We start from the raw sequence: 44,865 nt of genomic DNA, 5'->3' as shown, positions 1-44,865 counted from the left end.
GAACTTTTGCGGTCGTCTGTCTCAGACTTCCTATATGTTTTCGCATTTTGCAATGCTTAACTTTTCAAGTTGAAAACCAAAAATCGCATTTGGTTTTGTTAACGTTATTTGTCTAAATCGTTTTCGATTTTTTCTCCCTCGTTTTGGGATTGCAAAGGTAGAAACCTTTTCTGAATTTGCAAACTTTATTTTTTAATTTTTATTTGCTTTTTTCAACGTACAACCCACATTTCGTTTCCTCTTTTGCGGGCTGCAAAGGTATTAACCTTTGTTGAATTTGCAAACTTTATTTTTATTTTTTTTTCGCTTGCTTTTTTCAATGTACAACCGCAATTTGTTTCCTCTTTTGCGGGCTGCAAAGGTATTAACCTTTGTTGATTTTGCAAACTTTATTTTAAAATAAATGTTTTGCTATGTTTTCAGAGAACGACCCGCTATTTCGTTTGCGGGCTGCAAAGGTACGCACAAATATTACTTAAGCAAATGTTTTATGGCTTTTCCTGATTGTGTATATTTAACACATTGGAAATGAACGAGAAAAAATAAGCCGTATTAGTTGAAATGCGTCCTTTAGCTACCGATGGTTATAAAAACAGCGCTATAATGTTTAATATTATAAATTACCCGCGTTAGGGGTAGCAGCGGATACCGGCCTGCGGCTAAGGCCTGTGCAGTATGAGCGGATAACCCGGCCGCAGGCAACGCCCGAATTTTACGTATTATATATATGCCTCAATTCATCTATTGTTATAACGTTAAGTGCTTTGAGCGATATACTATATTATATAGCATTCTCAATTATCAAAACCTCTATTCAAATCAACACATTAAACAATACCACAATACACTACTAAAAAATCCACCACAACGTTAAAAGATGTTAAATACTTACCTTATATATATAAGGAGTAATTCTGTCGTTATATATTCGTCCACTAAATAAATAATTGACTGATTTATAATATTCAACTATCTTTGCAAAATGTTTAAAAAACAACTACTCATATTTTCGGGCGTAATGTTCCTGCTTATAGTTACGCTTGGCAGTTGTAAAAGCAAGTACGAAAAGTTAAAAGCAAGTAACGATAACGCTAAAAAATACCAGGAAGCGGTTAAGTTTTATAATAAAAAGGATTATACCAAAGCCCTTGGTTTATTTGAAGACCTGGTAACACGTTACCGTGGCCGTGCCGAAGCTGAGGACCTATTCTATTATTATGCTTATACTAATTATAAGCTAAAAGATTATACATCGGCAAGGTTCCACTTTAAAACATTTGCAGATACTTACCCAAGCAGTCCCCGTGCCGAGGAATGCCGCTTTATTGCAGCGTATTGCTTTTACCTTGATTCGCCTATCTACTCGTTAGATCAGGAGAACACCACAAAAGCTATCGAGTCGTTACAGTTGTTTATCAATCTTTATCCTAAAAGCGACCGTGTTACCGAGGCAAGCAAGCTGATACAAAACCTACGCGATAAGCTTGAGCAAAAATCATATGCTAATGCTAAGCTATATTTAACCATTGGTGATTACCAGTCGGCCGTTATAGCGTTTGGAAATACCCTGCGCGATTACCCGGACACGAAGTATGCCGAGGAACTTGAGTTTTTAACCATACGTGCACAATACGAGTTTGCAAAAGTAAGCTTTGAGCGTAAACAGCAGGAGCGTTATGATCTGGCTATTAATTATGCCGACCAGTTTATTGAAAAGTACCCAACAAGCAAGTTTGTATCTGATGCCAATAACTACAAGAAAAACAGCCTGCAAGGTATAGAGCGTGCTAAGCGTGTATTGGCAGAGGCTGCTATTAATTCTAAAGCTGCAGAAAAGCTTGCTAAGAAAGATACTACAACAAATACCGGCCAACCGCCATCAATTAAAGACAGAGATAATCAGAAAATACCATATTAATAATAGATAATAAAAGACATGAACGTTAACAACCCAACTAACAAGCCAGCTGTAGCCAGCAGCACAGTTACCCGTGACCTGCGTGAACTGGATGTGAGAACCGACAATATTTATGAGTCGTTGGTAATTATGTCAAAAAGGGCAAACCAGATCTCAAATAACATAAAAGAGGAGTTGCACCAGAAACTTTCTGAATTTGCATCAGCTAACGATAACCTTGAAGAAGTGTTTGAAAACCGCGAGCAAATTGAGATATCTAAATACTACGAGAAATTGCCTAAACCTACGTTAATAGCTGTACAGGAATTTTTAGACAATAAAATTTACTACCGCAACCCTGCTAAAGAAGCAAGGGAGGTTTAAGCGTTCCGCTTAATTCAAAAGTTTAAAGTCAAAGTTCAAAAGCATGGATTACTCCTTCTTTTGAACTTTGGCTTTTTATTTTTACTTTAACACAATGCTTGAAGGTAAAAAGATAATTTTAGGTGTTTGCGGGAGTATTGCCGCTTATAAATCGGCTACACTGGTAAGGCTGCTGGTTAAGGCAGGGGCGCAGGTGCAGGTAGTGATGACGCCTGATGCCACTAATTTTATAACACCGCTAACCTTATCTACCCTTTCTAAACGCCCGGTATATTCCAGCTATTTTAAGTCTGAGACCGGGGAGTGGAACAACCATGTAGAACTTGGCCTTTGGGGCGATGCCATGATCATAGCGCCGGCAAGCGCTAATACCATGGCCAAAATGGCAGGCGGCTTAGTTGATAACCTGCTTACAGCTGTGTACTTATCTGCTAAATGTCCTGTATATTTTGCCCCCGCGATGGACCTGGATATGTGGAAGCACGATTCTACCCAGAATAATATTAACCAGCTACAGGGCTTTGGCAACATACTTATCCCACCCGGCAGCGGCGAACTGGCAAGCGGCCTGCATGGCGAAGGACGGATGGCCGAGCCGGAAGAAATAGTGGCCTTTTTAACCGGTGATATCAAAAGCAAACTCCCGTTATTTGGCAAGCAGGTATTGGTTACCGCCGGCCCTACGTACGAAGCCATAGATCCAGTACGTTTTATTGGCAACCACTCATCGGGCAAAATGGGTTTTGCACTGGCAGATGAACTGGCCTCGCTTGGTGCCGATGTTACTTTAGTTGCCGGGCCAACCGCCCAGGTATGTAAATATCAAAGCATTAAACGTATAAATGTAACCAGCGCGGAAAACATGCTGCAAGAGTGTTTATCGTATTTCCCTGCAGCTGATGCCTGTGTAATGTGTGCCGCAGTGGCCGATTATACCCCCGTTGTTGTTGCCGATCAAAAAATAAAGAAACATGATGAAGGCCTGAATATCGAACTGAAAAAAACTACTGATATCTTAAAGACCCTTGGCAACCAAAAGCGCGACGGGCAGGTTTTAGTTGGCTTTGCTCTGGAGACCGAAAACGAAGAGGAATACGCTATTGCAAAGCTTCAGAAAAAGAACCTGGACCTGATTGTGCTAAATTCGTTAAATGATGCGGGGGCAGGTTTTAAAAATGATACGAATAAGGTAACTTTGATAGACCGCCAATTGCAAAAAACCACCTACGCCCTAAAAGATAAAGCCGAAGTGGCACACGACATTTGCATTAAGCTTACCCAACTGCTAAAACAATGAAAAGATATATAACTTTTGCCGTGTTATTTTTTGCCTGCTTCGCTGCAAAGGCACAGGATTTAAATGCACGGGTAAAAGTTGTGGCCCCAAAAATACAGGTAACCAACAAGCGCGCCCTGCAAACGCTGGAAACCGCCATGAAAGATTTCCTGAACGGACGTAAATGGAGCGCTGATAATATTGCCCCGCAGGAACGTATTGATTGCAATTTTGTATTGAACGTTACTGCCTGGGATGGCAGCAGTAACTTTAGCGGCGAATTGCAGGTACAATCGTCAAGGCCGGTTTATAACTCAACTTATACTACTACTCTGGTTAATATTAACGATAAAGACTTCGACTTCACTTATACCGAAGGGCAAACCATCGACTACAGCGACCAAACTTTTCAAAATAACCTGAGTTCGGTTATGGCGTTTTACGCATATATCATTGTGGGGATGGATTATGATTCATTCTCTAAATATGGCGGCACACCTTATTTCGCCAATGCTCAAACCATTGCAATCAACGCCCAAACAACATCCTTTAAAGGATGGAAAGCGTTTGACAATAACCTTAACCGCTACTGGCTGGTAGAAAACCTGAACAACAAATTATATAATAACCTGCGCGAGTTTATTTATAATTACCACCGCAATGGCTTAGACATTATGGCCGATAACGCCGCAAAGGGCCGCAAATACATCAGTAGTATATTACCGGTATTAAGCCAGTTAGACCGGAAACGTTTAGGATCATATTTCCCGTTGGCATTTTTTACTGCTAAAAACGCGGAGTTGGTGTCCATATTCAGCAATGCTTCACCACAGGACCGTATGCAGGCCATGAACATCCTTTCCCTTGCCGACCCTGCAAATGGCGGCAAATACCAGACATTGAAAGGAAGGTAATTTGTAAATTCTGAAAAATTCATTTTCTAAATGCTAATTTCTAAACCCTAAGAAATTGTCACTTACTCGTTATTCGAAGGATTTTCCTATCGATATAGAATGTACCAAAAGGAATAACGCAGGCAAGCAGTACTTTACCTGTAGTGCTCCAATTCCATTTTTGACCTACCCCCACACTTATTGTATTTATAATAAACAGCAGGAACAGTGCGCCATGTACAGGGCCCATTGCCTTCACCATTGCTGGATCATGTAGCATATATTTTAAGGGTACGGCAATAAATATGAGTAGTAATAAAGAAATGCCCTCTAAAAAAGCGATTATACGTAGGGGGCCAATGTTTGTTGATAGTAATTGTTTCATAATAGTATATTAGGTTATTGTTGGAACCTGTGCAGGTATTTAATGTAGATAAGGCCTTTGCGCCAATGGCGAGAATGGCCATGGTATAGCTATAAATATGATAAGTAGCGCAATGCCAAACCACAAGAGCATGGTCTTGAATTTTTCTGCATCTGTAGTTTTGCGCTTGGCCATCGCCGAGCCTATTGTTATGATGACAATAGCTGATATCATTAATAATAAATGTAACACGCCAAAGAAGAAAGGCTGAGTTATGTGCCCATTTGGCCCCAGCGGGTGGAACGAGAACTTAGCATTAGGGCTTTGGGTATAAACCAAAATACCCAGCATTAATTGGATATGTGCCGTAGTAGCTGTCCAATGGCGTAGCATGTCATCACCCCTGGTGAAAATTTTATTATTACTATAACCGATATAGGCTTTGTAAATAGCGGATATAAGCGTAACTAATACTGCCCAACGTACAATAGAATGAAAAAATAGCAGGTGATCAAACATCTTCAAAGTTAATAAAACATACCAATTGGTATGTTAATGGTCAAAAAAATATTAATTTAAACGCGATAAATAATTCTTCAATTCATTCAGGTAAACCTTATAGCATGATGAGCCCATCGCTTTACCCATGTTACGGATGCCGCTGTACCCAGCAACTACAAAGCAGGCTACGTATTCAGGGTTAACATCTTCTCGTACCAGCTTTAAGGCCTTACCCTGTACAATACTCTTTTTAATAGCATCCTGCCATTGGTCGGTAAGTTTCAACAGTCCTTGCTTAAAGTCCTCGTTAAGCGGCGACATTTCTTCTATTAAATTCACGGCCGGGCAACCATACTTAGCCCGCAAGAACGGAACCTTTAATAACACCACACGCATCATTTCGTGAATATCATTTATGGGGTCTTTAGCGTCTAATAATGGCTTTACTAATGATGTGTACATCCCCGGGTAGATAACCTCGTTGATCATTGCCAGCCCCATCTCATCCTTATTTTTAAAATGGTAAAAGAAAGCGCCCTTAGTAACCCGAGTGGTTGCTAAAATATTATCGATACTTGTAGCCTGATACCCCTGCTTATATATAAGCTCGAAGGATTTTGTCAGGATCATAGTACGTGTATTGGCCGCTTTAGACATTTAGATACTAATTAGTATGTAGTGCAAACATAACAGATAGTTAAATAGCTTCCTAATTTATTTTTTTCTATTAAAATTTAAAGCTTGCCTCTGCGTTTATCAACCATTACTTATCTTTACTCTTTTTTAAGCGACAGATTATTTATGACTAAACGTTGGGTGTTAAAAGATGCGGCAGATAAGGGTACAGTACAGGAACTTGCTGCCACACTTAATATAAGCCCTGTTTTATCATCGCTACTGGTACAGCGCGGCATTAAAAGCTTTGATGATGCCAAGTACTTCTTCCGCCCTACCGAACTGCACCTCCACGACCCATTCCTGATGCAGGATATGGAAAAAGCTATTAACCGGATTGAACAGGCTATAACCAAAAACGAGAAGATACTGATATACGGCGATTATGATGTGGATGGCACCACCGCAGTCGCGCTTACATATAGCTTTTTTGAGAAACTGCATAAAAACATTGAATATTACATTCCCGACAGGTACAAAGAAGGCTACGGGATATCTACACAAGGTATTGATTATGCTGCCGCAAATAGTTTCACTTTAGTTATAGCCTTAGATTGTGGAATAAAATCTGTAGATAAAATTGCATATGCCAATACGTTGGGGGTTGATTTTATAATATGCGACCACCACCTGCCGGGTTCAGAACTTCCTGCAGCCATAGCGGTACTGGATCCGAAACGCGCCGATTGTGGTTATCCCTATAAAGAACTCTCAGGCGCCGGGATAGGTTTTAAGCTAATTCAGGCCTGGGCCGAGGTGCATGACATACCTTTTGAAGACGTTGCTCAATACCTCGATCTGGTAGCTATTAGCATAGCCTGCGATATTGTACACCTAACCGGCGAAAACCGGGTGTTAGCGCATCTGGGCCTCAAAAAAATAAACGAGAACCCCTGCATTGGCGTAAAAACATTAATGGAAGTGGCAGGCCGTGGTAACACCTACACTATTAGCGATGTGGTTTTTTTGTTAGGCCCGCGCATAAACGCGGCCGGCCGTATTGATGATGCCAAGCACGCTGTTGAGCTTTTAATTGCCTGCCACGAAGATGCCGCCAAAGAAAAGGGCGACATGATCAACATTCGCAATACCGAACGCAAAGGACATGATCAGCAAATTACCGATGAGGCCTTAAGTATGATAGATAATGATGAGGTGATGATAGCCCGTAAATCTACCGTTGTTTTTAACGAAGCCTGGCATAAAGGTGTTATAGGCATTGTGGCCTCGCGCCTTACCGAAAAATATTACCGCCCAACCGTAGTACTTACTCGCTCAAACGGGCATGTGGCGGGCTCAGCACGTTCTGTTTTAGGCTATGACCTGTATGAGGCACTTTGCGGCTGCAGCGATCTGCTTATACAATTTGGCGGGCATAAGTATGCAGCAGGTTTAACTATGCACTCCGAAAATGTCCCTGCCTTTATCCAAAAATTTGAAGAGGTAGTTGGATCGACCATAACAGACGAACAACTGGTACAGCAGGTAAGTATAGATGCTGAGATTGAATTAAAGGATATTGATGCCAAATTCTTTAGGATTTTAAGCCAGTTTGCCCCCTTCGGGCCGGAGAACATGTCGCCGGTATTCCTCACCAAAAATGTGTATGTTAGCGGCAATGCGGGTTTAGTAGGCAGCGCGCATGTTAAAATGTTTGTAATGCAGCCGGGCTCGGCAGCGTTCAGCAGCATAGCCTTTAATCAGGGCGAATTACTGCCTCAATTAAAACCGGGCGTACCATTCGACATTTGTTATAGTATTGAAGAGAATGTATGGCGCGACCAACGCACTATACAATTAAATATAAAAGCGATTAGGATCAATTAAAAAGTCAAAATTACAAAGTCAAAAAAAGTTATGTTTTGATTTTGACAGGTTTTGAATTTTAACTTTTGAATTTTAAGTTAATGATATTACGGGCAGAACATCTTATAAAAAAATATAAACAACGGTCTGTTGTTAACGATGTAACGTTTGATGTTGCACAGGGCGAAATTGTAGGTTTGCTTGGGCCTAACGGCGCCGGTAAAACCACATCGTTTTACATGATAGTTGGTTTAATAAAGCCTAACGAGGGTAAGATATTCTTAGATGACCAGGATATAACTACCGACCCTATGTACCGCCGCGCGCAAAAAGGTATCGGTTATCTGGCGCAGGAGGCTTCGGTTTTTCGTAAGTTATCCGTAGAAGACAATATTAAGGCTGTGCTTGAAATGGGCAAAATGCCTAAAGACAAGCAACAAGATAAACTGGAAGAACTGATAGACGAGTTTAGCCTGCATAAAGTACGCCGTAACCGTGGTGACCTGCTATCAGGTGGTGAGCGACGCCGTACCGAAATTGCCCGCGCGCTTGCTGCCGAACCTAACTTTATCCTGCTGGACGAGCCTTTTGCCGGGGTAGACCCTATTGCGGTCGAAGAGATCCAGGCGATGGTTGCCAAGTTAAGGCACCGCAACATCGGTATCCTGATAACCGACCACAACGTACAGGAAACGCTATCTATTACAGACAGGGCCTATTTATTATTTGAAGGGAAAATATTAGAGTCGGGCGTACCGGAGGTATTAGCCGAGAACGAAATGGTGCGTAAGGTTTACCTTGGTGCAAACTTTGTACTGAAAAGAAAAACATTCCCTCAGTAAGAATTAAGATATAAGAGTCAAGAATCAAGACCAATTGGCTCTTATATTGTTATTGACTTTATATTTTATATCTTGACTCTTAATTCTAACATTCCTGACTCTCTACTATGACCATCTTTAACTCCGTTTTTACCTGGTTCATGAAAAAGCGTATCCATCAGATAGAGCTTTTTATGAAATACCCCAACGAGGTACAGGAGGAGTGGTTTGAGCAACTCATAGCCGGTGCCGAAAATACCGAATGGGGCAAGCAATATGGTTATAAAAGCATAGAGAACCTTGCGCAGTTTAAAGAGCGCGTACCAATCCAAAATTACGACACGCTAAAGCCTTACATCGAAAGAATGCTTAAGGGCGAGCAAAATGTGCTTTGGCCATCAGAGATCCGCTGGTTCGCTAAATCATCGGGCACAACAAGCGACAGAAGTAAATTTATCCCTGTTAGCGAGGAGTCGTTAGAGGAATGCCACTTTAAAGGTGGTAAGGATATGCTTACACTTTATTTTAACAACCGCCCAAACGCGCGCATCTTTACGGGCAAAAGCTTAACACTTGGCGGCAGCCATCAAATTGGCCAGCTAAACTCCGATACATTTTTTGGCGACCTGTCGGCAGTTATCATGAAAAACCTGCCACTTTGGGCCGAGTTTTACCGCACGCCACATCTTGACATTGCCCTGCTCGAGAATTTTGAGGAAAAAATAGAGAAAATGGCCTATGCCACTAAGGATGTAAATGTTACCAGCATAAGCGGCGTGCCTACCTGGAACATCCTGCTATTTAAACGCATACTTGAAATTACCGGTAAAAACAATTTGCTGGAGGTTTGGCCAAACCTGGAACTTTATTTTCACGGAGCGGTAAATTTTACGCCCTACCGCGAACAGTTCAGGAAACTCATCCCTAACGATGACATGTATTACCTGGAAACCTACAACGCATCAGAAGGTTTTTTTGGAATACAGGATTTAGAAGAACCCGGCGACTTATTGCTGATGCTTGATTATGGCATATTCTACGAATTTTTACCAATAGAAGACCTCCACCGTGAAAACCCGGAGACGTTAACGCTCGACGAAGTTGAACTGAATAAAAATTACGCGCTTATTATTACCACAAACGCCGGCTTATGGCGGTACATGATCGGCGACACCGTGCGCTTCACATCGTTATCCCCATTCCGTATCCAGATAACCGGCCGTACCAAGCATTTTATAAACGCATTTGGTGAAGAACTAATTATAGATAATGCCGAACGTGCCCTTGCCGAAGCTTGCTCGCAAACTGGGGCCGTAATTCGTGAGTACACCGCTGCCCCTATCTATTTTAATGATAAAGAATGCGGCGCCCATGAATGGCTCATAGAGTTTGAGAAACACCCTGCCGAATTTGACCGCTTTGTGGACCTGCTTGATGAAACGCTGCGCCGAGTAAACTCCGATTATGATGCCAAGCGCTTTAAAGATATGGCTTTGCGCCGCCCCCAGGTAAAAATTATGGCACAAAATACTTTTTTTCACTGGATGAAAGCAAAGGGCAAAATTGGAGGGCAGCATAAAGTGCCGCGCCTTGCCAATAACCGCGAATATGTAGATGCCATCTTAAAGATGACGGAATTTATTAGAAATTAAACCGGCTACGCCTCCAACATTATTTAACATAAGCTTCACCATCATTTAACACCTCCCCTGTTTCGATACAGAGCAAGTTGCCGTAATAGTTGTATAACTAAACTAAAAATGAAAAAAGCTTTACTAATGCTTGTGTTTATGGCAGGCCTTGCATCATGCAAAAAAGATTACCCCGATTTCCCTACGCTTAACGGAACCTGGGAATTAAATACTATAATAGGTGGTTTTGGCCCTACCGTGGTTGTGCCCGATGATAAAAAGGACAGGTATGTAATAACCATAAACAGCAAATATGTTAGAAAAGAGGCCGATAAAACTGAAACCAAAGGAAACTTTACTGTAAAATTTACAGAAGAACGTAACGGCTACAGATATGGCACCATAACCTTTAGCAATCCCCAATACACCGACGCTTTTGCCTTTAAAGCCGATACCATTATTATTGGCACCTCTGCGGCAGATGGCCCATCGTATAAATATATCAGGATAAAGAAATAACGGCGGAGAATATTTTCACCGCCTCAGCAGCTTCTTTAACGTCGTGCACACGTAATATATTCGCTCCTTTTGTTAAGGCGACAGTATTTAACGCTGTAGTACCGATAAGTGCCTGTTCGGCGGTGGTATCCAGCAATCCGTAGACCATCCTTTTGCGGGAAATGCCGGCAAGGACGGGTAGTTGCAAGCAGCTAAATTCGTGCATTCGGTTCATCAACGCATAGCTATGTTCCGCTTTTTTAGCAAAACCAAAGCCAGGGTCCAGTATAATATCATGTACGCCCAATTGCTTTAACTGGTATATTTTCTGTACAAAATAATCGTAAACTTCGGCAAATACATCATTGTAACTGGCCAGTTGCTGCATGGTTTGCGGGGTTCCTTTCATGTGCATCAAAATATATGGCACCTGCAAACGGGCAACGGTGACAAACATGTTTTCATCAAGGCTGCCGCCCGATACATCATTGATAATATGCGCGCCGGCTTTGATAGCGGTTTCGGCAACAGCAGCCCGAAAAGTATCTATAGAAATGATAGCTTCGGGATAGTTTGATACAATTGCTTCTACAGCAGGTAACAAGCGGTCGGTTTCTTCCTGGGCCGAAATATCCTTCGCGCCCGGACGGGATGAATAAGCGCCAATATCCAGGAAAGCAGCGCCCTCAATTAGCATTTTTTCGGCCTGCAAACGCACCTGACCGACATCCGTTCGCCTGCTCTCGGCATAAAAGGAATCGGGCGTAATATTGATGATGCCCATCACTTTTGGGGCAGACAGGTCTAATAATTTACCACCCGCATTTATGGTTTCCTTTTTCTGAAAAAATGTATCTTTAGCCACTTTGTTTTGTTGAAACGTTGAAAGGTTTGAATGTTGTAAAGTTAACGCAACTTTATTCAAATCTTAGATAGTTTTATGCGGCACCTTCCCAAAGGAGCACGAGGACGTCTGTCCAGCAACCGCATACAATAACATTACAACATTGTAACATTTAAACATTACAACATCTTGAGCAACACAGCAGCAGAATACGAAGCGGTAATCAATATTTGCAAAGGTCTTTTCATTAAAAAAACCCGCGATTACGGTACCGCTTGGCGCATTCTCAGGCCGGAATCTATCACCGACCAGATTTTTATTAAAGCGCAGCGCATTCGTACGCTCGAAGAAAAAAAGGTTTCTAAAGTTGACGAAGATATCACCAGCGAATACATTGGTATTGTGAATTATTGCGTTATTGCCATGATGCAGTTAGATTGCGGCCCCGAAACCTCTACCGAACTGGATGCGGCAGAGGTGGAGGTGATATTTGACGGCAAAGTAACCGAAACCCGCGACCTGATGTTTGCCAAAAACCACGATTACGGTGAGGCCTGGCGCGATATGCGCATCAGCTCGTTAACAGATCTGATACTGATGAAGATATTGCGCGTAAAACAAATAGAAGACAACAAGGGCCAAACCCTGGCATCAGAAGGTGTTAAGGCCAATTACCAGGATATGCTTAACTACGCGGTATTCGCGCTGATAAAACTGGGCGTACAATGAAAAACAATTTAATTTGGTTTTGCCGGTTAGCAGTTGGCTTACTGTTTATCTTTTCGGGGCTGATAAAGGCCAATGACCCGCTGGGCTTTTCTTATAAACTGGAAGAATACTTCGAAGTATTTCACACAACCTGGCTTAACGGCTTTGCTTTAAGCCTGTCCATTTTACTTTGCGCGCTCGAAATGATACTGGGTTTTGCCTTATTAGTAGGCACACGTGCCGTACAGGTAATATGGGGTTTGCTTTTACTGATCATCTTTTTCGCTTTCCTTACCTTTTACTCAGCTTACTTTAAAGTAGTACAAACCTGCGGTTGCTTTGGCGATGCCATTCCACTTACACCCTGGCAATCGTTCACCAAAGATCTTGTGTTATTGCTTTTAGTGCTTGTTTTATTTTTTAACTATAAAGCGGTTAAGCCGTTAACCAATGCCAAAACCGGAGATACGCTCTTAATTGGCGCTACTATAGTTTCGATTGGGTTTGGCCTGTACACCTACAATTTCCTACCTGTAATGGATTTTTTACCCTACAAAATTGGGGCTAATATTTTGCAGGAGATGAAAACCCCGCCGGGCGCCCCGGCAGATGAATTTGAGGTTACCTACGTTTTAAAAAATAAGAACACGCAGGCAACCAAAACCATGTCGGACAAAGAGTACCTTAAATCGGGCATTTGGAAAGATACGACCTGGGCAGTAAAAGGCACCCCGGAAAGCAAACTGATCAAGAAAGGTTTTGAGCCTAAAATACGCGACCTGAACATACAGGACGCAGAGGGCAATAACTATAATGAAGAGTTACTCTCGAGCCCGTTTTATAGCCTTTGGATAGTGGCTTATAATTTGGATGACACTAACCAGGAAGCGGTTAACCGTATTAACGCGCTGGCTGCAAACCTAACTCAAAACTATAACACGCGCACCATTTTTCTGACATCGAACGCTCCGGAAGGCGCCCAGAAATTCGCTAAAGAGCATAAGCTGATAAGCGAATTATTTTATGCCGATGGTGTCCCGTTAAAAACTATGGTTAGGGCTAACCCGGGTATCATGCTTATAAAAAACGGAACGGTTATTAACAAGTGGCATTTTCATAATATGCCTAAGTACGACGACCTGGTTAAAAACTACTTCAGCAAGTAATAATGGGATTAATATTTTTAGTGGGGTTTATGGGCTGTGGTAAAACATCCTGGGGCCGCAAGCTCGCGGCAGGTACAGGCTACGATTTTATTGACCTTGATCACACGCTCGAAGCCAAAGTTGGCTCTACCGTAGCCCAATACTTTGCCGCGCACGGCGAAGAATCGTTCCGCAAGCTGGAGTCTGAAATATTAAAAACAACAAATTATCCCGAAAATACCGTAGTATCAACGGGTGGCGGGCTTCCCTGTTTTTTTGACAATATGGATTGGATGAACAGTAACGGGCAAACGGTTTACATCCGGCTTTCGCCCAAGGCATTAGGTAACCGTTTAGAGAATGCCAAGACCCCGCGCCCTGTACTGCAAGGCAAAAAAGGAGATGAACTTGTTGAATTTATTGAACATAAATTAGCTGAACGCGAAGGTTACTACCTAAAGGCAACCCATACCATTAGCGGGATGGATATGAGTGTAGAGAAGTTGGTAGGGGTATTGGGGATCTAAAAAAATGTCATTGCGAGCGATAGCGCGGCAATCTCAGCTTGCCCGCTTGCAAATCAATCATACCATTCAAGGCTTAAATCTTTCCAATCAGGATTTTCTGCAATAATTAGAGTGCTTTGTAATTATATAAACGTAGTAGTGATGCATTTTCATTTAACTGCATGTTGGTGACTTGTCCTATGAGATTGCCACGCTATCGCTCGCAATGACATAGAGGAACAATCGGCGCTTTTCTATCTCAAATAAACAGCATCTTCCTGGCCGTCAACGTCAATAACAACATCAACGTGTTCTTTTATTACAGTAGATAACGCTACACCTGCATAATCTGTAGTTACGGGGAAGTTTTTGTGATTACGGTCGATCAGTACGACTGTACGCAGCTTTTTCAGCGGCACATCCAAAAAAACGCCAAACCCATACGCCAAAGTTTTGCCACTGTTTAGTACGTCATCTACCAAAACTATAACCTTATCATGGCATTCCTGCACATCAAAGTTTGTTTTTGCATGCAACTGGCTGCTTTGCTTATCAAGCTCAATAGTTAATAAACGGCTTGTAAAGGGGGCTATTTTATCTAACACAATTTTCAGCCTTTGCGCTACGTGGTTACCACGCGGAAGGATACCCGCTATCAGGACCTCTTTCTCATCAAAATTATCTTCTAATATCTGGTAAGCAATACGATCTATCTTTTGCTGTATTTGCTGCTGGTTTAATATCAGGATCTTTTTATCAGGCATGGAGAAAGTGTTGAGATTTTTTAAGGTTGCAACGTTGTAAAGTTAAACCACTTTTTCGATATATAAAGACAGAGTAACGTTTAAACATTACAACTTTCAAACGTTCCAACGGCCTTAACTTTTCACGTACGGATAATACACAAAATTCGCTCCTTCGGGTACTACCACAAACAGGCACATAAAATCGTTGGGGTTTTTGTAGGTATTTAGGAAACGTTCCTTAAGCTCGGGTTTGATGATGCCGCGCTCTACAAATTCTTCTATAGTTGACGCATGTATGCTCCATTCGGTATTTAGCTCCACCCTGTCGAGTATCAGTTCGCCTAATTTAATTTCATGCTGGTGAGCGATAAATATGGGGTGTAATGATAAGCCTTCGACCATTATCTCAACCGCCACCTCGCGAATTGACTCATTATAGAATTTCAGGTCGCGCTCTAAACTAATCAGCGGGCTATCTTTTTTTGGCTGTTCTTTTCCCCCGGTTCTTTCATTTAATAATTCTTCGGCATCCATCTTTGTAGTATTATATTATTCTTCGGGTGGTGTTTGTGGTTTGGTGGTTTTTGCATTAAACCTTGGCTTAAACCCAACTTTGGGTGCAGCTACAGGCTCTTCGGCAGCAGGCTTTTCCGGTTCTTCGGGCTTAGCCTGTGCAACCGGCTGTTCGACGGCTTCTTCCTGGTTTTCGGCAGATTTAGGCGCTACCATCTTCATATTAAAGCGCGGCTTAAAGCCAGGCTTAGCTGGCGCAGCTTCAGCATTAGTAGGTTTATCTTGGGCAACCTCGTTAGCTTCCCCTTTTTCTTCAGCAGGCTTTGGCGCCATTGCCTTCATATTAAACCGGGGTTTAAAGCCCGGTTTTGGCGTTGTGCTTTCTGCTGCAGGTGCTGATCCTGTATTTTCCGTCGCCTGTTCGGGTTCCGGCTCCTTTTCAAACTCCTTTGTTTGAGGGCCATCTCCTTTGGTCATCTTTATATTAAAGCGCGGTTTAAAACCGGGCTTCGGTGTTGCTGGCTCAGTTTTAGCATCCTCGTCGGTTATGCGCGGCGTGCTGTCGGCAATATCTTGCATTGCAGCTTTTTCTTGCCGGAAGTTTGGATCCTGATCCTTATCGGTGGCTGCCTGGTTAACTTCGGGTGTTGATGTTGCACTCTCGCTAAATGGCAGATCTTTTATATCGCTTGTTGTTGTTGTTGTGGGTTTAGCTGCCATCCCTGGTTTAAACCTTGGCTTAAAGCCGGCAGTTGGCGCAGGGATAGTATCTGTAAGCGTTTCAACAATGGTTTGTTCGGCCAATTGGTTTTCCTGGTGTACTTTCTCAGATTTCGGCCCCGGAACAAGATGATATAGTAACCTTAATTTATTAAACCAGTATTTTTTGGTATGGTCGAAGCTTTTTTCGCCCATCTGGGCAAAATGTTTTTCAAATTCGGCAAATAGCCCCGGCTCTGCCGCCTTTAGGGCAACCAGGTCTATCCGCTTCTTTTTAAAAAACTCTTCAAAAGTCATTTTTACTTCAGATGTAATAGCCAAGAATCAAGATACAAGAGTTAGATCTTGATTCCTGGCTCTTGATTCTATATTCTATAACGCTACATCAATATCCAGCGCATTAAAATGAATGCCTGTTGCGGTTTGTTTCCAGTCTTCGCGTTCCTCGTCGGTAGCGCTCATCAATTTGGGAAACCACTCTAACGGGAATGCCTGTTGTTTACCATCTGCACGTTCCACAAAAAGCAAACCATTAGCAAAGGTCAGCTTAACTTTTTTTTCTTGCTTGCTTGATGAGAATAGTGGCATATACTGAATTTGAAAATTGGTTGAATTGAAAATTTGAAAATGATTAGCGATCTTCAAATCACTTGATTTCAAATCTTCAATTAATTATTCCGCCATGTTATGATAAACGGCCTGTACGTCATCATCCTCCTCTAAACGGTCGATGATCTTGAAAACGTCTACAGACTGTTCCTCTGTTACTGATGTTGTTGACTGTGCAACACGCTCCAGCTTAGCAGATTTGGTTTCTATACCCAGTTCTTCCAATGCTTTCTGCATCTTACCAAAATCTTCATAGGCGGTATGCAGTACAGCAATATCGTTACCTTCTTCGTCGGCCTCTACAAAAAGGTCTTCTAACCCGGCATCTATTAATTCAAACTCCAGCTCTTCCAGGTCGCGGTCTCCCGGGTCAAAAGTAAATACAGATTTACGGCTGAAAATAAAATCGAGCGAACCTGTTTTACCTAATGTACCGCCATATTTGGTAAAATAACTGCGTACGTTGGCAACGGTACGGTTAAGGTTATCGGTAGCTGTTTCTACCAATATAGCTACACCATGCTGCGCGTAACCTTCGTAAACTATCTCTTCGTAATCTTTCTCATCGCGGCTTGTAGCGCGTTTTATAGCAGCTTCTACCCTGTCTTTAGGCATATTAACTGCTTTGGCGTTTTGCACTGCGGTACGCAGGCGAGAGTTGGTTGTAGGGTCGCCGCCGCCGGCTTTAACCGCCATAACAATTTCTTTACCCAAGCGTGTAAACTGCACGGCCATTTTGGCCCAACGCTTAAACTTTCTCTCTTTACGGAATTCGAATGCTCTTCCCATATTACTTAGTTCATAGTTGATGGTTCATAGTTCATAGCATCACTACTATGTGCACCATCGGCCTTACAGGCAAATTTGTTAAATATAGTAGTTTCTTTTAAATAATCTTTTTCAGGTTGGTTAGCATATCCTCGGTTATCTTAGCCAGGTCGTAATCTAACTGCCAGCCCCAATCCTGCTGGGCCTGTGTGTCGTCTATAGATTTTGGCCAGCTATCGGCAATGGCCTGGCGCGGGTCATTATCTGCGTAGGTCATTTCAAAACTGGGAATGTGTTTTTTAATTTCTTCGGCCAGTTGCTCTGGTGTGAAACTTATACCAGCAAGGTTGTAGCTCGAGCGGATGCTCAGGTTCTCTGCAGGGGCATCCATCAAATTAATGGTAGCACGAATAGCATCATCCATATACATCATTGGCAATGCGGTTTGCGCCGACAGGAAACCCCGGTACTTACCATGCTTTAACGCTTCATGGAAAATATGCACAGCATAATCTGTTGTGCCGCCTCCCGGGTTTGCGCGCCAGCCAATAAGGCCCGGGTAACGGATGCTGCGCACATCAACGCCATATTTTTCAAAGTAATACTCGCACCAGCGCTCGCCGGCAAGTTTACTAAAGCCATAAACCGTATTAGGGTCCATTACGCAATACTGTGGTGTATTATGCTGCGGCGAGTGTGGCCCAAAAACAGCTATTGAACTTGGCCAGAAAATTTTTGATGTTTTAAACTCAACAGCAAAATCAAGCACGTAAAGTAACCCGGTCATATTAAGGTCCCAGGCCATTTTGGGTTTTTGTTCGCCTACGGCAGACAGGATGGCCGCCAGTAAATAAACTTGTGTGGGGCGATGTTTATCAAATAAATGGTGCAGGTTATCCTTATCAAGCACATTGGCAAATTCAAAGGGGCCGCTATTGCGCAACGCGTAGTTTGGGCTATTTATATCAGATGCGATGACGTTTTCGGCACCGTGTATTTTTCTTAAAGCAGTTACCAGTTCGGTACCTATTTGGCCATTGGCGCCAATCACTAAAATCTTTTCGCTCATGCAGTCACAGGTTTGGCTACAAAGGTAAATTTTTTTGTCTGAACAAGAATTTGTCTGAAACCGAATTGATGGAATTTTACCGTATTATTTCGGCTAAAAATAAGGGATAGTCTAAAAATTCATCCAATTTTCAATATCTAAGTTCAGATATTTTGCATACTAAAAAGGTAGACTTTCGGCAAAAAATCGCATATTTGGAGTTTAGTTAACAAACACATATAATTCAAAAACAAAAAATGAAAGTCGCAGTAGTAGGTGCCACCGGGCTGGTAGGCACTAAAATGTTGCAGGTTTTGGCCGAACGCAACTTCCCCGTTACAGAATTAATTCCCGTAGCATCCTCTAAAAGTATTGGTAAAGAAATTACTTTTAAGGGTAGGCAATTTAAGGTGGTTTCTGTTGAGGATGCGATAAAGCAAAAGCCGGACGTTGCGCTTTTTAGCGCCGGCGGCAGCACTTCATTAGAGCAGGCACCCCTATTTGCCGAAGCAGGTATTACTGTTATTGATAATTCATCGGCTTGGCGTATGGACCCAACTAAGAAACTGGTTGTGCCCGAAGTTAACGCGGATGTTTTAACCGCTGATGACAAGATTATAGCTAACCCAAATTGCTCAACCATACAAATGGTAGTGGCCCTAAAGCCACTGCACGATCATTATAAAATTAAACGCGTTGTAGTGTCAACCTACCAGTCGGTAACAGGTACCGGCGTAAAAGCGGTTGACCAACTATTTAACGAACGGAAAGGTATTGACGGACCAAAAGTTTACCCTTACACCATAGATCTTAACGTAATCCCTCAGATAGATGTATTTACCGAGAACGGCTACACCAAAGAGGAAATGAAAATGATACTGGAGACCAAAAAAATTATGGGCGATGATAGTATTAAAGTTACCGCCACTACTGTGCGCATCCCGGTTATGGGCGGCCACTCAGAGTCGGTGAATATTGAGTTTTTGCATGATTTTGACCTGAGCGAAGTACGCACCTTGCTATCAAACTCGCCTGGTATTGTTGTGGTTGATGATACTGCTAACCTTAAATACCCAATGCCGCTTGATGCGCACGATAAGGACGAAGTATTTGTAGGCCGCCTACGCCGTGATGAAACGCAGGATAACACCCTTAACTGCTGGATAGTATCAGACAACCTGCGCAAGGGCGCTGCAACCAATGCCGTACAAATTGCTGAGTATTTGGCTGCCAAGAATTTGATCGGGCAAGGTATAGAAGCGTAATTAGAGATTAGATACTGGTGATTAGAGATTAGGTTCTTACACCGCGGTAGTAATTATAATGCAAGAGGGATAATCCGATGATTACCCCTCTTTTTTTATCTCAACTTTCGTAAAACTAAAAATTTAGCCACTTGTAGTTAATATACATCAATGTATAATCTATAAAAAACTACAGTTATGGCTGATTTAAGTAATAAAAAAGTAGCGATACTTACCGAAGAAGGATTTGAGCAGGTTGAATTAACCAGCCCTAAAGAAGCATTGGAAGCCGCGGGTGCAACCGTGCATATCATTTCACCAAAAAGCGGCAAAATAAAGGCATGGGATAAAACAGATTGGGGCATCGAGATAGATGTAGACAAAGCATTAAGCGATGCCAACCCCGATGATTATGACGCGCTGGTGCTGCCGGGAGGTGTACTAAACCCCGATAAGTTGCGCCAGAATAAGGATGCAGTAGCCTTTGCCTCTGCTTTTTTAGACGAGGGTAAACCCCTGGCCGCTATTTGCCACGGCCCACAGCTACTGATAGAGACCGGTATGCTTAGTGGCCGCCGTATTACTTCTTACCCATCCCTGCAAACCGACCTGAAGAATGCCGGTGCCGATTGGGTTGACGAAGAAGTAGTAACCGATAACGGCTTAGTTACGAGCCGCACCCCTGCCGACCTTGAAGCTTTTAACAGAAAGACGATAGAAGAAATTAGCGAGGGAGTACACGCGTAAACCCATGCAGAGGAAACAATTAATATCGAACACCAAATTGTGAATTTCGAACGCTGGGGTTTTACTTCATCAATCAAGGTTTGGGGTTGGGTGTTCGATATTTTTTATTCCGGCTTAAAGGCTTACCCCGTTTTAGTTATCTTTACCGCATGCCTCAAAAAAAAGCTGTAATTATTGGCGCCGGTGTGGCGGGCATTGCAACAGCTATACGTTTAGCGGTTAAGGGTTACGCAGTTGAGGTTTACGAATCTAACAGCTATCCGGGCGGTAAACTTTCTGAATTTGAGCAAGATGGCTACCGGTTCGACGCCGGACCAAGCTTATTTACCATGCCACAATATGTTGATGAGTTATTTAAACTTGCCGGGAAGAGCCCTGCCGATTATTTCGGCTACCAAAAATTAGATATTGTTTGCAATTACTTTTACGACGACGGCACCCGCTTGAGCGCGTACGCCGATACTGAGAAGTTCGCCCGAGAAATTGAAAGTAAAACCGGCGAACCAGCTAAAAACGTGATCAGTCACCTGGCCAAAAGCAGCGACATCTATAGCATTACCAACCATGTTTTTTTAGAAAGATCATTACACCGGTTAAAAACCTACCTGCGTTGGGATACCCTCCTGTCAATAGTTAGATTTCCTAAAATAGACCCATTCAGGACCATGCACAAGGCAAATTCCTCGGGGTTTAAAGACGCGCGCGTGGTGCAGTTCTTTAATCGATACGCTACCTACAATGGCTCTGACCCTTACCAGGCTCCGGCTACTTTAAATGTAATACCACACCTCGAGCACCATTTTGGCGCTTACTTTCCGCATGATGGCATGTATAGCATCACTAAAAGCCTTGTAAAACTGGCAGAGGAGTTGGGTGTTAAATTTAATTACAACTATAAGGCAGATGAAATAGTAGTTATTAACAATGCGGCAAAGGGCATACGCGCCAAAGGGCAGAATATTTTAGCCGATGTAGTAGTATCTAATATGGATATTTGGTTTACCTACCAACGCCTGCTTGGCAAGTACCCTAAACTACACCCACAAAAAATATTGAACCAGGAACGCAGCAGTTCGGCACTGATATTTTATTGGGGAGTAAAGAAGCAGTTTCCCGAGCTTGATCTGCATAATATATTCTTCAGTGCAGATTACAAAGCCGAATTTGAACACATCTGGAAACATCAGGATATTTACCGTGACCCGACCGTTTACCTCAATATCAGCTCCAAATATAAAACAGATGACGCGCCTGCAGGCTGCGAAAATTGGTTTGTGATGATCAACGTACCTGCCAATAACGGCCAGGATTGGGATAAACTGATCGCAGATGCACGAAAAAATATCGTTTACAAACTCTCTAAAATTTTAGGTGAAGAAATTAGTGCCTTAATCGTATCTGAAAGCATCCTTGACCCACGCAGCATCGAAAGTAAAACGTCATCGTACAAGGGCTCTATCTATGGTACCAGTTCAAACAACCAGTTCGCCGCATTTTTAAGGCATGCCAATAAATCATCAAAAGTCAAGGGACTATATTTTTGCGGCGGAAGTGTACACCCCGGCGGTGGAATACCGCTTTGCCTACTATCTGCGAAGATTACGGCTGATCTTATAAGTTAATTACACTTACTATACTGACGCTCGGGTTTTCCGCCATTCCTTATTCTACCCCCTGCCCCGTTTAACTAACCATTCCCGCCAAAGCTTCTATCCATTTAGGTGAATCATTAAGGCTTTCTACCAGTTGCACATGCTCGCCGCCAAGGGCCTTAAACTCATCGCCATATTCATGGGTCACTTCAAAAACAGTCTCCAGGCAGTCGGCAACAAATGCGGGGCAAAATACCAGCAGGCGCTTTTTGCCTTCTTTAGCCAATTGGGCTATTACTTCGCTTGTATAAGGCTGAACCCATGGGTCGCTGCCCAGGCGTGATTGAAAGCACACCGTATATTTATCTTTCGGCAAATTCATTTTGCCGGCTATTAGTCGGGCGGTATCATATGATTGTGCGGAGTAGCACAATTTGTTGGTATCATTCAGCGTATTGCAGCAGCCATCCACCTGCAGGCAATAACTATTAGTATGATCGCATTTTTTTAGCTGGCGTTGTGGCAGACCATGAAAACTGAAGAGGATATGATCGTAAGTATCCGGGTTGTACTTTTGAGCGTTATCTGCAAAAGTTTCTATCATCAGTTCGTTATCATGAAACGAGTTCAGAAATGATATGGTTGGGATGGTTTGCCAGCCTTTTACCAGTTCCATTATTTTTTCCTGTACCGAGCCGGTACTTGCCGATGCATATTGCGGGAATAATGGTATTACCTGTATGTCACTTATTAAGGCATCCTTCAACCGCTGCAAGGCAGCCTCGATTGACGGGCTTTGGTACCGCATGGCCAGCTCAACTACATAACCATCGCCAAGGCGTTGCTGCAAGGCTGCCTGCTGTAATAAACTGTAGTGCAGTAAAGGCGAGCCTGTCTCTTTATCCCAAATGGCCTGGTAAAGCTTGGCGGACTTTGGAGCCCTGAATGGCACAATAATACCTTTCACCAACACCGTACGCAGGGCGGGGTTAATATCTATTACACGCCCATCCATCAAAAACTCGTTTAAATACTTACGTACATCCGCTGTCGACGGACTATCCGGTGTACCTAAGTTTACCAGTAAAACTCCCTTTTTTGCCATAATTTATAGGGTGCAAATGTAATAAAAAACGCCCTAACCATTTGTGACGCTAATCATTATTGCAAAATGATGATACCGTACATTAGATTATTGCGCCTCTCCTTTTGGTGGCTGCGGTGTGGTCCATAATTTCCACCAGGGTACCCACGGTTCTTCGTGGTGTTCGTAATGGTATCCAAAAAAATAGCAGCTAAAAAATGCCAGGAAATGATTGCGTTGTAAACTGCGCGATTGATGTTTATTATCATGCTCGCCTTTATGAGGCAAGTATGTGCCAAAGTAAAATAGTTGTAGCGTGCTCATTAATGATGGTACAACCCAAAACAGCAAAAGGTTAGGCTGCGGGAGCCAGATCTTAAGCAGGTTAAAAATAATGGCCATCACCACAATTTGCCAGATAGATAGATAATTGCGTATAAACTGCACGTACCATCTAAAAAATGTCCCGTTATGGTAATCCGGGTCGGCGTCGGTATGTACGTGGTTGTGGTGCTGGTGGTGCTTGGTGTATAGTTTGGGATACCAGAACGACGCGTAAAAAAATGTGCAAACAAAGCCTACGGCATTATTTATTATTTTATTGGGTGCAATGGTGCCGTGCATGGCATCGTGCGCTGTAATAAAAAGGCCCGTGTAAAGGTGCGTCTGCACTAATATCATCAGGTACATCAGCGGGTTTTTAAAATCAAGCTGCCATTGCATCAGCATAACTGTGGATGTTATCCAGCTACCCAACAACAGCAAGGCAATAAATAAACCCGTATATGATGGTGATCTTTGCAAGACGATAGCCCCTCCTCCACATAGGAGGCTTTAATTAACATTAATAGCTTTCCAGTTCGGCCTTTACCTGTTGCATCAGCCACATGGGGGTTGATGTTGCGCCTGCTATGCCCACTGTATCGCCCGGGGCAAACATGTTAGGGTTCAGCTCACTGATTGATGATACAAAGTAGGTATTGGGGTTATGCTTACGGCAAACTTCGTAAAGCACTTTTCCGTTTGATGATTTTTTGCCCGATACGAACACTATCTTATTAAATTTAACCGCAAAAGCGGGCAGATCCTTATCGCGGTTACTCACCTGCCTGCAAATGGTATCATTGGCTTTAACCTCGTACCCGCGCGATAGTAATTGCTCTTTTACGCTGTAAAACTTATCCATGCTTTTGGTGGTCTGGCTATACAGGGTAAAACTGGCCGGCAACTCGGCATCTTCCAATTCAATGATGTCTTGAAAAACCAGGGCATCGCCATTGGTTTGCCCCTGCAGGCCCACAACTTCTGCATGGCCATGTTTACCAAATATCAGTATCTTCTCGTTGTTATCGTACGATGTTTTTATGCGGTTTTGTAGCTTTAAAACTACCGGGCACGATGCATCAATAAGCGTAATATTATTCTCGAGCGCTATTTTGTAAGTTTCGGGCGCTTCGCCATGCGCGCGGATCAACACTTTTTCGTTCCTAAGATTTACCAGTTCATCATGCTCAATAATGCGCAGGCCCATGGCTTTTAACCGTTCTACCTCTTCGTCGTTGTGTACAATGTCGCCAAGGCAGTACAGGTAACCATCTTCGGCCAAAATTTCTTCGGCCATATCAATGGCGTAAACCACCCCAAAGCAAAAGCCGGAGTCCTGGTCTATAGTAACTTGTAAATTATGTTCGCCCATATTACATTGCAAAAATACTAAATTCTAAACGCTAAATTCTAAATTTAGATATATAGGTTAAGGTAAAAGCTTGCTAATTGTTTATAACGCCCCAACTAAATTTAACACGCCAAAAAACACAAACTCCGTAAGCAGCAATATCACAGCTGCAATGCCCTGCTTTTTAAAACGGAACAATTCAAAAATATTCAGCATTACCGCGCTTACAAAAAACCAGCAGACGTAATTTTTTAGCGGAATGCCGGGACTGTTCCAATGCCAGTAGTTAAATTTTATGGCAATTGGTTCTATCAAAACATCAAGTAAAACCAGCAACCCAGCACCTGCTATAACTCTAAAAAAAGCGCTTTTTAAGCGGCTGCGCTGCATAGCCACACCTGTAGCATAAATAAGCAGGAACCAGTTTACGCCTATCATGAGCGGAATGCTTGATAATTTTAGCCCAAGCGTGCTGTCGTACGCGTAGTTTCCAAAAAGCCAGCCTGTGTGTACGCCTACCCATTCGGCCAAAAAGCCAAGCCAAAATATAAGTAATATAAATATCCCGAAACTACTGTTCAGCTTATGGTGACTTAATACTATTATACCAAACATCAGCAGCAAATGAAACGGCACAATCTGTAAAAATAATTCCTTGGTTACCGCTAACGATAAGCCCACCAGCCCCACCAAATGAAACAGGATGATAATACCTATGGCTATGCGCGGCGGGATGGTCATATTTTGCGCCCTTTCCATACAGTGGTTTTGGTTAGGTGCTTTTGTATGGATGTTATACCAATTAACAGCAGGCTAAGCATCTGTACAGGATGTAAAAATAAGTTGATCAATGCATTTTGTCCCGACAGAAATGATATCATAATACGTGACAACAAGATGAGGCCTACCATAAGGCTAATTAAGGGCAAACTGCCGGTGCCTAAAATGAATAACGGGCCGCCTATAAGCATTAACAGGTATATCAGGAAAATTGGGATGCTGTAATTAAATGCAGCCATAAAGTTTTTGCTAAAGCCATCCAATGCTTCCGTGTATCCTTTATACATCCTACAGGTGATCATCCCGTTTGCCAGCAGGCCTTCGCCATTAAAACCGTAGGCCTTTATGGTCTTCATGATCTCCACATCTTCAACCACTTTATTTTTCACCAGCTTATGCCATTGGTTTTGATGATATGCCGGCGCGTCAAACATCATAAATTGCCCGCTTGCAGCGGCCACAGAAGCGCGCTTTTTAACCAGGTAAATAAGCCTCAGCGGTAAAAGGTTAATTAACACAAAATGCATTAAGGGCACTACAGAGAGTTCGCCAAGCGTTACCATTTCCTGGTTGGTAAACAAGCTTAAGAGGCCAAGTCCCCTTAAGTGCATGCGATGGACTGCGCTGTTTATTAAATCTCTGTTAATTTTCTCATCGGCATCTAAAAAAAGCAGGTAACGCCCTTTTGCCTGCTGCGCTAACTGATGGCATGCGTAATTTTTACCTATCCAGCCTGGTGGCAAAGGTTGGCCTTTAATTACACTAAATTTGGGGTGCGTTTCGGCAAAATTCTGGCAAATATTATAGGTATCATCGGTAGAATCGTCATCAAGTATTATAACTTCATAAGTGTTGTAATTTTGATCGTTAATGGATTCAAGTAGTGATAGAATATTGTCCTGCTCGTTACGGGCAGGTATTAATATAGATACCAAATCGGAATACCGGGTAGCTATATGCGGTAACTTAGGGTTAGATATAAAGTTAAACAGGGTAACTGTAAAGCGCAGTATAAGAAAAAAAAATACGACTGATATTGCTATAACCACTGTTTAAATAATGTTTTGGACTTGAGAAAGTTTTGAAAAATTGTAATGTTGCTGATAAACATTTTGAGCGGTATTGCCGTCGTTAAGCATGTTTACACCCTTTAAATAAACGTTAGCCATGGGCCTTTTATGTTGCAGGTTCTCAATAAATGTTGCTGCAAGTACGGTTTGGAATTGCCCATAAGCCTTCTCCATAATGCGCGATAAGCCTTTCTCAAAATTCACCTCGTTAATGAAATTTGAATATAACCTGCCCTGCGGAAATACCAGCACCAGATTCTCAGGGTCATTAAGTAATTGCGCGGCATACTCTAATGAGGCAAGCATATCCCGCGAATTTTTACTCACCGAAAAAGCTCCCACATATTTAAAAAAAGAAACCTTTTTTACCGTTTCCTCTATCACCATTACATGGAAGCGCTTTTTTAAAATTCTTTGATTAACGTAATACATTAAAAAACCATCCCACCAGCTAAAGTGATTAGCCAGTAAAAGCACCGATCTGTTTTTATCCACTTCTATCGCATTAAACTTCACCTCGTGGAAATTTCCCCTCACTATCCGCAGGATGTAGTTATGGAAGAACCAGTTAATAAGGGCGTTTTTTTGCGGATATATCATAATTAATGCTCCACATCTATTTGTGCCTTTAAAGCGTGTTGATGAAAGGTATTTATCCGGTTTGTAAGTTCCTCAAATGAAACTTCGCCCGCTACACCACAGTCATACAGGTGAAAAAAAACCGATGGTTTAAGGCTTTCAAAATAATCTATCAAAGCGCAATTGTACACAATTTGGCAGGGGCCTTTTATGTTCTTAATAAGGCGTTCGATGCCCTTTTCTACCTTAATTTCTGTGGTGTGGTTAGAAATAAGTTCGCCCTGAGGGAAAACTACCACTAGGTTTTCGGGGTTATTTAACAGCCCTGCCGCGTACTGTAACGACTTTATCATTTCGCGCGATGAACGATTGATAGAAAACCCTCCAAAAAGGTTTAGCAGCATACGTTTTTGCAGGTGGTCTTCCTGCATCATAATATACAGGTGCCTGTTCAGGTGCCAATAAGCCAGGTAATTGCCCCAGAGGCCATCCCACCAGCTAAAATGGTTACAAAGTAGCAATACCGAATGACCGGGTTTAGGTGTAAAGGGAGTTACTACCAGCCGGTTAAAGGCTTTACGCATACGGTAGCGCATATATATGGCAAACCAGTTACTAAAAAGTTTTACTCGGCGGGCAGGTATCATTAAGGTAAATTTACTAAATACTCATCCAATTGTTTGGTAACCAGCCAATGCCCCATGTTAACTTCATATACCTCGGCATTTGGTAGTTTGTCAATAAAAGGCTGCGCCGCTTTCATCGGGAACAAATTATCATACTTACCAAATATAAGCCTGCATTTAATATTGTACTTATTAATCAACTGTACGATCTTGGTGGTATCGGGCTTCAACAAACGGATGAGGTTTAGGGTATAATAAACATCCTGCCGTTTTTGTTCGGTATCAATTTCATTATAGGCTATCTGGTATAGGCTTTCATCAATAAACTTTATTTTTTTTAGGCTTTTAAGCAGCGTTGGTGCCAGCCACTTACTTTTGGTAACGTGCTTAAACAGGTATTTACCTATGGGCCTATGTGTTAAAAAATGAAACCCTTTATAAACTGATAAGCCATCGGGCGCCATTAGTATCATGGTATCTATCAAGTCGGCATATTCTTCTACTAATATCAGCGCTATATTGGCCCCAATAGAATATCCCAGTACCGAAAAGCGTTGTCGCCCGTGCTGCTTAAACCACTCGTCCATATAGGCCTTTACAATTGGTTTAGGCATGCCGGCTATGATCTGCTGCTCTGTCCAGCCGTTAAGTTTACTTTCGCCATGAAAAAAGTGATCAAAACCGTAAACGTGATACTCTTTAAGGATAGATCTTTCGAGCACGTGGAATTGCCTCCCCGTCATGCCGTAACCATGAAAAGCCAGCAGGGGTTTATTACCTGTGCCGTATTCATGATAATGCTTCTTACCTAAGCCGGGAATATCTAAAAAGCCCATAGCGGCAATATTAAGAAATACTCTTTTAATAAGTATGCCATCCTATACAAACATTGGATGACATTCATGAATTTCAATGCCTCTCTTTTAAATAAGTTATTATTGCCTCCGTGGCCCCCACATTTTGTTCCACGTAATTTTTAGCTATCACGGCGGCGGCATACCTGGCAGCACCATCATTCATTAATGAACCGGCAACCCTGTTTAATTCGTCCTGCGAGTTGATGCTGAACCCGGCTTTGAGCTCAACCAGATCTCTAGCTTCTTTAAACTTATCATACTTAGGGCCAAAAATAACCGGCATGCCAAATGCCGCAGCCTCTAAAGTGTTATGAATGCCAGAGCCGAAGCCCCCTCCTATGTAAGCAATGTCTGCGTATTGATAAAGCGACGAAAGCATCCCAATATTATCGATAATTAGACATGAGATTTGAGACGTGAGATTTGAGATTTGGGAAAACCTTAATGTGGTTTCTTTTGGTAAGATGTTTACCAATCCGTCGATTTTGTTCTCCCCAATTTCATGCGGGGCTATAATGAATTTCCAGTGGGGATGCTCTTTTATTAAGTCGGGCAGAAGAGCTTCATCCTGTGGCCAGGTACTGCCGGCAATAAATAGGGGTTGCCCGTTTTTAAACTCTGCTACGTACTTTAGTGATCTTGGCTGTTGGGCGTTTGCCCATACCCTGTCAAAGCGGGTATCGCCGCTGATGGTTACATTGGTAATACCTGCATCATGCAATAAATGTTTGGATGATATGTCCTGCACAAAATACCAGGTAACCATTTTAAGCATTTTACGGTGCAGGCCGCCATACCATTTAAAAAAAACCTGCCCCGGCCTAAATATGCCCGATATGATGTATAGGGGTATATGTCTACCGTGCAACTCGTTAAAAAAATGATACCAGTATTCGTACTTGGTAAAAATAGCCATCACCGGATTGATGGCGCCAATAAATTTGCGGGCATTCCCTGCCGTATCGAGGGGTAAATAATACACAGCATCGGCCAAAGTTGTGGTCTTACGCGGCTCATAGCCCGAAGGCGAAAAAAAAGTTATTACAATTTTATGTTGAGGATAGCCGGCTTTTACAGCTTCTAAAACAGGCCGCCCCTGTTCAAATTCGCCCAATGAGGCAAAATGAAACCAGATGCTCGATTCTAACTGTTGCACTTGCTGGTGTTTACGGCCATTTATCCACAGTTTGGCTTTATTTTTATAAAGTGAAACTATATACACAAGTGTGTAGTATAAGTTAATGCCGATGTTGTATAGTAGAAGCATTTTTTAGTTGTGAATACCTATCTTCGTTCGGCATAAAAGTAATAACATTAATAACAAAAAGTATTTATGAAAATAGCTGTTGTTGGAACAGGTTATGTTGGCCTGGTAACAGGTACATGTTTAGCAGAAACGGGCAACCAGGTTACCTGTGTGGATATTAACGAGCAAAAAGTAAAAATGATGCAGGAAGGCCAGCTCCCAATTTACGAGCCCGGTCTGGAATTGCTTTTTCACCGTAATATCAGCCAGAAAAGGCTATTATTTACCAATAACCTGGCCGACGCAATTGCCGACGCGCAAATTATTTTCCTGGCATTGCCAACCCCTCCGGGTGGTGATGGCTCTGCCGACCTAAGCTACGTTTTGGGCGCGGCTAAAGACATTGCCAAATTGGTTACCGACTACAAAGTTATCGTAACAAAATCTACCGTACCTGTTGGCACGGCTGATAAGGTTACCGCGGTAATGAACGAAAACACCAATGTTGAATTTGCTGTGGTATCAAACCCCGAGTTTTTACGCGAAGGTGTAGCCGTTGAAGACTTTATGAAACCCGACCGCGTGGTTGTTGGTACTACCGACGAGCGTGCACGCAAATTAATGGCCGAGCTTTATGCCCCATACGTACGCCAGGGTAACCCGGTAATTTTTATGGACGAGCGCTCATCTGAATTAACTAAATACGCTGCCAACTCTTTCCTGGCTACCAAAATATCTTTTATGAACGAAGTTGCCAACCTTTGCGAATTGGTTGGCGCCGATGTTGATATGGTGCGCCGAGGTATTGGTGCCGATAACCGTATTGGTAACCGCTTCCTGTTTTCGGGTATAGGTTACGGCGGCAGCTGTTTCCCTAAAGATGTACAGGCTTTGGCGAAGTCTGCCGAAGAGAACGCGTACGACTTTAAGATCCTTAACTCTGTAATGGAGGTTAACGAGATCCAGAAAAAAGTACTGGTTCAAAAACTTAAAAAATATTACAACGGCGACCTTAAAGGCAAAAAATTTGCCATGTGGGGGCTGGCCTTTAAACCGGAGACTGACGATATACGCGAAGCGCCGGCCTTGTATATTATTGACGAATTATTAAAAGAGGGCGCTACCGTAAGCGTGTTCGACCCTGAAGGCATGAAAAACGTGAAAGCGCTTTTGGGCGATAAAATAACCTACGGTGCCGATGCTTACGAAATTTTAGATGATGCTGACGCCTTATTGATCGTTACCGAATGGTCGGCGTTCCGCACACCAGATTTTGACCAGATCAGCGGTCGCTTAAAAAACAAGGTTATATTTGACGGCCGTAACCTTTACGACCTGCAAAAAATGATTGACCTTGGTTTTTATTATAACAGTATCGGCAGAAAAATTATTAGCTAATGGCCCAACGTAAAAGAATATTAATAACCGGCGCGGCCGGGTTTTTAGGCTCGCACCTGTGCGACAGGTTTATTAAGGAAGATTACCATGTAATTGGCATGGATAACCTTATCACCGGCGACCTGCGTAATATTGAACATTTGTTTAACCTGGAAAACTTTGAGTTTTATAACCACGATGTTTCCAAATTTGTACATGTACCCGGCAACCTGCAATACATCCTGCACTTCGCATCGCCTGCAAGCCCGATAGATTATTTGAAGATCCCTATCCAAACCTTAAAGGTTGGATCGTTAGGTACGCATAACCTGTTAGGCCTGGCACGTAGCAAAGGCGCAAGGATGCTTATAGCTTCAACATCCGAAGTATACGGCGACCCGAACGTTAACCCGCAGCCCGAAGAATACTGGGGTAATGTTAACCCTGTTGGCCCACGCGGAGTTTATGACGAGGCAAAGCGTTTTCAGGAGGCTATTACCATGGCTTACCACACCTTCCACGGGTTAGAAACACGCATTGTGCGCATTTTTAATACCTATGGCCCGCGTATGCGCCTTAATGATGGCCGTGTGTTGCCTGCCTTTATTGGCCAGGCCCTGCGTGGCGAACCGCTAACCATGTTTGGCGATGGCTCGCAAACCCGCTCGTTTTGCTATGTGGATGATTTGATTGAAGGCATTTACCGTTTGCTGCACAGCGATTACGCCCAGCCGATGAATATTGGTAACCCCGACGAAATTACCATCCGTGAGTTTGGCGAGGAGATAATTAAATTAACAGGCACCAACCAGGAAATGATTAGCCTGCCCCTACCTACAGACGACCCAAAACAGCGCCGCCCGGATATTACCAAGGCACGCTCCATTTTGGGCTGGGAGCCAAAAATATCGCGCAGTGAAGGGTTAAAGATCACCTATGAATATTTTAAATCGCTGCCAGAGAAAGAAATACTGCACAAAGATTTCACGTACTTCAATAAACAATAGTATTTTCGGCATTTCATAGGGCGTGTACGCTAAGTACGCGCCTAACCTTAAATCTATTAATATTTAACCCTATGAAAATTTTAGTAACGGGCGGCTTAGGTTTTATTGGCACCCACACCGTTGTTGAGTTAGTTAACGCAGGTTACGACCCCATCATCATCGACGACCTATCAAACTCCAATATTAAAATGCTCGACCAATTGGCCCGCATTATTGGATACAAGCCCGCCTTTTACCAATTTAATTTATGTAATGAAGCCGATGTAAAAGATTTCGCGGCCAAAAACCCCGATATTGCCGGCATCATCCACTTCGCTGCCTCAAAGGCGGTTGGCGAATCGGTAGAGAACCCTTTAAAATATTATTACAACAACTTCTTTTCGCTTATAAACCTGCTTAACGCTTACAACGGCAAAGCATTAAACTTTGTGTTTTCGTCAAGCTGTACAGTTTATGGCCAGCCGGATGTTTTACCTGTAACCGAAGACGCGCCGGTTAAACCTGCCGAATCTCCATACGGTAACACAAAGCAAATTGCCGAAGAGATATTAAAAGATATGGTAGCCGCAGGCAGCAAATATAAAGTTATTGCCTTACGTTATTTTAACCCGGTTGGCGCGCATGATAGCGCTTTAATTGGCGAACTGCCGAATGGCGTACCTCAAAACCTGGTGCCATTCATCACCCAAACAGCCATTGGCAAGCGCGAAAAGATCACCGTATTTGGCGATAAGTATAACACCCCTGATGGTAGCTGCATCCGCGATTACATACACGTGGTAGATCTGGCGAAAGCACACGTTGCCGCGCTGAAATTAATGGAGAAAGAAAACTTTACAGGATATGATGTGTTCAACATCGGTACCGGCAACGGCTCCACCGTTTTAGAAGTGATACATGCTTTTGAAGACGCTACCGGGGTAAAACTAAACTACCAGATAGGCGCCCCCCGTAGCGGCGATATCGAAAAGGTTTGGGGCAACGTTACCAAGTCTACCGAAAAACTAAACTGGACGGCAGAACTTAACCTAAGCACCATGATGGCATCGGCATGGGCATGGGAAAAATATATTGCCGAGAACCCATTATAATAAACAGCACTATGAAAAAGATAATTATTACAGGTGGTGCCGGTTTCATTGGGTCGCACGTGGTGCGCCGCTTTGTGACCAACTATCCTGATTATTCGATTATCAACCTGGATAAACTTACCTACGCGGGTAACCTGGCTAATCTTAAAGATATCGAGGACCAACCTAACTATCGTTTTGTAAAAGGCGATATTGTGGACCTTGAGTTTATAAACAACCTGTTTGAAACTGAACAGCCCGATGCTGTGATCCATTTGGCGGCAGAGTCGCACGTGGACCGGTCTATTACCAATCCCCTGGAATTTGTAATGACCAATGTTGTAGGCACGGTAAATTTGCTTAATGCCGCCAAAAACCTTTGGAAAGGCCAGTATGATAAAAAACGTTTCTACCATGTATCAACCGATGAGGTTTACGGTACCCTGGGCGATACGGATATGTTTACCGAACAAACCGCTTACGATCCGCATTCGCCCTACTCGGCGTCTAAAGCAAGTTCGGACCATTTTGTGCGTGCTTATTATGATACCTACGGCTTAGGCACTGTAATTTCTAACTGCTCAAACAACTATGGTTCATATCACTTCCCCGAGAAACTGATCCCGCTTGCCATTAATAACATTAAGCAAAACAAACCTGTGCCCGTATATGGCAAAGGCGAGAACGTGCGCGACTGGCTATGGGTTGAAGACCATGCAAGGGCCATTGATGTAATTTTTCATAAAGCAGCCGCGGGCACTACCTATAATATTGGCGGCCATAACGAGTGGAAAAACATTGACCTTATTAAACTGTTGTGTACCATACTGGATAAAAAACTGGGGCGTGCAGCAGGCGAATCGGCAAAATTGATCACCTACGTAACCGACCGCGCCGGGCACGATCTGAGATACGCGATAGATGCCACCAAGCTTAAAAATGAGTTAGGCTGGGAACCATCCATTACGTTTGAAGTTGGCCTGGAGAAAACGGTTGATTGGTACCTTGCCAACGAGCAATGGCTAAACGATGTTACCAGCGGCCATTACCAGGACTATTACGACAGCCAGTACACCAACCGCTAAAAAATGTTCGGATTATTTAAGAAGAAGGAAGTTAAACGAGTTGTAAATTTCGATTACAGCAGTATTGTAACAGATATGCATTCGCACGTATTGCCCGGCATTGATGATGGCGCGCAAAATGTGGAAGAATCAATTTTCCTTATCAAAAAAATGATGTCGCTGGGCATCAAGAAAGTTATTGCCACACCCCACGTTATGATAGATTACTACCGTAACGACGAAAACAGCATTGGCAATGCACTGGCCTTACTTAAAGCAGAATTAACAGCCCAGAATATTGACATTGATATATGTGCCGCAGCCGAACATTACTTTGACGAAACCTTTGAGAAGCGTATTGACGACGGTAAGGTTTTTACCATGGGCGATAACTACGTATTATTTGAACTATCATTTGTAAACCCGCCGCCTAATGTTATCCCTGTTATTCAAAAACTGAAAGACAAGGGCTACAAGCCTATACTTGCCCACCCGGAAAGATATGGTTATATGGATATTGAACAAATGAAAAACATCCGTAGCTGGGGCTGCGATCTGCAATTAAATACCATTTCGCTGGCAGGTTATTACGGCAAGCACAGTAAAAAAATTGCCGAAGAGATGATAGATAATGAAATGGTTGATTTTATATCGAGCGACATGCACCACCCCCGCCACGCCGCCGCGTTCGAGAATGTGCTGAGTATGCCCTATCTTGAAAAAATATTGTTTGACTATCCGCTGAAGAATGTGATGCTGTAGATAGAGACTGGAGATACGTTAATTAGAGATTAGGCTGGTCAAGTCTGAAAAAATAAAAGGCTTAGGCACATACCTAAGCCTTTCTCATTGTCATTAATTTTTATCAGGACATTTTTTCTAATTAACTAATCTCTAATCACCAATCTCCAACTTACTCATACCTCAACGCCTCTACCGGGTCAAGTTTGGATGCTTTTTTGGCAGGATAAAATCCAGATGAAAGGCCTATTACAGTACATAGTACTAATGCCCAAAACAGCCAAAACCATGGCACTATAAATGTACCGCTAATTTGTACGGCAATAAGGTTACCTATAGCCATCCCTAATATTATACCCAAAATACCGCCAATAAGGCAAATAACAATAGCCTCAATTAAAAACTGTTTACGTATTACTGACGGTGTCGCACCGATAGCTTTGCGTAAACCAATTTCGCGGGTACGCTCGGTTACCGATACCAGCATAATGTTCATTAAACCTATAGCCGCCCCTATAAGGGTAATAGCGCCAATAGCAAAGCCCGCCGCTGTAATACCCGCCAGCTGACCGGATAACTCCTGCTGTATGGAGTCGCTGCGCGAGATCTCAAAGTTGTCTGGCTGGCCTATATGGATACCGCGTATATTTCGCATTAAGGATGTGGCCTCGCCAATGCTGGCATCAAGCACATCGGGGCTGTTTACGTTAACGGTTATGGCGTATGATAGCTTTCTGGACGTATCAACCATCTGCCTTGCTTTGGCAAGCGGAACAACACAAAATTTATCGCCCCCAAAGCTATTGCTGCCCTTTGGGGCTACTACGCCAATAATGCGCATTTTATTACTACCAAGCAGTATATTTTTATTGATTGGGTCTTCGTTTTTAAACAGTTTGGTTTTCACCTCGTCGCCCACAATAACCACATTTGCGCCGTGCTCCAATTCAGACGACGAAAAGTTACGGCCCAGGGCCAGTTTATGACCTTTAATGGCCAAATAGTTATCGTTGCTCCCTGTAACCGAAATATTGGGGTTTGATTTGATGCTGTTATACTTGGCAATTGCAGTACCTGTAACGCTAAGGTCTACACTTATTCTTGACGGTAATTTGTACAGCTTACTAAACCTTTCGGCTTCGGCATAGGTGATGGACGGATACATTTTACGGTGGCCGCCGTTACCAAAGCTAATACCGCTACCACGGTTTTGCAGGGTAAAGGAGTTGGCGCCAAGCCCGGCGAAAGCATCATTGGTAAACTGCTTAACACCTTCAATAGCCGTTAAGATACCTACCAGGGCCATAATGCCTATGGCAATAATTAAAGCAGTAAGCGATGTGCGCAACCTGTTACCACTAATGGATTGCAACGCGATAGCTATATTCTCTCTGTAGGTGGTTTTTACCGGCATGCCTTAAATATAAAAAAACTCGGCTGTATGACTATGAGATGTAGGCGTTTGTTACAGCTAACAGTTTAATTTATTTGTAGCGCTTGCATCTTCAAAAAACAAAACTTAATTTTCAGGAAACAATCTACCTATGTCACGTTTGGTTTTAACAGTATTAATTTTCGTTGCGTGCCTTACAGCTAACGCGCAACAAAAAGACCCGGCAAGCATCCTTAATAATGAAAACCTTCGCCTTAAAGATTCCACCGGCAGGATGTTGGACTATAAAGAATGGAGGCCGCTTGTAAGTTCGGGCGAGTATTCTATCCGCAGTGTATATACTGCTAAAGATACTGTACATACGCTTCACCATTTAACCGCCGAAGAAAAAGCACGAATACCAGGTATGCGTAACTCAAATGCTGCTGTTCTAACCCAACCGCAACAGCCAACTGTTACACTTGGCCCACAGCCAAGCCCTGCCGAGGCCTTCCCTATCGGGTATAAATTAAATATGCTCACCACCCGCGATATGGATGGTAAAAAGGTTGATAATAAAATGGCCGAAGGCAAAATAGTAGTCATCAACTTTTGGTTTGTTGGCTGCCCGCCCTGCAGGGCCGAAATACCTGAGCTTAATAAACTGGTTGCCGAGCATGCCTCCGATCCTGATATCATATTTTTAGCCGTTGGGTTAGATGAGGCAGGCGATATAAGGGATTTTATTAAAGATCATCCTTTCAACTATCGCCAGGTAGCAAGCGCCCGCCGTTTTTGCGACGCCTACGGCGTAACCCGTTATCCCACCAATGTTATTATTGATAAGAAGGGAACTATTCAATACAGTTCGATCGGTTTCAGCACTAATTATATTGAATGGATGCGAAAAACCATTGAGGTGATCAAAAACGAAAAATAACTGTACAAAAAAGGCTTCTTAAATTTAAGAAGCCTTTTTTATGTTTCATATAAAAACTGGTTATACCGAAAATGAAGTACCGCAGCCGCAAGTGCTTGCCGCGTTGGGGTTATTGAAGGTAAAGCCACGTGCGTTCAATCCGTCCTGAAAATCTATCATCATGCCGGCAAGATATAAACCGTGTGCCTTGTGCATAAAGGTTTTTATACCATCTATAATGTACTCCTGGTCGCCGTCTTTCTTTTGGTCGAAGCCTAAAACGTAGCTCATTCCAGAGCAACCGCCGCCTTCAACGCCAATGCGCAGGCCAAAATCATCACTTAACTCCTGTTGGTCTCTTAATTTAAAAAGTTCTTTAACGGCACCTTCCGAAAAAGTTACCGGGGCAGTTAGGGTTTCAACAATCGCGCTCATCTTATTTTTATTTAACTACACAAATATAAGGTAAAATGCGGATTTTTGCACCGACCGATTTTTTATGACCTCCGCATAACATTAACAAAAATGCAACTATACAGTTTACTATTAGATGTTTTAAAATATACCGTAGCCGGCATGGGTATTGTTTACATTGCTTTTTACCTGTTTAAGCCCTATCTGGATAAAACATCAAACCTGCAGGTGCTGGAGTTTAAAAAAGCCATGACAACCCAAACCTTGCCCCTGCGTTTGCAGGCATACGAGCGTTTGGTATTATTTACCGACAGGATAACCCCATCAAATCTGCTTATCCGCCTTAACGGCAACAGCTACAGCGCGGCCGAACTGCACAGCATTATATTAAACGAAGTACGTACCGAGTACCAGCATAACATTACCCAGCAAATTTATGTAAGCCCGCAGGCGTGGGCGGTGATAAGGCGGGTTAAAGATGACACCCTTAACCTGATCACCAGCGCCGTAAAGGGCCTGCCCGAACATGCTACCGGGTTAGACCTGGGTAAAGTAGTGTTAACCCACCTGAGTAAATTAGAAGACAACCCTTATGATATCGCGATTGACATGATCAGGAAAGATCTTGAACATTTATTTTAAACGATATGGCCGATAAAAAATTCACAACCACTTCGGGCATCGAAATTAAAGAAGTTTATACCGAGCCATCGGGAATGACGGAGTTGCCTGGGCAGTTCCCATATTCCCGCGGCATCCAAAAAGACATGTACCGCGGCAAACCGTGGACCATGCGCCAGTACGCCGGTTTCTCTACTGCCGAAGAAAGTAATAAGCGCTACCATTACTTATTAAGCCAGGGCACTATGGGCCTTTCGGTAGCATTTGACCTGCCTACCCAGATTGGTTATGACAGCGACCACGAACTATCTGAAGGCGAAGTAGGCAAGGTTGGTGTGGCTATAGATTCGTTAAAAGATATTGAGATCTTGTTTGATGGCATCCAGCTAAAGGATATTACCACCAGCATGACTATTAATGCCACGGCATCTATCCTGCTGGCTATGTACATCGCATTAGCAAAAAAACAGGGCGCGGATATCAAACAGATCTCAGGCACCATACAAAACGATATATTAAAGGAGTACGCGGCAAGGGGCACCTATATTTATCCTCCTACGCCATCCATGCGTTTGATCACCGATATTTTTGAATACTGTAGCAAGGAAGTACCTAAGTGGAATACCATATCTATATCAGGCTACCACATTCGCGAGGCGGGCTCAACCGCTGTGCAGGAACTGGCCTTTACTCTGGCGAATGGCAAAGCTTATTTAAAAGCGGCCTTAGAAAAAGGGTTGGATATAAACGTGTTCGCCAAACGCCTGTCATTCTTCTTTAACTGCCATAACAATTTCTTTGAAGAGATAGCAAAATTCAGGGCGGCGCGCCGCATGTGGGCGCATATTACCAAAGAGCTTGGCGCAACAGACCCGGGCGCGCAAAAACTGCGTTTCCATACCCAAACCGGCGGTTCTACCCTAACGGCACAACAACCCATGAACAACGTAGTGCGTGTAAGCATGCAGGCTTTGGCCGCGGTACTGGGTGGCACACAATCGTTACATACCAATGGTTACGATGAGGCATTGTCGTTACCAACCGAGGCCGCGGCCAAAATAGCTTTACGTACCCAGCAGATCATAGCCTTTGAAAGCGGGGTTACCGATACCGTCGATCCGCTGGCAGGCTCTTACTTTATAGAAGCGCTTACTGATGAACTGGAAGCCGCGGCACAATTATATATAGATAAGATAGACGCTATGGGCGGTTCGGTAAAAGCCATTGAGCAGGATTATATTCAGCAGGAGATAGCGGCATCGGCCTATAAATATCAAACCGATATTGAAAGCGGCGACCAGGTGCTGGTTGGCGTAAACAAATTTACCCAGGCCGAAGAGGTGAACCCAAATGTGTTTAGGGTTGACGATGCCATACGCAGGCAACAAATAGATAAGCTTGAGCGTTTAAAACACGAACGAAACAACGCTGCCGTTGAAAAAGCACTGCAAAATTTAACAACCGCGGCGCAGGGGACTGACAATTTAATGCCCTATATTTTAATTGCTGTTGAGACCTACGCAACCCTTGGTGAGATAGCCGATACCCTTAGAAATGTTTTTGGGGAATATTGACAACTTTTGTCGTTCTAATTAAGAATTTTCCTTAAGATTTTATTGTAAAATAATCCACATTTTTCGCGTTAACGGTGTTCAAACTTTTAAAACCGCAATACGGAAAAACTGACGCATAAAATAGCGTTCTACATGCGAAATATAATGTTAATAACTTTAATATCCGCAATGAAAAAGCATAATTTTTATAAATATATTTCTTAAAATTTATTTTTTTATCCGCTTTTTTTTAGAATATTCGATGTTCCGAAACGGCCGAAAATTTGGCTTCGTCGGAGACTGGAAATCAAGATATTACTCGATACTCATATGGAAAAAACTTGTACTAACGTTTGGAATAGCTGCCTTCAGATCATAAAAGACAACATACCGGCACAAAGCTTTAAAACATGGTTCGAACCAATAAAAGCTTTACGGATGGAGGGTAGCGTTTTAACGATACAGGTACCAAGTTTATTCTTTTATGAGTGGTTAGAGGAACACTACGTAGGCTTACTGCGCAAAACAATAAAAAAACAACTGGGCGACGAAGGTCGCTTAGAATATAACATTGTTGTAGAGCAGTCTACAAGCAAACCGTATACTACTAATATCCCCTCGAATGGAAATGGTGCTGAATCAAAAAATCAGTCTATGCCGATACCAATTTCGATAAACAAAGATATTAAGAACCCGTTTGTAATACCGGGCCTTAAAAAGCTGAATGTAGACCCGCAGTTGAACCGCAACTATACCTTCGAAAGTTTTGTGGAGGGCGATTGCAACCGTTTAGCGCGCTCTGCAGGTTATGCTGTTGCTGCCAAACCGGGCGGTACATCATTTAACCCGCTAATGATATATGGTGGCGTAGGCCTTGGTAAAACCCACCTGGCACAAGCCATTGGTAACGAGATAAAACGTACCCTGCCAGATAAACTGGTATTATACGTAAGCTGCGAGAAATTTACCCAGCAATTTGTTGATGCCCTAAAGCACAATAACATAAACGATTTTGTTAACTTTTACCAGGCGATTGATGTACTCATTATGGACGATGTACACAACTTTGCAGGTAAAGAAAAAACACAGGATTTCTTCTTCCATATTTTTAATCACCTGCACCAAAGCGGCAAACAACTGATCATTACATCAGATAAAGCCCCCAAGGATCTGGCTGGTTTAGAGGAGCGCCTGCTATCGCGTTTCAAATGGGGCCTGTCTGCAGATCTGCAGGTTCCTGACCTGGAAACACGTATGGCTATCCTTAAAAACAAAATTTACCAGGACGGCATTGAGCTATCAAATGATGTGGTAGAATACGTTGCCCATAACATAGACAATAACGTGCGCGAACTGGAAGGCGCTATGGTATCGTTATTAGCGCAAAGTACGTTAAACCGCAAGGAGATAGACCTGAACCTGGCTAAGCAAATGCTTAAGAATTTTGTGAAAAATTCTGCCAAAGAGATCTCAATGGAATACATTCAGAGCCTGGTTTGCGAATATTTTGAGGTGCCTATTGAGATGGTAAAATCACAAACCCGCAAACGCGAGATTGTACAGGCCCGCCAGATCTCGATGTACCTGGCAAAGGCACACACCAAAAGCTCACTAAAATCAATTGGTAGCTTTTTTGGCGGCCGCGACCACTCTACCGTTATTTACGCCTGCCAAACTGTTGAAGATTTGATTGATACCGACAAGAAATTTAAAGGCTACGTTGCCGACATCCAAAAGAAATTAAAAATGTCGTAATGTCGACGTGTTAAATATTTGAGAGCCCTGCAGAAATGCAGGGCTTTTGGGTTTTAAAGCCTTGTCATCCTGAGCGATAGCGAAGGATCTATTATTGAACTGTGCTCATCGAATTGTATGTCGACGATAGATGCTTCACTATCGTTCAGCATGACAATTATTGTTTGATTTTATTTAAATTGCCTTAACCAAACAGCACAATTATGAAAAAACTACTCTTCATGGCCTTACTTATGGCATCTACTACACCCGCCTTTTGCCAAACCGCCAAAGACGATATTAAAAAAGTAATTACCACCATGTTCGATGGAATGCGCAAGGGCGATACGGCTATTCTACGCTCTGCATTTCACAAAGATATGGTGCTGCAAAGTGTAGTGAACAAAAGGGATGGCTCAACCGCTTTGGTGACTGAAAAAGCCGACGACTTTGTAAAACAGGTTGGCACCCCACATAAAGAAATTTACGACGAGCGCATAACCTGGGGCGACATTAAAATAGATGGCGACCTTGCCAGCGTATGGACACCGTACAAATTCTATGTTGGCAGCCAGTTTAGCCACTGCGGTGTAGATTTTTATCAACTCATGAAAACCGCCACCGGTTGGAAAATTATTTACATTGTAGATACAAGGCGCAAGGATAACTGCGTGGAGTAAATTATAAAGATTGTCATTTCGGGGGAAGCGTAGCGACGAGAGATCTTGTTAGATAATGGTAGCGGACTTTGCAAATCTAACAAGATTTCTCCTCACGCCCCCCAAGGCTGCCGCGTGTTCGTTCGAAATGACAAATTATGCCCCCTAACCCTCTTTGTAACATTCTGGATATCAAAAATTAAGCGGGTTACTATTGTTTGATCAACGGTATAAATACTAAACCAAAAATGAAACAATTATGAAAACGAAGATCTTTATCGCGATAATGGCCTTGGCCTTATTTGCAGCCTGCAAGGGCAGGAACGGCGCTTATGAAGTAGTGAACAACAGCATCAATGCCGATACTACCGGCGCCCAAAGTAGTGCGGCCGATACAGTTGTTACCGAACCCAAGCTGGTGAAAACAGCCAACATGAGCTTTAAGGTTAAAAATGTGCAGCAAACCGGCGACTCTATCTCCCATCTTACTGCCAAACTAAACGGCATGGTCACGCACCACGAAATGGGTTCTACAGTTGAACGCAGCCAGGATGTTAGGCTAAGCGATGATTCGGTTATGCGGGTTTCGGCATTTAATACAACTGCCGACATGACTGTAAAAGTCCCTTCAGAAAAGCTTGAGGATTTCATGAGCAGCGTTAGCCACATGGGTATCTACGTAACCTCACGGAAAATGGATATTGAGGATAAATCGCTGGACTACCTGGCGGCGAAGCTTAAATTGAAGAACCGCAGTGAAATGGTGGCCCAACAAAAAACAGGCAAAATTAAGATCAAAGACCCGGCGGCCGTACTTTGGTTAAAAGATAATATGATTGATGGGCAGATCAATAGCCAGAAAATAGATCAGGCCGTAAATTACAGCGTGGTTAGCCTCAGCTTTTATCAAAGCAACACCATCTATAAAGAACGTATCGCCAATGATGATCCGTCAGTTTACAAAATGCCTTTTGACAACCGCCTGTTGATGGCGCTAAGCAACGGCTGGTTTTTATTTACAGAACTTATGCTTGGTCTGGCCAACCTTTGGATGCTGATACTGTTAGGTGTTGGCGTTTGGGTAGCGTTTAAAACTTTTAAGAGGAAATATCCTGCGTTGAAAGTTTAAGAACTGGCGGCCTAAGCGGATGGACTGACAGAGCCACGTTATTGCACGCTATGACATGGTCTTATAAGAAAAGCCCGGCTGCTAACGTAACCGGGCTTTGTCTTGGCTCTTGTTTCTTAAAGTCCTGACTCTCGTTACGCCGTCAACTTTTTATACTTAATACGCTTCGGCGTTACATCGCCAACGCGTTTCTTGTAATTTTCTTCGTAATCGCTATAGTTACCTTCAAAGAAGTACACTTGCGAGTTGCCTTCAAAAGCAAGAATGTGGGTACAAACCCTATCCAGGAACCAACGGTCGTGACTGATGATCACCGCGCAGCCGCCAAAGTTTTCTAAAGCCTCTTCCAGCGCGCGTAAAGTGTTTACATCGATATCGTTGGTCGGTTCATCCAGTAATAAAACATTCGAACCCTTTTTAAGCGTAATAGCCAGGTGCACGCGGTTACGCTCACCACCCGATAGTACGCCCACTTTTTTCTGCTGATCGGCACCGTTAAAATTAAACTTAGATACGTAAGCACGCGAGTTTAGCGGGCGGTTACCTACCATAATATTGTCAAGCCCATCGGTTACGTTTTCCCAAACAGATTTATTAGGGTCAAGATCATCATGCATCTGGTCAACATAACCCAGGGCAACTGTATCACCCACACGGAAAGTTCCTGCATCGGGTTGATCTTGCCCCGTAATTAGGCGAAATAACGTAGTTTTACCCGCGCCGTTGGGGCCAATAATACCAACTATGCCCGCAGGAGGCAATGAGAAACTTAAGTTCTCAAATAATACTTTATCGCCATAAGCCTTGGTAACGCCATTTGCTTCTATAACAATGTTGCCCAAACGCGGGCCCGGCGGAATAAAGAGCTCCAGTTTTTCTTCCCTTTCCTTCGTTTCCTCGCTAGCCAGTTTTTCGTAGTTTGATAAACGCGCCTTGCCTTTTGCCTGGCGTCCTTTAGCACCCATCCGCACCCACTCCAACTCGCGCTCCAAAGTTTTCTGGCGTTTGCTTTCGCTTTTCTCTTCCTGTGCTAAACGTTTCGATTTTTGATCGAGCCAAGACGAGTAGTTGCCTTTCCAGGGCAGGCCTTCGCCGCGGTCAAGTTCCAGGATCCAGCCGGCAACATTATCCAGGAAGTACCTGTCGTGCGTTACAGCAATTACGGTACCTTTATATTGTTTCAAGTGTTGCTCCAGCCAGTCTATAGATTCAGCATCCAGGTGGTTGGTAGGCTCATCAAGCAATAACACATCCGGTTCTTGTAAAAGCAGACGGCACAAGGCCACACGACGGCGCTCACCACCAGATAGTACCGAAATTTTAGTGTCCGGCTCAGGGCAGCGCAGGGCATC

At 43.1% G+C, this 44,865-nt stretch carries 47 protein-coding genes (1 of these 47 cut by a window edge); 25 read left to right on the top strand and 22 right to left on the bottom strand.

The window, feature by feature from the left end; translation table 11 throughout:
• The first annotated feature begins 982 nt into the window (after positions 1–982).
• The 4 genes from ACFQZI_RS14680 (at position 983) to porD (ending at position 4,471) form a co-directional block, all read left to right on the top strand.
• Positions 983–1,918: an outer membrane protein assembly factor BamD gene (locus ACFQZI_RS14680; protein WP_377143706.1), complete on the top strand. Its 936-nt coding sequence runs from the start codon at positions 983–985 to the stop codon at positions 1,916–1,918.
• Between the two features lie 18 nt (positions 1,919–1,936).
• A complete protein-coding gene (locus ACFQZI_RS14675) occupies positions 1,937–2,281 on the top strand; it encodes a DNA-directed RNA polymerase subunit omega (protein WP_377143703.1) in 345 nt (114 codons plus the stop codon).
• 94 nt (positions 2,282–2,375) lie between these two features.
• Positions 2,376–3,578: a bifunctional phosphopantothenoylcysteine decarboxylase/phosphopantothenate--cysteine ligase CoaBC gene (gene coaBC / locus ACFQZI_RS14670; protein WP_377143700.1), complete on the top strand. Its 1,203-nt coding sequence runs from the start codon at positions 2,376–2,378 to the stop codon at positions 3,576–3,578.
• Positions 3,575–4,471 (top strand): type IX secretion system protein PorD, encoded by an 897-nt coding sequence (gene porD / locus ACFQZI_RS14665; protein ID WP_377143697.1) that lies wholly within the window; start codon positions 3,575–3,577, stop codon positions 4,469–4,471. Before coaBC ends, porD begins: the two co-directional genes overlap by 4 nt.
• A gap of 58 nt (positions 4,472–4,529) precedes the next feature.
• On the opposite strand, the gene ACFQZI_RS14660 is transcribed toward porD, so the two are convergent.
• The 3 genes from ACFQZI_RS14660 to ACFQZI_RS14650 are packed head-to-tail and all read right to left on the bottom strand — an operon-like array spanning position 4,530 to position 5,972.
• Positions 4,530–4,835 carry a DUF3817 domain-containing protein gene (locus ACFQZI_RS14660; protein WP_377143694.1) on the bottom strand — a complete coding sequence of 102 codons (306 nt, stop codon included), beginning with the start codon at positions 4,833–4,835 and terminating at the stop codon, positions 4,530–4,532.
• Positions 4,836–4,874: 39 nt separating this feature from the next.
• Positions 4,875–5,333: a hypothetical protein gene (locus ACFQZI_RS14655; RefSeq protein WP_377143691.1), complete on the bottom strand. Its 459-nt coding sequence runs from the start codon at positions 5,331–5,333 to the stop codon at positions 4,875–4,877.
• Between the two features lie 51 nt (positions 5,334–5,384).
• A complete protein-coding gene (locus tag ACFQZI_RS14650; RefSeq protein WP_377143689.1) occupies positions 5,385–5,972 on the bottom strand; it encodes a TetR/AcrR family transcriptional regulator in 588 nt (195 codons plus the stop codon).
• 144 nt (positions 5,973–6,116) lie between these two features.
• Between ACFQZI_RS14650 and recJ the strand changes: the two genes are divergently transcribed.
• From recJ to ACFQZI_RS14630, 4 genes are all read left to right on the top strand, one after another.
• Positions 6,117–7,817 carry a single-stranded-DNA-specific exonuclease RecJ gene (gene recJ, locus ACFQZI_RS14645; protein ID WP_377143686.1) on the top strand — a complete coding sequence of 567 codons (1,701 nt, stop codon included), beginning with the start codon at positions 6,117–6,119 and terminating at the stop codon, positions 7,815–7,817.
• Positions 7,818–7,897: 80 nt separating this feature from the next.
• Positions 7,898–8,638 (top strand): LPS export ABC transporter ATP-binding protein, encoded by a 741-nt coding sequence (gene lptB, locus ACFQZI_RS14640; RefSeq protein ID WP_377143684.1) that lies wholly within the window; start codon positions 7,898–7,900, stop codon positions 8,636–8,638.
• 107 nt (positions 8,639–8,745) lie between these two features.
• Positions 8,746–10,269, top strand: coding sequence for a GH3 auxin-responsive promoter family protein (locus tag ACFQZI_RS14635; protein WP_377143682.1), 1,524 nt, complete (start codon positions 8,746–8,748; stop codon positions 10,267–10,269).
• 108 nt (positions 10,270–10,377) lie between these two features.
• Positions 10,378–10,767, top strand: a complete 390-nt coding sequence (locus ACFQZI_RS14630) for a hypothetical protein (protein ID WP_377143680.1) — start codon at positions 10,378–10,380, stop codon at positions 10,765–10,767.
• On the opposite strand, the gene folP is transcribed toward ACFQZI_RS14630, so the two are convergent.
• A complete protein-coding gene (gene folP, locus ACFQZI_RS14625; RefSeq protein WP_377143679.1) occupies positions 10,751–11,611 on the bottom strand; it encodes a dihydropteroate synthase in 861 nt (286 codons plus the stop codon). The two genes, ACFQZI_RS14630 and folP, sit on opposite strands and share 17 nt — an antisense overlap.
• A 165-nt stretch (positions 11,612–11,776) precedes the next feature.
• On the opposite strand from folP, the gene ACFQZI_RS14620 reads away from it, so the two are divergent.
• Genes ACFQZI_RS14620 through ACFQZI_RS14610 form a run of 3 tightly spaced genes read left to right on the top strand, consistent with a single transcriptional unit; the run spans position 11,777 to position 13,970 of the window.
• Entirely contained in the window at positions 11,777–12,319 is a 543-nt protein-coding gene (locus ACFQZI_RS14620) for a DUF1599 domain-containing protein (protein ID WP_377143713.1), read from the top strand.
• Positions 12,316–13,464: a BT_3928 family protein gene (locus tag ACFQZI_RS14615; protein WP_377143677.1), complete on the top strand. Its 1,149-nt coding sequence runs from the start codon at positions 12,316–12,318 to the stop codon at positions 13,462–13,464. The genes ACFQZI_RS14620 and ACFQZI_RS14615 overlap by 4 nt, the downstream gene beginning before the upstream one ends.
• 2 nt (positions 13,465–13,466) lie before the next feature.
• A complete protein-coding gene (locus tag ACFQZI_RS14610) occupies positions 13,467–13,970 on the top strand; it encodes a shikimate kinase (RefSeq protein ID WP_377143675.1) in 504 nt (167 codons plus the stop codon).
• Between the two features lie 233 nt (positions 13,971–14,203).
• On the opposite strand, the gene ACFQZI_RS14605 is transcribed toward ACFQZI_RS14610, so the two are convergent.
• The 6 genes from ACFQZI_RS14605 to ACFQZI_RS14580 all read right to left on the bottom strand — a co-directional run bounded on the left by ACFQZI_RS14605 (position 14,204) and on the right by ACFQZI_RS14580 (position 18,374).
• Positions 14,204–14,713 carry a phosphoribosyltransferase family protein gene (locus ACFQZI_RS14605; protein WP_377143674.1) on the bottom strand — a complete coding sequence of 170 codons (510 nt, stop codon included), beginning with the start codon at positions 14,711–14,713 and terminating at the stop codon, positions 14,204–14,206.
• A gap of 114 nt (positions 14,714–14,827) precedes the next feature.
• Complete coding sequence (locus tag ACFQZI_RS14600) at positions 14,828–15,229, bottom strand: hypothetical protein (protein ID WP_377143672.1); 402 nt, start codon at positions 15,227–15,229, stop codon at positions 14,828–14,830.
• A 15-nt stretch (positions 15,230–15,244) separates the two neighbouring features.
• Positions 15,245–16,249 (bottom strand): hypothetical protein, encoded by a 1,005-nt coding sequence (locus ACFQZI_RS14595; protein ID WP_377143670.1) that lies wholly within the window; start codon positions 16,247–16,249, stop codon positions 15,245–15,247.
• Between the two features lie 51 nt (positions 16,250–16,300).
• Positions 16,301–16,516: a DUF2442 domain-containing protein gene (locus ACFQZI_RS14590; protein WP_377143668.1), complete on the bottom strand. Its 216-nt coding sequence runs from the start codon at positions 16,514–16,516 to the stop codon at positions 16,301–16,303.
• Between the two features lie 84 nt (positions 16,517–16,600).
• The gene (locus tag ACFQZI_RS14585; protein ID WP_377143666.1) at positions 16,601–17,326 is read right to left on the bottom strand and encodes a YebC/PmpR family DNA-binding transcriptional regulator; all 726 of its coding nucleotides are present in this window, start codon (positions 17,324–17,326) and stop codon (positions 16,601–16,603) included.
• A 97-nt stretch (positions 17,327–17,423) separates the two neighbouring features.
• Positions 17,424–18,374, bottom strand: a complete 951-nt coding sequence (locus ACFQZI_RS14580) for an NAD-dependent epimerase/dehydratase family protein (protein WP_377143665.1) — start codon at positions 18,372–18,374, stop codon at positions 17,424–17,426.
• 236 nt (positions 18,375–18,610) lie between these two features.
• On the opposite strand from ACFQZI_RS14580, the gene ACFQZI_RS14575 reads away from it, so the two are divergent.
• The 3 genes from ACFQZI_RS14575 (at position 18,611) to crtD (ending at position 21,966) form a co-directional block, all read left to right on the top strand.
• Complete coding sequence (locus ACFQZI_RS14575) at positions 18,611–19,618, top strand: aspartate-semialdehyde dehydrogenase (protein WP_377143663.1); 1,008 nt, start codon at positions 18,611–18,613, stop codon at positions 19,616–19,618.
• 177 nt (positions 19,619–19,795) lie between these two features.
• Complete coding sequence (locus ACFQZI_RS14570; protein WP_377143661.1) at positions 19,796–20,344, top strand: type 1 glutamine amidotransferase domain-containing protein; 549 nt, start codon at positions 19,796–19,798, stop codon at positions 20,342–20,344.
• Between the two features lie 149 nt (positions 20,345–20,493).
• A complete protein-coding gene (crtD, locus tag ACFQZI_RS14565; RefSeq protein WP_377143659.1) occupies positions 20,494–21,966 on the top strand; it encodes a 1-hydroxycarotenoid 3,4-desaturase CrtD in 1,473 nt (490 codons plus the stop codon).
• Between the two features lie 61 nt (positions 21,967–22,027).
• Here the strand turns inward: crtD and hemH are convergent, their stop codons facing one another.
• From hemH to ACFQZI_RS14520, 9 genes are all read right to left on the bottom strand, one after another.
• Positions 22,028–23,041, bottom strand: a complete 1,014-nt coding sequence (gene hemH / locus ACFQZI_RS14560) for a ferrochelatase (protein ID WP_377143657.1) — start codon at positions 23,039–23,041, stop codon at positions 22,028–22,030.
• Positions 23,042–23,128: 87 nt separating this feature from the next.
• Positions 23,129–23,824: a fatty acid desaturase gene (locus tag ACFQZI_RS14555; RefSeq protein ID WP_377143656.1), complete on the bottom strand. Its 696-nt coding sequence runs from the start codon at positions 23,822–23,824 to the stop codon at positions 23,129–23,131.
• A 40-nt stretch (positions 23,825–23,864) separates the two neighbouring features.
• A complete protein-coding gene (locus ACFQZI_RS14550; protein WP_377143654.1) occupies positions 23,865–24,716 on the bottom strand; it encodes a 4-hydroxy-3-methylbut-2-enyl diphosphate reductase in 852 nt (283 codons plus the stop codon).
• Positions 24,717–24,797: 81 nt separating this feature from the next.
• Positions 24,798–25,454, bottom strand: a complete 657-nt coding sequence (locus ACFQZI_RS14545; protein WP_377143652.1) for a carotenoid biosynthesis protein — start codon at positions 25,452–25,454, stop codon at positions 24,798–24,800.
• A complete protein-coding gene (locus tag ACFQZI_RS14540) occupies positions 25,433–26,524 on the bottom strand; it encodes a glycosyltransferase (RefSeq protein ID WP_377143650.1) in 1,092 nt (363 codons plus the stop codon). The genes ACFQZI_RS14545 and ACFQZI_RS14540 overlap by 22 nt, the downstream gene beginning before the upstream one ends.
• Before the next feature lie 3 nt (positions 26,525–26,527).
• A complete protein-coding gene (locus ACFQZI_RS14535) occupies positions 26,528–27,145 on the bottom strand; it encodes a lysophospholipid acyltransferase family protein (RefSeq protein ID WP_377143648.1) in 618 nt (205 codons plus the stop codon).
• A 2-nt stretch (positions 27,146–27,147) separates the two neighbouring features.
• Positions 27,148–27,771: a lysophospholipid acyltransferase family protein gene (locus ACFQZI_RS14530; protein WP_377143646.1), complete on the bottom strand. Its 624-nt coding sequence runs from the start codon at positions 27,769–27,771 to the stop codon at positions 27,148–27,150.
• A complete protein-coding gene (locus tag ACFQZI_RS14525; protein WP_377143644.1) occupies positions 27,771–28,586 on the bottom strand; it encodes an alpha/beta fold hydrolase in 816 nt (271 codons plus the stop codon). Before ACFQZI_RS14525 ends, ACFQZI_RS14530 begins: the two co-directional genes overlap by 1 nt.
• Positions 28,587–28,659: 73 nt before the next feature.
• Positions 28,660–29,874, bottom strand: a complete 1,215-nt coding sequence (locus ACFQZI_RS14520; RefSeq protein WP_377143642.1) for a 3-deoxy-D-manno-octulosonic acid transferase — start codon at positions 29,872–29,874, stop codon at positions 28,660–28,662.
• Positions 29,875–29,940: 66 nt separating this feature from the next.
• Between ACFQZI_RS14520 and ACFQZI_RS14515 the strand changes: the two genes are divergently transcribed.
• From ACFQZI_RS14515 to ACFQZI_RS14495, 5 genes are all read left to right on the top strand, one after another.
• Positions 29,941–31,251: a UDP-glucose dehydrogenase family protein gene (locus ACFQZI_RS14515; RefSeq protein WP_377143641.1), complete on the top strand. Its 1,311-nt coding sequence runs from the start codon at positions 29,941–29,943 to the stop codon at positions 31,249–31,251.
• A complete protein-coding gene (locus ACFQZI_RS14510; protein ID WP_377143639.1) occupies positions 31,251–32,237 on the top strand; it encodes a UDP-glucuronic acid decarboxylase family protein in 987 nt (328 codons plus the stop codon). Before ACFQZI_RS14515 ends, ACFQZI_RS14510 begins: the two co-directional genes overlap by 1 nt.
• A gap of 71 nt (positions 32,238–32,308) precedes the next feature.
• Positions 32,309–33,328 carry a UDP-glucose 4-epimerase GalE gene (galE, locus tag ACFQZI_RS14505; protein WP_377143638.1) on the top strand — a complete coding sequence of 340 codons (1,020 nt, stop codon included), beginning with the start codon at positions 32,309–32,311 and terminating at the stop codon, positions 33,326–33,328.
• An 11-nt stretch (positions 33,329–33,339) separates the two neighbouring features.
• Positions 33,340–34,392 (top strand): dTDP-glucose 4,6-dehydratase, encoded by a 1,053-nt coding sequence (rfbB, locus tag ACFQZI_RS14500; protein ID WP_377143636.1) that lies wholly within the window; start codon positions 33,340–33,342, stop codon positions 34,390–34,392.
• 3 nt (positions 34,393–34,395) lie between these two features.
• Positions 34,396–35,133, top strand: coding sequence for a tyrosine-protein phosphatase (locus ACFQZI_RS14495; protein ID WP_377143634.1), 738 nt, complete (start codon positions 34,396–34,398; stop codon positions 35,131–35,133).
• A gap of 151 nt (positions 35,134–35,284) precedes the next feature.
• On the opposite strand, the gene ACFQZI_RS14490 is transcribed toward ACFQZI_RS14495, so the two are convergent.
• Positions 35,285–36,526 (bottom strand): ABC transporter permease, encoded by a 1,242-nt coding sequence (locus ACFQZI_RS14490; protein ID WP_377143632.1) that lies wholly within the window; start codon positions 36,524–36,526, stop codon positions 35,285–35,287.
• A gap of 130 nt (positions 36,527–36,656) precedes the next feature.
• Between ACFQZI_RS14490 and ACFQZI_RS14485 the strand changes: the two genes are divergently transcribed.
• Positions 36,657–37,424, top strand: a complete 768-nt coding sequence (locus tag ACFQZI_RS14485; RefSeq protein WP_377143630.1) for a TlpA family protein disulfide reductase — start codon at positions 36,657–36,659, stop codon at positions 37,422–37,424.
• Positions 37,425–37,484: 60 nt separating this feature from the next.
• Here ACFQZI_RS14485 and ACFQZI_RS14480 read toward each other — a convergent pair whose 3' ends face one another.
• Positions 37,485–37,838 (bottom strand): HesB/IscA family protein, encoded by a 354-nt coding sequence (locus tag ACFQZI_RS14480; RefSeq protein ID WP_377143628.1) that lies wholly within the window; start codon positions 37,836–37,838, stop codon positions 37,485–37,487.
• A 90-nt stretch (positions 37,839–37,928) separates the two neighbouring features.
• Here ACFQZI_RS14480 and ACFQZI_RS14475 point away from each other — a divergent pair, with 90 nt between their 5' ends.
• The 5 genes from ACFQZI_RS14475 (at position 37,929) to ACFQZI_RS14455 (ending at position 43,513) form a co-directional block, all read left to right on the top strand.
• A complete protein-coding gene (locus tag ACFQZI_RS14475; protein WP_377143626.1) occupies positions 37,929–38,459 on the top strand; it encodes a DUF7935 family protein in 531 nt (176 codons plus the stop codon).
• 5 nt (positions 38,460–38,464) lie between these two features.
• On the top strand, positions 38,465–40,012 hold the full coding sequence (locus tag ACFQZI_RS14470; protein ID WP_377143625.1) for an acyl-CoA mutase large subunit family protein: 1,548 nt from the start codon (positions 38,465–38,467) through the stop codon (positions 40,010–40,012).
• Positions 40,013–40,321: 309 nt separating this feature from the next.
• On the top strand, positions 40,322–41,746 hold the full coding sequence (gene dnaA / locus ACFQZI_RS14465) for a chromosomal replication initiator protein DnaA (protein WP_377143623.1): 1,425 nt from the start codon (positions 40,322–40,324) through the stop codon (positions 41,744–41,746).
• 203 nt (positions 41,747–41,949) lie between these two features.
• Positions 41,950–42,405 (top strand): nuclear transport factor 2 family protein, encoded by a 456-nt coding sequence (locus tag ACFQZI_RS14460; RefSeq protein WP_377143621.1) that lies wholly within the window; start codon positions 41,950–41,952, stop codon positions 42,403–42,405.
• 238 nt (positions 42,406–42,643) lie between these two features.
• The gene (locus ACFQZI_RS14455; protein ID WP_377143619.1) at positions 42,644–43,513 is read left to right on the top strand and encodes a DUF4349 domain-containing protein; all 870 of its coding nucleotides are present in this window, start codon (positions 42,644–42,646) and stop codon (positions 43,511–43,513) included.
• Between the two features lie 134 nt (positions 43,514–43,647).
• On the opposite strand, the gene ettA is transcribed toward ACFQZI_RS14455, so the two are convergent.
• Positions 43,648–44,865 carry the 3' portion of an energy-dependent translational throttle protein EttA gene (gene ettA / locus ACFQZI_RS14450; RefSeq protein WP_377143617.1) on the bottom strand. The gene runs 465 nt beyond the window's last position, so 1,218 of the gene's 1,683 nt are visible here — the last part of the coding sequence; its start codon lies beyond the right edge, outside the window; it ends in the stop codon at positions 43,648–43,650.

Origin of the sequence: Mucilaginibacter lutimaris, assembly GCF_042676625.1 — a bacterium.
Taxonomy (GTDB): domain Bacteria; phylum Bacteroidota; class Bacteroidia; order Sphingobacteriales; family Sphingobacteriaceae; genus Mucilaginibacter; species Mucilaginibacter lutimaris.
Note: the sequence above shows the minus strand (reverse complement) of the source record. Positions and strands in the feature narration are given on the sequence as shown.

Coding starts and splice junctions, on each gene's coding strand:
- ACFQZI_RS14520 (WP_377143642.1), bottom strand. CDS start 29,874: ATGCTTCTACTATACAACATCGGCATTAACTTATACTACACACTTGTG.
- ACFQZI_RS14575 (WP_377143663.1), top strand. CDS start 18,611: ATGAAAGTCGCAGTAGTAGGTGCCACCGGGCTGGTAGGCACTAAAATG.
- ACFQZI_RS14660 (WP_377143694.1), bottom strand. CDS start 4,835: ATGAAACAATTACTATCAACAAACATTGGCCCCCTACGTATAATCGCT.
- ACFQZI_RS14535 (WP_377143648.1), bottom strand. CDS start 27,145: ATGATATATCCGCAAAAAAACGCCCTTATTAACTGGTTCTTCCATAAC.
- ACFQZI_RS14655 (WP_377143691.1), bottom strand. CDS start 5,333: ATGTTTGATCACCTGCTATTTTTTCATTCTATTGTACGTTGGGCAGTA.
- ACFQZI_RS14630 (WP_377143680.1), top strand. CDS start 10,378: ATGAAAAAAGCTTTACTAATGCTTGTGTTTATGGCAGGCCTTGCATCA.
- porD (WP_377143697.1), top strand. CDS start 3,575: ATGAAAAGATATATAACTTTTGCCGTGTTATTTTTTGCCTGCTTCGCT.
- ACFQZI_RS14515 (WP_377143641.1), top strand. CDS start 29,941: ATGAAAATAGCTGTTGTTGGAACAGGTTATGTTGGCCTGGTAACAGGT.
- ACFQZI_RS14470 (WP_377143625.1), top strand. CDS start 38,465: ATGGCCGATAAAAAATTCACAACCACTTCGGGCATCGAAATTAAAGAA.
- ACFQZI_RS14485 (WP_377143630.1), top strand. CDS start 36,657: ATGTCACGTTTGGTTTTAACAGTATTAATTTTCGTTGCGTGCCTTACA.
- ACFQZI_RS14480 (WP_377143628.1), bottom strand. CDS start 37,838: ATGAGCGCGATTGTTGAAACCCTAACTGCCCCGGTAACTTTTTCGGAA.
- ACFQZI_RS14530 (WP_377143646.1), bottom strand. CDS start 27,771: ATGATACCTGCCCGCCGAGTAAAACTTTTTAGTAACTGGTTTGCCATA.
- ACFQZI_RS14635 (WP_377143682.1), top strand. CDS start 8,746: ATGACCATCTTTAACTCCGTTTTTACCTGGTTCATGAAAAAGCGTATC.
- ACFQZI_RS14475 (WP_377143626.1), top strand. CDS start 37,929: ATGCAACTATACAGTTTACTATTAGATGTTTTAAAATATACCGTAGCC.
- ACFQZI_RS14545 (WP_377143652.1), bottom strand. CDS start 25,454: ATGGAAAGGGCGCAAAATATGACCATCCCGCCGCGCATAGCCATAGGT.
- ACFQZI_RS14615 (WP_377143677.1), top strand. CDS start 12,316: ATGAAAAACAATTTAATTTGGTTTTGCCGGTTAGCAGTTGGCTTACTG.
- recJ (WP_377143686.1), top strand. CDS start 6,117: ATGACTAAACGTTGGGTGTTAAAAGATGCGGCAGATAAGGGTACAGTA.
- ACFQZI_RS14570 (WP_377143661.1), top strand. CDS start 19,796: ATGGCTGATTTAAGTAATAAAAAAGTAGCGATACTTACCGAAGAAGGA.
- dnaA (WP_377143623.1), top strand. CDS start 40,322: ATGGAAAAAACTTGTACTAACGTTTGGAATAGCTGCCTTCAGATCATA.
- crtD (WP_377143659.1), top strand. CDS start 20,494: ATGCCTCAAAAAAAAGCTGTAATTATTGGCGCCGGTGTGGCGGGCATT.
- ACFQZI_RS14525 (WP_377143644.1), bottom strand. CDS start 28,586: ATGGGCTTTTTAGATATTCCCGGCTTAGGTAAGAAGCATTATCATGAA.
- ACFQZI_RS14580 (WP_377143665.1), bottom strand. CDS start 18,374: ATGAGCGAAAAGATTTTAGTGATTGGCGCCAATGGCCAAATAGGTACC.
- ACFQZI_RS14600 (WP_377143672.1), bottom strand. CDS start 15,229: ATGGATGCCGAAGAATTATTAAATGAAAGAACCGGGGGAAAAGAACAG.
- coaBC (WP_377143700.1), top strand. CDS start 2,376: ATGCTTGAAGGTAAAAAGATAATTTTAGGTGTTTGCGGGAGTATTGCC.
- ACFQZI_RS14585 (WP_377143666.1), bottom strand. CDS start 17,326: ATGGGAAGAGCATTCGAATTCCGTAAAGAGAGAAAGTTTAAGCGTTGG.
- ACFQZI_RS14455 (WP_377143619.1), top strand. CDS start 42,644: ATGAAAACGAAGATCTTTATCGCGATAATGGCCTTGGCCTTATTTGCA.
- ACFQZI_RS14495 (WP_377143634.1), top strand. CDS start 34,396: ATGTTCGGATTATTTAAGAAGAAGGAAGTTAAACGAGTTGTAAATTTC.
- hemH (WP_377143657.1), bottom strand. CDS start 23,041: ATGGCAAAAAAGGGAGTTTTACTGGTAAACTTAGGTACACCGGATAGT.
- ACFQZI_RS14610 (WP_377143675.1), top strand. CDS start 13,467: ATGGGATTAATATTTTTAGTGGGGTTTATGGGCTGTGGTAAAACATCC.
- ACFQZI_RS14605 (WP_377143674.1), bottom strand. CDS start 14,713: ATGCCTGATAAAAAGATCCTGATATTAAACCAGCAGCAAATACAGCAA.
- ACFQZI_RS14460 (WP_377143621.1), top strand. CDS start 41,950: ATGAAAAAACTACTCTTCATGGCCTTACTTATGGCATCTACTACACCC.
- ACFQZI_RS14675 (WP_377143703.1), top strand. CDS start 1,937: ATGAACGTTAACAACCCAACTAACAAGCCAGCTGTAGCCAGCAGCACA.
- ACFQZI_RS14590 (WP_377143668.1), bottom strand. CDS start 16,516: ATGCCACTATTCTCATCAAGCAAGCAAGAAAAAAAAGTTAAGCTGACC.
- ACFQZI_RS14550 (WP_377143654.1), bottom strand. CDS start 24,716: ATGGGCGAACATAATTTACAAGTTACTATAGACCAGGACTCCGGCTTT.
- ACFQZI_RS14490 (WP_377143632.1), bottom strand. CDS start 36,526: ATGCCGGTAAAAACCACCTACAGAGAGAATATAGCTATCGCGTTGCAA.
- ACFQZI_RS14650 (WP_377143689.1), bottom strand. CDS start 5,972: ATGTCTAAAGCGGCCAATACACGTACTATGATCCTGACAAAATCCTTC.
- lptB (WP_377143684.1), top strand. CDS start 7,898: ATGATATTACGGGCAGAACATCTTATAAAAAAATATAAACAACGGTCT.
- ACFQZI_RS14510 (WP_377143639.1), top strand. CDS start 31,251: ATGGCCCAACGTAAAAGAATATTAATAACCGGCGCGGCCGGGTTTTTA.
- ACFQZI_RS14680 (WP_377143706.1), top strand. CDS start 983: ATGTTTAAAAAACAACTACTCATATTTTCGGGCGTAATGTTCCTGCTT.
- rfbB (WP_377143636.1), top strand. CDS start 33,340: ATGAAAAAGATAATTATTACAGGTGGTGCCGGTTTCATTGGGTCGCAC.
- galE (WP_377143638.1), top strand. CDS start 32,309: ATGAAAATTTTAGTAACGGGCGGCTTAGGTTTTATTGGCACCCACACC.